Origin of the sequence: Limnohabitans sp. Jir72 (assembly GCF_003063575.1) — a bacterium.
Taxonomy (GTDB): Bacteria; Pseudomonadota; Gammaproteobacteria; order Burkholderiales; family Burkholderiaceae_C; genus Limnohabitans_A.
In genome coordinates this window covers 56,928-113,608 of sequence record NZ_NESC01000007.1, presented here as the reverse complement: position 1 = coordinate 113,608, position 56,681 = coordinate 56,928, and the positions used below count along the sequence as shown (strand labels likewise).

General features: G+C 59.2%; 48 protein-coding genes (2 of these 48 cut by a window edge). 19 read left to right on the top strand and 29 right to left on the bottom strand.

Annotated elements, in window-relative coordinates; all coding sequences use genetic code 11:
* Positions 1-1,130 carry the 5' portion of a 3-hydroxybenzoate 6-monooxygenase gene (locus B9Z52_RS11280; RefSeq protein WP_108413951.1) on the bottom strand. Its footprint begins 82 nt before the window's first position, so 1,130 of the gene's 1,212 nt are visible here — the first part of the coding sequence; it begins with the start codon at positions 1,128-1,130; the stop codon falls past the left edge of the window.
* A 427-nt stretch (positions 1,131-1,557) separates the two neighbouring features.
* Between B9Z52_RS11280 and paaZ the strand changes: the two genes are divergently transcribed.
* The 3 genes from paaZ to B9Z52_RS11265 all read left to right on the top strand — a co-directional run bounded on the left by paaZ (position 1,558) and on the right by B9Z52_RS11265 (position 4,902).
* Positions 1,558-3,603, top strand: a complete 2,046-nt coding sequence (gene paaZ, locus B9Z52_RS11275; protein WP_108413950.1) for a phenylacetic acid degradation bifunctional protein PaaZ — start codon at positions 1,558-1,560, stop codon at positions 3,601-3,603.
* A 251-nt stretch (positions 3,604-3,854) separates the two neighbouring features.
* Positions 3,855-4,469 carry a class I SAM-dependent methyltransferase gene (locus B9Z52_RS11270; RefSeq protein WP_108413949.1) on the top strand — a complete coding sequence of 205 codons (615 nt, stop codon included), beginning with the start codon at positions 3,855-3,857 and terminating at the stop codon, positions 4,467-4,469.
* Positions 4,470-4,497: 28 nt separating this feature from the next.
* The gene (locus tag B9Z52_RS11265; protein WP_019430691.1) at positions 4,498-4,902 is read left to right on the top strand and encodes a YkgJ family cysteine cluster protein; all 405 of its coding nucleotides are present in this window, start codon (positions 4,498-4,500) and stop codon (positions 4,900-4,902) included.
* A gap of 52 nt (positions 4,903-4,954) precedes the next feature.
* Here the strand turns inward: B9Z52_RS11265 and B9Z52_RS11260 are convergent, their stop codons facing one another.
* From B9Z52_RS11260 to yjgA, 6 genes are all read right to left on the bottom strand, one after another.
* Entirely contained in the window at positions 4,955-7,582 is a 2,628-nt protein-coding gene (locus tag B9Z52_RS11260; RefSeq protein ID WP_108413948.1) for a bifunctional diguanylate cyclase/phosphodiesterase, read from the bottom strand.
* A gap of 1 nt (position 7,583) precedes the next feature.
* Positions 7,584-8,765, bottom strand: a complete 1,182-nt coding sequence (locus B9Z52_RS11255; protein ID WP_233251932.1) for an ABC transporter substrate-binding protein — start codon at positions 8,763-8,765, stop codon at positions 7,584-7,586.
* Positions 8,766-8,868: 103 nt separating this feature from the next.
* Positions 8,869-9,492: a Crp/Fnr family transcriptional regulator gene (locus tag B9Z52_RS11250; protein ID WP_233251931.1), complete on the bottom strand. Its 624-nt coding sequence runs from the start codon at positions 9,490-9,492 to the stop codon at positions 8,869-8,871.
* 295 nt (positions 9,493-9,787) lie between these two features.
* On the bottom strand, positions 9,788-12,232 hold the full coding sequence (gene rpoD / locus B9Z52_RS11245) for an RNA polymerase sigma factor RpoD (RefSeq protein WP_108413946.1): 2,445 nt from the start codon (positions 12,230-12,232) through the stop codon (positions 9,788-9,790).
* Positions 12,233-12,650: 418 nt separating this feature from the next.
* On the bottom strand, positions 12,651-13,250 hold the full coding sequence (mog, locus tag B9Z52_RS11240) for a molybdopterin adenylyltransferase (RefSeq protein ID WP_108413945.1): 600 nt from the start codon (positions 13,248-13,250) through the stop codon (positions 12,651-12,653).
* Complete coding sequence (yjgA, locus tag B9Z52_RS11235; protein WP_108413944.1) at positions 13,243-13,899, bottom strand: ribosome biogenesis factor YjgA; 657 nt, start codon at positions 13,897-13,899, stop codon at positions 13,243-13,245. Before yjgA ends, mog begins: the two co-directional genes overlap by 8 nt.
* A gap of 22 nt (positions 13,900-13,921) precedes the next feature.
* Between yjgA and pmbA the strand changes: the two genes are divergently transcribed.
* Positions 13,922-15,400: a metalloprotease PmbA gene (pmbA, locus tag B9Z52_RS11230; RefSeq protein WP_233251930.1), complete on the top strand. Its 1,479-nt coding sequence runs from the start codon at positions 13,922-13,924 to the stop codon at positions 15,398-15,400.
* 41 nt (positions 15,401-15,441) lie between these two features.
* Here the strand turns inward: pmbA and B9Z52_RS11225 are convergent, their stop codons facing one another.
* The 5 genes from B9Z52_RS11225 to B9Z52_RS11205 are packed head-to-tail and all read right to left on the bottom strand — an operon-like array spanning position 15,442 to position 20,938.
* Positions 15,442-16,575 carry a class II histone deacetylase gene (locus tag B9Z52_RS11225; protein WP_108413943.1) on the bottom strand — a complete coding sequence of 378 codons (1,134 nt, stop codon included), beginning with the start codon at positions 16,573-16,575 and terminating at the stop codon, positions 15,442-15,444.
* Entirely contained in the window at positions 16,572-18,071 is a 1,500-nt protein-coding gene (locus B9Z52_RS11220) for a tripartite tricarboxylate transporter permease (RefSeq protein WP_108413942.1), read from the bottom strand. The genes B9Z52_RS11225 and B9Z52_RS11220 overlap by 4 nt, the downstream gene beginning before the upstream one ends.
* Before the next feature lie 2 nt (positions 18,072-18,073).
* Positions 18,074-18,562: a tripartite tricarboxylate transporter TctB family protein gene (locus B9Z52_RS11215; RefSeq protein WP_158270549.1), complete on the bottom strand. Its 489-nt coding sequence runs from the start codon at positions 18,560-18,562 to the stop codon at positions 18,074-18,076.
* Positions 18,559-19,515, bottom strand: a complete 957-nt coding sequence (locus B9Z52_RS11210) for a tripartite tricarboxylate transporter substrate binding protein (protein ID WP_108413940.1) — start codon at positions 19,513-19,515, stop codon at positions 18,559-18,561. The genes B9Z52_RS11215 and B9Z52_RS11210 overlap by 4 nt, the downstream gene beginning before the upstream one ends.
* A gap of 37 nt (positions 19,516-19,552) precedes the next feature.
* The gene (locus B9Z52_RS11205) at positions 19,553-20,938 is read right to left on the bottom strand and encodes an aminotransferase class III-fold pyridoxal phosphate-dependent enzyme (protein WP_108413939.1); all 1,386 of its coding nucleotides are present in this window, start codon (positions 20,936-20,938) and stop codon (positions 19,553-19,555) included.
* Between the two features lie 81 nt (positions 20,939-21,019).
* Here B9Z52_RS11205 and B9Z52_RS11200 point away from each other — a divergent pair, with 81 nt between their 5' ends.
* Positions 21,020-21,592 carry a MarR family winged helix-turn-helix transcriptional regulator gene (locus B9Z52_RS11200; protein ID WP_158270548.1) on the top strand — a complete coding sequence of 191 codons (573 nt, stop codon included), beginning with the start codon at positions 21,020-21,022 and terminating at the stop codon, positions 21,590-21,592.
* On the opposite strand, the gene B9Z52_RS11195 is transcribed toward B9Z52_RS11200, so the two are convergent.
* Positions 21,589-23,193, bottom strand: coding sequence for a GMC family oxidoreductase (locus tag B9Z52_RS11195; RefSeq protein WP_108414099.1), 1,605 nt, complete (start codon positions 23,191-23,193; stop codon positions 21,589-21,591). The genes B9Z52_RS11200 and B9Z52_RS11195 overlap by 4 nt on opposite strands.
* A 12-nt stretch (positions 23,194-23,205) precedes the next feature.
* Positions 23,206-24,186, bottom strand: a complete 981-nt coding sequence (locus B9Z52_RS11190; RefSeq protein WP_146182841.1) for a tripartite tricarboxylate transporter substrate binding protein — start codon at positions 24,184-24,186, stop codon at positions 23,206-23,208.
* A 131-nt stretch (positions 24,187-24,317) separates the two neighbouring features.
* Between B9Z52_RS11190 and B9Z52_RS11185 the strand changes: the two genes are divergently transcribed.
* Complete coding sequence (locus B9Z52_RS11185) at positions 24,318-25,256, top strand: LysR family transcriptional regulator (RefSeq protein ID WP_108413937.1); 939 nt, start codon at positions 24,318-24,320, stop codon at positions 25,254-25,256.
* A 10-nt stretch (positions 25,257-25,266) separates the two neighbouring features.
* On the opposite strand, the gene B9Z52_RS11180 is transcribed toward B9Z52_RS11185, so the two are convergent.
* Positions 25,267-25,713: a GatB/YqeY domain-containing protein gene (locus B9Z52_RS11180; RefSeq protein WP_108413936.1), complete on the bottom strand. Its 447-nt coding sequence runs from the start codon at positions 25,711-25,713 to the stop codon at positions 25,267-25,269.
* Positions 25,714-25,822: 109 nt separating this feature from the next.
* Entirely contained in the window at positions 25,823-26,035 is a 213-nt protein-coding gene (gene rpsU, locus B9Z52_RS11175) for a 30S ribosomal protein S21 (RefSeq protein ID WP_092756237.1), read from the bottom strand.
* Between the two features lie 288 nt (positions 26,036-26,323).
* Here rpsU and B9Z52_RS11170 point away from each other — a divergent pair, with 288 nt between their 5' ends.
* Positions 26,324-28,564 (top strand): patatin-like phospholipase family protein, encoded by a 2,241-nt coding sequence (locus B9Z52_RS11170; protein WP_108413935.1) that lies wholly within the window; start codon positions 26,324-26,326, stop codon positions 28,562-28,564.
* Between the two features lie 15 nt (positions 28,565-28,579).
* Positions 28,580-29,920, top strand: a complete 1,341-nt coding sequence (locus B9Z52_RS11165; protein ID WP_108413934.1) for a mechanosensitive ion channel family protein — start codon at positions 28,580-28,582, stop codon at positions 29,918-29,920.
* 10 nt (positions 29,921-29,930) lie between these two features.
* Here B9Z52_RS11165 and B9Z52_RS11160 read toward each other — a convergent pair whose 3' ends face one another.
* A complete protein-coding gene (locus B9Z52_RS11160; protein ID WP_108413933.1) occupies positions 29,931-31,145 on the bottom strand; it encodes an NAD(P)/FAD-dependent oxidoreductase in 1,215 nt (404 codons plus the stop codon).
* Between the two features lie 78 nt (positions 31,146-31,223).
* On the opposite strand from B9Z52_RS11160, the gene B9Z52_RS11155 reads away from it, so the two are divergent.
* Both B9Z52_RS11155 and B9Z52_RS11150 read left to right on the top strand, forming a co-directional pair.
* On the top strand, positions 31,224-31,469 hold the full coding sequence (locus B9Z52_RS11155) for a type II toxin-antitoxin system CcdA family antitoxin (protein WP_108413932.1): 246 nt from the start codon (positions 31,224-31,226) through the stop codon (positions 31,467-31,469).
* 13 nt (positions 31,470-31,482) lie between these two features.
* Complete coding sequence (locus B9Z52_RS11150; protein WP_108414098.1) at positions 31,483-31,812, top strand: CcdB family protein; 330 nt, start codon at positions 31,483-31,485, stop codon at positions 31,810-31,812.
* 2 nt (positions 31,813-31,814) lie between these two features.
* Here B9Z52_RS11150 and cobA read toward each other — a convergent pair whose 3' ends face one another.
* The 9 genes from cobA to B9Z52_RS11105 form a co-directional block, all read right to left on the bottom strand.
* On the bottom strand, positions 31,815-32,594 hold the full coding sequence (gene cobA / locus B9Z52_RS11145) for a uroporphyrinogen-III C-methyltransferase (RefSeq protein ID WP_108413931.1): 780 nt from the start codon (positions 32,592-32,594) through the stop codon (positions 31,815-31,817).
* Entirely contained in the window at positions 32,591-33,493 is a 903-nt protein-coding gene (gene ybiB, locus B9Z52_RS11140) for a DNA-binding protein YbiB (RefSeq protein ID WP_108413930.1), read from the bottom strand. The genes cobA and ybiB overlap by 4 nt, the downstream gene beginning before the upstream one ends.
* 54 nt (positions 33,494-33,547) lie before the next feature.
* Positions 33,548-36,409: a nitrate reductase gene (locus B9Z52_RS11135; RefSeq protein WP_199222083.1), complete on the bottom strand. Its 2,862-nt coding sequence runs from the start codon at positions 36,407-36,409 to the stop codon at positions 33,548-33,550.
* 115 nt (positions 36,410-36,524) lie between these two features.
* On the bottom strand, positions 36,525-36,914 hold the full coding sequence (gene nirD / locus B9Z52_RS11130) for a nitrite reductase small subunit NirD (RefSeq protein ID WP_108413929.1): 390 nt from the start codon (positions 36,912-36,914) through the stop codon (positions 36,525-36,527).
* Between the two features lie 380 nt (positions 36,915-37,294).
* Entirely contained in the window at positions 37,295-39,775 is a 2,481-nt protein-coding gene (nirB, locus tag B9Z52_RS11125; RefSeq protein ID WP_108413928.1) for a nitrite reductase large subunit NirB, read from the bottom strand.
* Positions 39,776-39,898: 123 nt separating this feature from the next.
* Complete coding sequence (locus B9Z52_RS11120) at positions 39,899-40,705, bottom strand: ABC transporter ATP-binding protein (protein ID WP_108413927.1); 807 nt, start codon at positions 40,703-40,705, stop codon at positions 39,899-39,901.
* Positions 40,702-41,610, bottom strand: a complete 909-nt coding sequence (ntrB, locus tag B9Z52_RS11115) for a nitrate ABC transporter permease (RefSeq protein ID WP_108413926.1) — start codon at positions 41,608-41,610, stop codon at positions 40,702-40,704. The genes B9Z52_RS11120 and ntrB overlap by 4 nt, the downstream gene beginning before the upstream one ends.
* A gap of 11 nt (positions 41,611-41,621) precedes the next feature.
* Positions 41,622-42,866 (bottom strand): CmpA/NrtA family ABC transporter substrate-binding protein, encoded by a 1,245-nt coding sequence (locus tag B9Z52_RS11110; protein WP_108413925.1) that lies wholly within the window; start codon positions 42,864-42,866, stop codon positions 41,622-41,624.
* 607 nt (positions 42,867-43,473) lie between these two features.
* The gene (locus B9Z52_RS11105; RefSeq protein ID WP_108413924.1) at positions 43,474-44,100 is read right to left on the bottom strand and encodes an ANTAR domain-containing response regulator; all 627 of its coding nucleotides are present in this window, start codon (positions 44,098-44,100) and stop codon (positions 43,474-43,476) included.
* A gap of 99 nt (positions 44,101-44,199) precedes the next feature.
* Here B9Z52_RS11105 and B9Z52_RS11100 point away from each other — a divergent pair, with 99 nt between their 5' ends.
* The 7 genes from B9Z52_RS11100 to B9Z52_RS11070 are packed head-to-tail and all read left to right on the top strand — an operon-like array spanning position 44,200 to position 50,493.
* Positions 44,200-45,744 carry a class I SAM-dependent DNA methyltransferase gene (locus tag B9Z52_RS11100; RefSeq protein ID WP_108413923.1) on the top strand — a complete coding sequence of 515 codons (1,545 nt, stop codon included), beginning with the start codon at positions 44,200-44,202 and terminating at the stop codon, positions 45,742-45,744.
* Positions 45,734-46,972: a restriction endonuclease subunit S gene (locus B9Z52_RS11095; RefSeq protein WP_108413922.1), complete on the top strand. Its 1,239-nt coding sequence runs from the start codon at positions 45,734-45,736 to the stop codon at positions 46,970-46,972. Before B9Z52_RS11100 ends, B9Z52_RS11095 begins: the two co-directional genes overlap by 11 nt.
* Positions 46,959-47,453: a DUF4231 domain-containing protein gene (locus B9Z52_RS11090; protein ID WP_108413921.1), complete on the top strand. Its 495-nt coding sequence runs from the start codon at positions 46,959-46,961 to the stop codon at positions 47,451-47,453. The genes B9Z52_RS11095 and B9Z52_RS11090 overlap by 14 nt, the downstream gene beginning before the upstream one ends.
* A gap of 1 nt (position 47,454) precedes the next feature.
* Complete coding sequence (locus B9Z52_RS11085) at positions 47,455-48,429, top strand: hypothetical protein (RefSeq protein WP_108413920.1); 975 nt, start codon at positions 47,455-47,457, stop codon at positions 48,427-48,429.
* A 13-nt stretch (positions 48,430-48,442) separates the two neighbouring features.
* Positions 48,443-49,027, top strand: a complete 585-nt coding sequence (locus B9Z52_RS11080; RefSeq protein WP_108413919.1) for a 7-cyano-7-deazaguanine synthase — start codon at positions 48,443-48,445, stop codon at positions 49,025-49,027.
* A gap of 10 nt (positions 49,028-49,037) precedes the next feature.
* Positions 49,038-49,538, top strand: a complete 501-nt coding sequence (locus B9Z52_RS11075) for a TIR domain-containing protein (RefSeq protein ID WP_108413918.1) — start codon at positions 49,038-49,040, stop codon at positions 49,536-49,538.
* A gap of 7 nt (positions 49,539-49,545) precedes the next feature.
* Positions 49,546-50,493 (top strand): DUF4268 domain-containing protein, encoded by a 948-nt coding sequence (locus B9Z52_RS11070; RefSeq protein ID WP_108413917.1) that lies wholly within the window; start codon positions 49,546-49,548, stop codon positions 50,491-50,493.
* Between the two features lie 82 nt (positions 50,494-50,575).
* On the opposite strand, the gene B9Z52_RS11065 is transcribed toward B9Z52_RS11070, so the two are convergent.
* Entirely contained in the window at positions 50,576-51,793 is a 1,218-nt protein-coding gene (locus B9Z52_RS11065) for an ImmA/IrrE family metallo-endopeptidase (protein WP_108414096.1), read from the bottom strand.
* 35 nt (positions 51,794-51,828) lie between these two features.
* Positions 51,829-52,116 carry a type II toxin-antitoxin system HigB family toxin gene (locus B9Z52_RS11060; protein ID WP_108413916.1) on the bottom strand — a complete coding sequence of 96 codons (288 nt, stop codon included), beginning with the start codon at positions 52,114-52,116 and terminating at the stop codon, positions 51,829-51,831.
* A gap of 161 nt (positions 52,117-52,277) precedes the next feature.
* Between B9Z52_RS11060 and B9Z52_RS11055 the strand changes: the two genes are divergently transcribed.
* Entirely contained in the window at positions 52,278-55,490 is a 3,213-nt protein-coding gene (locus tag B9Z52_RS11055) for a type I restriction endonuclease subunit R (protein WP_108413915.1), read from the top strand.
* A gap of 2 nt (positions 55,491-55,492) precedes the next feature.
* Here the strand turns inward: B9Z52_RS11055 and B9Z52_RS11050 are convergent, their stop codons facing one another.
* Positions 55,493-56,188, bottom strand: a complete 696-nt coding sequence (locus B9Z52_RS11050; protein ID WP_108413914.1) for a substrate-binding domain-containing protein — start codon at positions 56,186-56,188, stop codon at positions 55,493-55,495.
* Between the two features lie 80 nt (positions 56,189-56,268).
* Between B9Z52_RS11050 and tsaD the strand changes: the two genes are divergently transcribed.
* Positions 56,269-56,681, top strand: partial view of a tRNA (adenosine(37)-N6)-threonylcarbamoyltransferase complex transferase subunit TsaD gene (gene tsaD / locus B9Z52_RS11045; RefSeq protein WP_108413913.1) — the beginning only. 634 nt of this gene lie beyond the right edge of the window; 413 of the gene's 1,047 nt are visible here — the first part of the coding sequence; its start codon is at positions 56,269-56,271; the stop codon falls past the right edge of the window.

Here is a 56,681-nt window from a genome sequence, read left to right as displayed (position 1 = left end):
CTGCGACCGCGCCACAGGTCATTGCGCACCAGACGCTCCACGCCCTTGGCATGGTAGATGCGGCCCATCTCGCGGCTCGACAGCACGATGCGGGCGGTGCGGGCCACGCGGGCACGCTGGTACATGTCCAGCGCTTTGGGCCAGTCGTTCTGGTGCGTGCGCAGGGCTTCGCCCAAAGTGACGGCGTCTTCCATGGCCATGCAGGCGCCTTGCGCCATGTACTGCGTGGTGGGGTGGGCGGCGTCGCCCAGCAAGCTCACGCGGCCATAAGTCCATTGGCCAATCGGCTCGCGGTCGGCGGTGGCCCAGCGCTTCCAGGTTTTGGGCAGATCGATCAGCTGGCGCGCTTTGGGGCAAATGCCCTGGAAGTAGCTTTGCACTTCTTCTTTGCTGCCGTCCGTGACGCCCCATTCTTCTTGCTGGCGGCTGTGGAAAGTCACCACCACGTTGTATTGCTCGCCACCGCGCAGCGGGTAGTGCACCAAGTGGCAGTTGGGGCCGACCCAAATCGCAGCGGCGTTCCACTGCAGGTCTTCGGGAAAGTCTTTTTTGTCGACCACGGCGCGGTACACCACATGGCCGGTCACGCGGGCCGGGTCGCCCACAAACTGCTCGCGCACCACCGACTTCACGCCGTCGGCACCGATCAGGGCGCAGCCCTGAAAAGCCTTACCGTTCTGGTCCCACACGGTCACGCTGGTTTCGTCTTGATCAATGCGCACCACGCGGGTGTTGGTGTGGAACTCGACTTGTCCGGTCTCCTGCGCGCCTTCGAGCAAGGACAAATGCACATCGGCCCGGTGAATGACGGCATAGGGGTTGCCAAAGCGTTGGCGGAACTTTTCGTCGGTGGGGATCTTGCCCACTTGGTACTCGTCGATGGCATCGTGCATCACCATGTAGTCGGTGTAAACCGCACGGCCACGGGCTTTGTCGCCAATGCCCAGGGCATCAAAGGCATGGAAGGCGTTGGGGCCAAGCTGGATGCCTGCACCGATCTCGCCGATCTCGGGGGCTTGTTCCAGCGCGGTCACGGCAAAGCCCTGACGCACCAGCGCCAAAGCGGCGGCCAGCCCGCCAATGCCACCGCCTGCGACGATGACGGGGAGTTGCGATTGCACTGCGCTCATGGGATCTCCTGCCTGATCAATTTAAGAAATGTGTGCATATTGTATGTGTGCATATTAAATGTGCAAGACCTGATTCATACGGTGGAATCAGTAAAAACCCTAGCATGCATCAGGTAGCCACGGCCTGTGCCACCGCTTGCAGCTGCTGGCGCAGTATCTAGGGCGCGGGCATACCGGACAGGATGACGCGCAGCATCACCCCGGGGGCACCTCGTGCAAGCGCTGCATGAGCGAGAGCAGCAGGCGTGCGATGGCCACAATCCCAGACTTGGAGGTGCCGACCTATGGGATCAGAGGCAATGCATGCAAGGGAAAGCCCTGCCTTGCAAGATCTTGGGCAGACGGGTCAAACCGATTAAAATTAACCGACCGCTCGGTTGGTTAATTCTGATGACCGAGCTTTGTTCTTTTCAGAAAGCGCTCACCCATGTCCCAAGTCCTGCAAAGTTTCATCGGCGGCCAATGGATCGGCCAGCAAGGCGCGCAAAACCTGCGCAGTGCCATCAACGGCGTCACGGTCTATCAAACCCATGCCGAAGCCATCGACTTTGGCGATGCGGTGCACTTCGCCCGCACCGTGGGCCTGCCCAATTTGCTCAAGCTCGATTTTCAAGAACGTGCCCAACGCCTCAAAGCCCTGGCCAAGTACCTGGGTGAACACAAGGAGCAGTTGTACGCCATCTCGGCCCACACGGGCGCGACGCGTGCCGACAGCTGGGTGGACATCGAAGGCGGCGCGGGCACGCTGTTTGCCTATTCGGGCATGGGCAGCAACGAGCTGCCCAGCGGCAACCTCATCCACGAAGGCCCAGCCTTCCCTTTGGGTAAAAAAGGCGGCTTTGCGGGCACGCACATCCTGGTGCCACGCGGCGGCATCGCGGTGCACATCAACGCTTTCAACTTTCCCATCTGGGGTCTGCTTGAAAAGTTCGCGCCCAGCTTTTTGGCGGGCATGCCCTGCATCGGCAAACCCGCTTCGTCGACCAGCTACCTGACCGAAGCCATGGTGCGTCTGGTGGAGCAGTCGGGCATCTTGCCTGCCGGTAGCTTGCAATTGGTGATCGGCTCCACCGGTGACCTGCTGGACCGCCTGAATGGCCAGGATGTGGTCACCTTCACTGGCTCGGCCGACACCGCCGCCATGCTGCGTGTGCACCCCAATGTGGTCAAACACAGCATTCCCTTCAACGCCGAAGCCGACTCGCTCAACTGCGCCATCCTCGCGCCCGATGTGACGCCAGACGACGAAGAGTTTGATTTGTTCGTGAAAGAAGTCGCCCGCGAGATGACCGTCAAGGCGGGCCAGAAGTGCACGGCGATTCGCCGCGCCATCGTGCCGCGCCAGCACCTGGACGCGGTGGCTGAAAAGCTCAAAGCACGTCTGGCCAAAGTGGTGGTGGGCGATCCATCGGTTGAGGGCGTGAAGATGGGCGCTTTGGCCTCGCATTCGCAGCAAGCCGATGTGGCAGAGCGTGTGGCCCTGCTGCGCCAAAGCGCCGAGCTGGTGTTTGGGGGCGGCACAGGTTTCAGCCCAGTGGGGCAGGGTGTCGAGGGCGGTGCTTTCTTCCAGCCCACACTGCTGCTGTGCCAAAAGCCTTTGCAAACCAACAGCGTGCACGATGTGGAAGCCTTTGGCCCCGTCAGCACGCTCATGCCCTACGACGGCATTGACGAAGCCCTGCAGCTGGCCGCGCGCGGTCAGGGCAGCCTGGTCGGCACGCTGGTCACCAAAGACCCGCAAATCGCTGCCCGCGTCATCCCGGTGGCTGCAGCCCTGCACGGTCGCTTGCACATCCTCGACCGCGAAGCCGCGGTTGAATCCACCGGCCACGGCTCGCCACTGCCGCCCCTCAAACACGGCGGCCCCGGCCGTGCAGGTGGCGGTGAAGAACTCGGCGGGATCCGCGCCGTCAAACACCTGATGCAGCGCACTGCGCTGCAAGGCTCGCCCACCATGATCGCCGCCGTCACGGGCGAGTACATGCGCGGCGCCAAGTTGATTGAGACCGAGGTGCACCCCTTCCGCCGCCACTTTGAAGAGTTGCAAATTGGCGAGAGCCTGCTGACCCACCGCCGCACCGTCGGCGAAGCCGACATCGTGGCCTTTGGCGGCCTGTCGGGCGACTATTTTTACATGCACTTCGACGAGATCGCGGCCAAGGATTCGCCGTTTGGCAAACGCATCGCGCACGGTTATTTTGTGCTGTCGGCAGCTGCGGGTTTGTTTGTCTCGCCTGCGCCCGGACCGGTGTTGGCCAACTACGGCTTGGACACCCTGCGCTTCGTCAAGCCCGTGGGCATTGGCGACACCATCCAGGCCCGCCTGACCGCCAAGCGCAAGATCGATCGCAACAAAAAAGATGCCAACGGCTTGGGCCAAGGCGTGGTGGCCTGGGATGTGGAAGTGACCAACCAGCTCGGAGAAGTGGTGGCCAGCTACGACATCCTGACCTTGGTGGCCAAGAAGGGTTGAAACTGGGTCATGCAGGCCCCACTTGCAGGCGTCTTGGCGTGGTTTGATCGTGCAGATCCCTCACCGGTTTTTCGCCCACGGGGTGGGCTCCTGCAAAATACAAAGGCTGCGATTTTGTAGGAGCCCACCCCGTGGGCGATGGTCGTGGTGCACGCCCTCCAAAACTTCTGTCCGTGCGCGAGATGGGCGTGGTAAAAACCCCCAAAAAATTCGCTCTCGGTGTTGAGTGAACACGGTTGGAGGCCGTTGCCATGAATGTTTATGACCGCTACGTTTTGCCATACCTGATTGACTTCGCCTGCGGCCTGCCCATGGTGCAGGCGCAGCGTCGCCAGCTGGTTCCCAAGGCGCAGGGCCGGGTGCTGGAAGTGGGTATGGGCACCGGCCGCAACCTGCCGTTTTACGACCGCCAACGCGTCACCCGCCTGGTGGGCGTGGACCCGGCCATGCAAATGCACCCCTTGGCCCAAAAGCGCAGCCAAAGGGCGGGCATCGCGGTCGAGCTGATGGGGCTGTCGGCCGAGCAGTTGCCTGCTGATGACGCCAGCTTTGACACCGTGGTCTGCACCTACACCCTGTGCAGCATCCCCGATGCGGCGCAGGCCCTGCGCGAGATGCGCCGGGTGCTGGTGCCGGGCGGCAAGCTGCTGTTTTGCGAACATGGCCGGGCGCCCGATGAAACTGTGCGCCGCTGGCAGGACCGCTTGCAACCACTTTGGGGGCCGCTGGCTGGGGGCTGTCATCTGGGGCGTGACATTCCCGGTTTGCTCGACGCCGCAGGTTTTGCGGCCACCACGCAATCGGCCTATCTCGCAGGGCCACGCCCCATGACTTTTCACTATTGGGGCCAAGCGCAAGCGGCGTGAGTTGGCACATCCGGGATAATCCAGTCCCATGAGATCTCCCATTGCCGTCGTTGACGTTGACCGCTGCGAAACCTGGACCCGTTACAAAAACGGCTTGTGCGATACCTGTGCGGCCAATTGCTGCACCATGCCGGTCGAGGTCAAACTGGCCGACCTGGTGAGGCTGGAACTGGTGGACCCGTTTGAAGCCGAGCACGAAGACCCCAAGCAGATCGCCAAGCGCTTGTCCAAGGCTGGGTTGATTGAACATTTCAATTTCAAGAACAGCATTTTCAGCCTGGCGCGTCGCGCCAGCGGCGACTGCCAGTTTCTCGACGCCAAAACCCGCCGCTGCACGGTGTACGACAAACGGCCTAACACTTGCCGCCTGCATCCGCAGGTGGGGCCTCGTCCCAACCATTGTCCTTATGGCAACAAAGCGCAGTCGCGCTGAAGGCCGTCGATCAAGACTACCCGGACCGTGAAGCCCTGGTCAGGCCGGCACTTCAATGGGTTTGAGCTGGAAGCAAATGGCTTGGCAGAGCCAGCAGGTCCTGAAGACTCAAGGGCTTTGAATAAAAATAACCTTGTGCTTGTCGGCAACCCAGCTTGATCAATGTCTCTTGCTGGAATCGGTTTTCGACGCCTTCAGCCGTCACCTCCAGCCGCAGCGATTGCGCCAAAGCCAGAATGCCAGAAATGATTTTGATGTTTTCTTCACGGTCCATGCCGGCAGTGAATGACATGTCGATTTTCAATTTCTGAATGGGCATGCTGGCCAGACGGGAAAGAGACGAATAAGACTTGCCGAAATCGTCGATCGCGATGCGAACGCCCAAACCCATGATGGCTTGAAGCTGACTGGCCAACTCTTGCGCGCTCAGTGCGAAATCTGTTTCTGTGATTTCCAGCACAAAACCATCCAATCCATTTTCAAGTTCATATGCCAGATGTGAAAGCATCGTGAAAAGACGTTTCCCGGACAACATTTGAGGTGACGAATTCAAAGCGATGGTGGCGCCCGCAAAGCGCTTGCGTATCGCGTGACTGTCTTGGATGACCTGGGTAAACAGGTGTTGTGTCAGTGGGTAGATGGCCCCCGATTGCTCGGCCAAAGGTATGAACTCCGCGGGGCTGACCATGCCCAGTTCTTCGTCATGCCAACGCGCCAGGGCTTCAACGCCAATGATTTTTCCGGTGAGCAAATCCACTTCGGCTTGGTAATGTGGGTAGATCCGATTTTCGCGAATGGCCACCGCCAGTCGGCTGTCAACTTTGGTTTTTCGAGAGGTGGTCGCCAGCATCTTGGCGTTGAGCCATTGGATCTGATGGCGTCCAGATTCCTTGGCGCTCAGGAGGGCCGTATCTGCATAGATGAGCAGTTCATGGATGGATGGCGTGTGATCTGGAAATATGGCTGCGCCAGCGCTGAAGGTGGCTGTGATTTGCACCGCCCCCATGTGATGGACGGTGAAGAGCGCAGGTTTGAAAATCACTTGCAGCTTGTCTTGGAAATCAGCGATGGGTTCATGGATGTCCAGCACGGCAATGAACTCATCGCCTGATCGCCGACACAAGAAATTGTCTGCGGGCAATGTGGCTTTCAGATGGTGTGCAATTTGCCGAATCACCTCATCGCCTTGATCGTGGCCAAAGGTATCGTTGATGTTTTTGAAGTTGTCCAAATCAATGAACAACAAGGCAAAGCGGCTGCCATCCAATTTTTTCTCGATGTATTCAAGAAAGCCTCGGTAGTTAGGCAGTCCTGTCAGTTGGTCTTCGTGGAGAAGATGCGTGAGCTTTTTCTCTGCCTCCCGGATGGCGCGGATGTCTGAGAAAACAGAAACATGCCCTTGGCTCATGCCATTGGCATCCAGCAAAGTGGACACCGACAGCAGCACAGGCAAGGGCGTTTTCTGCTTGCTTAAAAAATAAGTTTCACCACGCCAGGTGCCGTGTTCGCGTACGCTTTGCGCAATGGTTGGAAAGTCGATGCTCATCTCGTCCTGGATGTACAGCCGACCGGCAGGATGGTTGAGCAGCTCGTCTTTGGTGTAACCGGTCATGTCTGTCAATGCGGTATTCACCTCCACCACCAGCCCCTGCTGGTTCGTGATCAAAATGGCCTCAGCCGCGGTCTCGAACACTCTGGAGAAAATTGTCTGCTTTTGAGTTGCAAGTCCTTGCTTTTGCAGCATGCTTTGCAAGGCGTTTGACACCTTGGCAATTTCATCACCAGTATGGTCAACGAGGGATCCATCACCTCGTCCCTCGACGGTGTCAGAGGCCAGTTGAACAAGATCGTCAAGCCTGCGTGTGGTGCGCTCTGAAAAAAGTCGTGTCCAGCGCCTGAGCCCAAAAAACAGCAAACCACCACAGGCCAAGGAAGCCCCCAGCCCTGTCATGACAAACAGGAAAGCCGATAAATAACTTTGTTGCAGCTGGATGTGGATGGCGTAGTCTTTGCCGACATCGTTCCACTCAAATGTGAATGCATCGCTGTGTTTGAAAAGATCAGAAGCAGTTTCGACAAATGGCGAGAGGCTGAACTTGATATCCAAGTCATTCGGGAAATTCAGCGTGGCCATGATCTTGTCAAGATCCAAGTGAAGCAGAACCACGCCGATGGCGCTGTCTGTGAAGTTGGCAGTGATGGGCACACTGACCGCCATATAGTTGGCATGGTCCATGGTCACCAGGTCTGAATGGGTCTGGCTGTCCTCGATCGTTTTCTGAATGTTGGTCGGCGCGTCCAACAGCAAACTCAGCGAATTGCTGCTTTGGATGAAAAATCTCCCTTGGTAATCGAGGAGGTCATATTTGTAATACTTATTTTGGTTGGCTTTTTCCAACAGTGGCAGGAGGTACGATCCTCGCCCGACCGAGTCGGTCAGCCCGGTCCAGACTTCGGTCGAATGAGCCAAATCGTTGGCTTGCCGCAAGGATGCGCTGATCTCAAAGTCCAGCTTGGTAGAGATCAGTGCCTTGTAGTGCCGGAACTCTTCTTGCTGGTAGAAAAAAATCCCATAAACGGCCAAGAGCATGCTGATCGATGTCACGCCCAGGATGTAGGCACCAAACAGCCTGAAAACGTCATGGCTGATCTGGGCTTTGAGCGATTTCAATCGGCCCATGTCAGTCCTGCGGAATCAACTGCCCCGCAGGCGTCAACTTGACAAAAAGAACTTGCGACTTGTTCAGTGCGTCATGTCGGTGATTTGTGAAAGGCTGGGTGTAGTGCTTAACGGCACCTTGAAAGGCCGGCAATTTTTCCAAGGCATCCCTGATCTTTTCAGGTGAAGTGGTTTGCGCCTTGTCGATGGCCTTGGCCAGCAGATGGACCGTGTCGTAAGCATGTGCAGCGCCAACGGGACTGGGAATGTCTTGCGTACTTTTCAGACCCTTGTTTTTCAGGATCCAATCTGCAAGGTAAATGGCACGAGGCCGCTTGTTGTGGACGAAGGTGAAAGTCTGGATGAAGTCGATGCGCACCATAGAGAGTTCTTCTTTGGCCAACTCGTGCAAGGTGCCGCCCACCGCACCCCAATGTGCCACCACGGGCATGCGCATGGATTGGGGCTGCGCGGCAATTTCTTTGACCAAAATGGCACCCTCTCTCTCATTGCCCACAAACAGCAGTCCTTGCGTGCGTGAGTCCAAGCAGGCTTTGTAGTGCTGTTTCAAAGAGGGGTCTCCCCAGTTGTACCAACGCACCACCGGAAATTGCGCCGTTTGTGGACCTGACTTTTCCTGGATGACTTTTTCTGCCGAGCGACCCCAGGCGGTGTTGGGCAATATGGCGCACGCTTGCCTAACCTTGTATTTGGAGGACAGGCGCTTCATCATGGCTTGGACGCCCCAATCGTCCTTGAGGGAGACCCGAAACGAGTAAGAGGGCTTGTGCTCATGATCGGTGATGGGGTCTGCGGACCCCCAGACGCTGATCAAGGGCACTTTCAATCGGTGTGCCTCAGGCAGCATTTCTACGCTGATGGGGCTGTATTTGCCACTCAAAACGGCCACCAGATCCTTCGTGCCTGCCAGCTGAACAAAATTATCCTTGCCCCTGGCGGAGATGCCTTTGTTATCCGTGGTGATCAATTGAAGAGGACGGCCGTTGAGAACGCCTCCGTTGTTGTTGATCTCTTCGATGGCGGCTTTGATGCCCCATTCGGTGACCATGGCGGATGTGTTCGTTTTCACGCCATAAGCATCGTCAAAACCGATCCAAACGGGTGGGTTTTGTGAAAGAGTGGAGATCTGCGCGCAAGTGTTGGCTGCGAACGTACAAAAGATGAAAGCCAAAAATGTCTTCATTCTGTTGAGCTGCCCTTGACCTGGTCCTTGTGTGCCGACGTCACGTTGCAAATGTTTAAATGAGTTGAACATGCCCGTGATCCGTCGTGCTTGGTTGGCGTTTTCAATGCTGCTTGGCGGGATGCATGACCCGATAGCATTCACAGGCCTTGGCTTGCAGTCCGGGCCGATTCAGGACGTCCAATTGCCCTCGCCTGACTTCGATCAGCCCTTCGTGGCTCAATTTGCCAGCGGCCAGGGTGACCGATTCCCTGCGAATGCCCAAGGTGTCTGCAATTTCCTGGTGGGTAATTTGAAGCGTGTGCCCTTGGGTCTTGTCCAGGGTGTTCATGATCCAGCGAACGATTTGCTGTTCATTGCTGTGTTTGATGCTGCAGATGGTGGGCATGGCGATCTGCAAAATCATTTGTCGTGTGGTGGCCATCCAGATTTTCAGGAACCCGCTGTCTTGCGCCAATTCGGACTGGAACACGCTCAAAGGTAATTTGTAGGCGAACCCCGAAAACTTCACACGTGCGCGGCTGAAATTCTGGTTGCTGCCCATCACACCACTGCCGACCATGCCTTCTTTGCCAATCAGGACCATGTCGGGTGAAGAGCCATCCGAGATGTCAATTTGCATGGCAATGATGGCACTCACTGGAAAGAAGACAAATTGAATGGCCTCATGCGGGCGGAAGATCAACTGGTCGGCTTCCAGACAAACCAGTTGGAAAAACGGGACCAATTTTTCATATTGATCAGATGGCAATTGCCCAACCATCAAATTACTGCTCGGACTTAGCATTTCTGGTCCTTTTTGCTGTTCTTGATGTTTAGCTTAATAAAAAACAATATTCTTACTGTTCGGTTTCGCACATATGAGGCCAATTCCGACGTGAATTTAGAAAGGAAATTGGGTTTTCCGGGTGTGTTGGCCCTGGAGGGGGCCTGATTTGTCGGCGGCACAATGCACCGTGGTGCAAAAAAAAGCCCCCCGACCTTGCAGTCGGGGGGCAGTGTGCTTTGGCGGCTTGTGCGGCTTACATCGTGTCGATGAAGCTGCGCAGTTTGTCGCTGCGGCTGGGGTGCTTGAGCTTGCGCAGGGCCTTGGCTTCGATCTGGCGGATACGCTCGCGGGTCACGTCGAACTGCTTGCCCACTTCTTCCAGCGTGTGGTCGGTGGACATCTCGATGCCAAAACGCATGCGCAGCACTTTGGCTTCGCGTGGCGTGAGGCTGTCCAGGATGTCCTTGACCACGTCGCGCAAGCCCGCTTGCAGGGCCGCGTCGATGGGCGCAGTGTGCGTGCTGTCTTCGATGAAGTCGCCCAAGTGGCTGTCGTCGTCGTCACCGATGGGTGTTTCCATGGAAATCGGCTCTTTGGCGATCTTCATGATCTTGCGGATCTTGTCTTCCGGGATTTCCATCTTCTCGGCCAAGATGGAGGCGTCGGGCTCAAAGCCGAATTCCTGCAAGTGCTGGCGCGAGATGCGGTTCATCTTGTTGATGGTCTCGATCATGTGCACCGGAATGCGGATCGTGCGGGCCTGGTCCGCAATCGAGCGGGTGATGGCCTGGCGAATCCACCAAGTGGCGTAGGTCGAGAACTTGTAGCCACGGCGGTATTCGAACTTGTCCACGGCTTTCATCAAACCGATGTTGCCTTCCTGGATCAAATCGAGGAACTGCAGGCCACGGTTGGTGTATTTCTTGGCGATCGAGATCACCAGGCGCAAGTTGGCCTCGATCATCTCTTTCTTGGCATCGCGGCTGGCACGTTCACCGGCGTTCATGCGCTTGTTGATGTCCTTGAGTTCATCGAGCGGTACCACCACTTGCGACTGCAGGTCCGTCAGCTTTTGCTGCAGGTCTTGCACGGGCGGGATGTTGCGGCCCATGACGGCACTCCAGCTCTTGCCTGCCGCAGCTTGTTTTTCGATCCACTTGAGGTTGAGCAGGTGCGATTCCACGCGCTTGCCGTTCTTGTCGCGGCCACTGAAGTCGGCAATGAAGTTGTCTTGCGGGTAGCCGCATTTGTCCACGATGATGCGGCGCAGTTCGCGCTCTTTCTTGCGGACATCGTCCACCTGAGCACGGACCATGTCGCACAGCTTTTCGATGGTCTTGGCGGTGAAACGGATGGTCATCAACTCTTCGGACAAGGCGGTTTGCACCTTGACGTAAGTGGGCGTGCCCCAGCCTTCCTTGTCGTACACCTTGTGCACTTTTTCGAAGTATTCGGTGATGCGGTCAAAGCGTTCCAGGGCCTGATTCTTGAGCTCTTCGAGCTTCTTGGTCAGGGCCTTGGAGCCGCCTTTGCCGTCGTCGTCGTCGGCCTCGTCGAACTCGTCGAAGTCTTCTTCGGCCACGTAGTCGTCGGCTTCGTTCAGATTGGCAAAACCGTCCACCACGGTGGAGATGACGACCTTGCCTTCGCGGATTTCGTTCGCCAGGCGCAGGATTTCGGCAATGGTGGCAGGCGATGCACTGATCGCGGCCATCATGTCCATCAAGCCGCCTTCGATGCGTTTGGCGATTTCGATTTCGCCTTCACGGGTCAGCAGTTCCACGGTGCCCATTTCGCGCATGTACATGCGCACCGGGTCGGTGGTGCGGCCGAATTCGCTGTCCACGGTGGACAAAGCGGCTTCGGCGGCTTCTTCGGCTTCTTCTTCGGTCGAGCCGGTGGGCGCGTTGTCCGTGATGATCAGGCTCTCGGCGTCGGGCGTTTGCTCGTAGACGGCCACACCCAGGTCGTTCAGCGTGGCAATGACCACTTCCAGGGTTTCGGCATCGACCAGCTTGTCGGGCAAGTGGTCGCTGATTTCGCCGTTGGTCAGGTAGCCGCGGGTCTTGCCCAGCTTGATCAGCGCTTTCAGGCGGTCGCGGCGCTGCTTCATTTCCGCTTCGGTCAGGACGGTTTCGTCCAGGCCGAATTCCTTCATCAAGGCCCGTTCTTTGGCCTTGCTGATCTTCATGCGAAGGGGTTTGACTTTTTCGGCGGTGTCCGAGACGGGTTCGGCTTCGACTTCCTCTTCGATGTCGATGATTTCATCGTCGAACGAAGGCTCAGCGATGCTGCCTTTTTTCTTGGGACCGCGCTTGGCACCGGTCACGGCTTTCTTGGCGGCTGGCTTTTTGGCTGGCGCTTCGGCCACATCGGCGGCTTTGGCCGCTTTGGTTTTCTTCACGACCACTTCGGCCTCGGCGGCGTTGGCTTTGGCAGTGGTTTTTTTGTCGGTCACTTCGGATTTCTTGGCGGGCACGGAGGCGGCTTTCTTGGCGGGAGTCGCCGGGGCTTGGGTGGTTTTGACCGCAGGGGCGGCTGCTTTGGCGGCCGGCTTGGCCGGTGCTTTGGCAGTCACTTTGTCACTTGCCTTGGCCTTGGCGACGGGCGCTGGGGCTTTTTTGGCAGGGGCGGGTTTGGCCACGGTTTTGGATTTGGCGGGGGCCTGGGCAGGCTTCTTCGGCTTTTGAGCGGGCATGAACAACCTCAAGACTTCAAAACAGACAAGGAAACAGACACAGTCAGCGCCAAATACATCCCGGCGCGGGCTTGTTAAGACACAGGGTCAACGTCCTATATGAGCGTCGAAACTGCAATGGCAAGATGGAGGGGCGAACATTTGGAATGCAGTCCTTGCGGAACGGTGACCGACCCATAGGGGGCTTCGCGCTGATGGCGGTGGTCTAGCCGGAGGTGCTGCTGTCGCTCTTGCCGAGAAAATCGGATTATACCCAAAGACTGCAGTGCCATTGGCCGAGTTGGGTGGTCAGTCGCTGCAGTAGCCCACTCTTGTGGGCGATGCCTTGAAAGGCGTGTGCTACGCCCATCGCCCACAGGGGGGGGCTCCTACAAAAAGTCTATCCCTGGCCTGTTGCTCAAGACTTCAGGGGGGCGGATCAACAGCGTGTTGGGCGAACGGCGGTTTTGGGCCGGAAGGCCTTGCAGACCTCGTCATTCGTTTCCATGTAAGGGCCGCCGATCAAATCCACACAGTAGGGTACGGCCGCAAAAATGCCGTGCACCACCGATTTGCCGTCAGCGTCTTTCAGGCCTTCGAGCGTCTCGGCGATCGATTTGGGCTGGCCGGGCAGGTTGATGATCAGGCTTTGGCCTCGGATCACCGCCACCTGGCGCGACAGGATGGCCGTGGGCACGAACTTCAGGCTGATCTGGCGCATCTGCTCGCCAAAGCCGGGCATTTCTTTGTCGGCCACAGCCAAGGTGGCTTCGGGCGTCACATCGCGCAGGGCGGGGCCTGTGCCACCGGTGGTCAGCACCAAACTGCATCCGGCATCGACCAGCTCAATCAAGGTGGCGCTAATGCGCTCTTTTTCATCGGGGATCAGGCGCGGCTCGAACGTGATGGGGTTGAGCAGTGCGCGGCTGAGCCATTCCTGCAAGGCAGGCAGTCCTTTGTCTTCATAAACACCGGTGCTGGCCCGGTCGCTGATCGACACGATGCCGATCTTCACAGGGTCATGGCGGGCTTTACTCATGGTCTGCCTCCTCGGTGCTCTCGTCGCTTTGGCCGCCACTCAAAATGCTGCGAACCAGCTTGAACAATTCGCGGTACGCTCGGCTTTGGCGTGGGGCAAGTCCTTGCGATACAGCCGCATTGGTGACCGGGACGGCGTCCTTGCGGGCTTGGCGCACCAGGGCGCGCAGTTGTTGGATGTCGGTTTGGGGGTATTGCGCGATCCACTCGCCTGCGGCAGCGTCGTCGGCAATCAGCCGATCGCGCCAGGCTTCGGCCAAGTGCAGCGATTGTGTGTCTTTGGCGCTGCCCAAGCGCTGAATCTCGAGCGCGTCGCGCACGGCTTGCAAGGTTTCCGGGCTGAGCAAACGCATTTGCTTGCCAATGAACTGCATCTGGCGGCGTTTGCCTTCAAAGTTGGTGATGCGGTTGGCTTCGACCAAACCATCCGCCAGCTTGTCGGGGAGTTTGAGGCCCGCCATCAGGTCGCGGCGAAGGGTCAGCAGTTGCACGCCCAGCTCTTGCAGCTCCGTGCTTTCACGCTTGAGCTCGGTGCGGCTGGGGCCTTCCAGACCGAACTTGAGTTCGCGTTTGAACTCCAGGTCAAGTTCGCTGCCTTCGGCAACAAATTGACCACGGACGAAATAGCCTTTTGTGGGTTTACGGGACATGACTGGGGGAACTCGTTCTCAAATGCAGCGCGCAGGCTGGGTGGCAAGTATCATAGCGGCCACTGTGGGCCTGACGCTCACCATCTGCTTCGAGAGCCCTTCCGTGAACAAAACCGCACCCGCCAAAGCTTCCACTTCCGAGCCACACGATGGCTTCAGTTACTCGCGTGACCACTTTGAGGCACTGGTGGACACCGCCTTGCACCATGCCAAAAAATTGGGCGCCACCAATGCCGGTGCCGAGGCCTCGGAAGGCTGCGGATTGTCGGTCAGCGTGCGCAAGGGCGAGCTGGAAAACGTGGAGCGCAACCGGGACAAGTCGCTGGGCGTGACGGTTTACTTGGGCCACCGCCGCGGCAATGCCAGCACCTCGGATTTTTCCAAAGCCGCCATTGAGCGCACTGTGCAAGCGGCCTACGACATCGCCCGCTTCACCGCAGAAGACCCCACCGCTGGCCTGCCCGATGAGGCCGACATCGAAACCCAGCAGCGCGAACTGGACCTGTTCCACCCCTGGTCGATCAACAGCGAAGAAGCCGCGCGTTTGGCCCTGCAATGTGAGGCGGCTGCACTCAAGACCAGCCGCCGCATCACCAACAGCGATGGCGCGGCGGTCTCGGCTCAGCAAAGCCATTTTTTCAGCGCCCACACCCACGGCTTTCGGGGGGGCTATGCCAGCTCGCGCCACAGCATCTCTGTGGCACCGATTGCCAAGCTGCCCGGCCGCAACGCCGAAATGCAGCGCGACGCTTGGTACAGCTCGATGCGTTCGGCGGATGAGTTGGCCTCGGCTGAGGCGGTGGGCCGCTACGCTGCCGAGCGTGCCTTGTCCCGCTTGGGCGCGCGCAAGATCGCCACGACCGAATGTCCGGTCTTGTTCGAGTCGCCAGCGGCGGCAGGCTTGTTGGGCGGTTTTGTGCAGGCCGTCAGTGGTGGTGCGCTTTATCGCAAGAGCAGTTTCTTGCTCGACTCGCTGGGCAAGAAAGTCTTCCCCAAGCACATTGACATCCATGAAGACCCGCATCTGTTGCGCGGCAAAGGCAGCTCGCCCTTTGACGACGAAGGCGTGCGCTCGGTGCGACGCCAAGTGGTCAAAGGCGGCCGTGTCGAGGGCTATTTCCTGTCGAGCTATTCGGCCCGCAAACTGGGCATGAAGACCACGGGCAACGCCGGTGGCTCACACAACCTGACGATGACTTCACGCCTGACGCAAGCGGGTGATGACCTGGACGAAATGATCCGCAAGCTGGGCACAGGCCTGTTTGTCACCGAGTTGATGGGGCAGGGCGTGAACTACGTCACAGGCGACTACTCACGCGGCGCCAGCGGCTTTTGGGTGGAGAACGGGCAGATCGCTTACCCAGTGCAGGAGATCACCATCGCCGGCAACATGAAAGACATGTTCATGGGCATCGAAGCCATGGGCGCTGACACTTACAACATGGGTGCCAAGACCATCGGCTCCATCCTGATCAACCGCATGAAGGTGGCGGGCAGCTGATCCCTCGGCCATGAGCCTGTCCCTGCGCTTGCCAGCAGGTTTCAGGCCCAGTGTTTCTGGCGGATGTCTTCAAAATAGCCCGCCAGTGACTGCACCAGACGGGCTTGTTCGATTTGCAGTTTCTGCGCGGGCATCTGGTCGTGTTGCCCGGTGAAGGGGCAGACCACCTCGGTTTGGATGCCGCTCATCTGTTCCAACACCGACATGCCCCAAAACGGCACCGACACGGGGCAATAACCGCCCTCGTGCGTCATGACCATGCGGCCCTGCGCGTGCTTTCGGGCCATGGACAGCACCGCATCGGTCATCCAGCGAAAGGCCACGCCGTCCAGCATCATGCGGCCCAGCGGGTCAAAGCGGCCGGCGTCGTAGCCGCAGGCCACGATGATCAGCTGGGGTTTGTAGGCGTCCAGTGCGGGCAATATCACTTTCTCGAAAGACTCGCGGTAAGCCCCAAAGCCACAACCCGGCGGCAGGGGGACGTTGATGTTGTAGCCCGCCCCCGCGCCTTGCCCCAGTTCGTCGGCCTCACCTTTGACAAAGAGGTAGCCCGCTTGTTGGTGCACCGAAATCGTCAGCACATCGCTGCGGTGTTCAAAGCATTTCTGGGTGCCGTTGCCAAAGTGCACATCCCAGTCCACGATGGCCACGCGCTCCAGCCCGTGCGCCTCAATGGCATGCGCTGCAGCCAGCGCGGCATTGGCGAACACGCAAAAGCCCATGCCCTGCGTGGGTTCGGCATGGTGGCCAGGCGGGCGCGTCAGGGCATAGGCTGTCTGGGCCTGGCCCATCATCACGGCATCGACGGCGCTCAGGGCGCAACCCGCAGAGCGTCTGGCCGCATCCCACCCGTTGGACGAGATCGGCGCGCCAATGCCGGTGTCGCCCCCTCCTTGCTGCGCAATGCTTTGCACTTTGCTCACGTATTCGGCGCTGTGCAGCCGGGTCAGTTCGTGCACCTGGGCATCGCGCGCAGGCATGACCTGCAGTTGCGACATCAGACCGCTCGTTTGCAGCAAGTTGTGCAGCCGCCGCTTGGGGTCGGCGTTTTCGATGTGGCGGTTGTAGGGCTCCACAAAGCCACCGGGCTTGAGCATCAGGGCGTAGTTGCCCGGGTCGTGCCAAAAGCACAATTCGTCGGTGATGTAGGCGGTGGTGTGTGCTTTGGCGTTCATGTGTTGGGCAGGCGTTTGGCAAACAAGCCCGACACCAGCGGCCACACCAGCAGCACCACCGTGGTGGCGACCAGAATGGCCGAAATCGGACGTTCGATGAAAGGCATGAATGAGCCATCGCTGCGGCCCAGGGTTTGGCGCAGTGTGGCTTCGAGGGTGTCGCCCATGACCATGCCCAAAATCAAGGGAATGGTCGGGATGTTGGCGCGTGCGCACACCAGGCCCAGCACGCCAAAGACGGCCGCGATGATCACGTAATACATGCTGTTGGCCGCTGAAAACGCACCGACAAAACACAGGGCCAAAATCGCCAGTCCCAAAATGCGTGGGTTCACGTAGGCCAAGCGCGCCAGGGGTTTGACGGTGATCACCAGCAAGCCCAGGATCACCACATTGATCACCAGCAAAGAGGCCAGGACGCCATTGATGATTTCAGGTCGGTCCATGAACAGCGATGGGCCGGGCACGATGCCATGCACCACGAACACGCCCATGATGATGGCGGTGATCGCATCGCCCGGAATGCCCAGGGTGAGCACGGTGATCATGGCCCCGCCGGAGTTGGAGTTGTTGGCGCATTCGGCCGCCACAATGCCCTCGGGGTTGCCTTGACCAAACGGTGTGCGGTCTTTGGCCCCGCGTTGTGCCCAGAAGTACGCCAGCGAGGTCGACAAGGCGGCCCCCACAGCCGGTAGCACGCCGATGGCAGAACCCAGAAACAAACCCTTGGCCATGGCTTTGGGGTATTTGAAGGGCTCCAGAAATCCGCGCCAGGACAAGCCCGCGTTCTGGATCAGCGAGGGATCAAACTGCGGCACCGGTGAGCTGACCATGACCAAAGCTTGCGCCATGCCAAACAAGCCCACGGCCACAGGCACCAGCGGAATGCCGCTGAGCACACCGTCGATGCCGAAGGTGTAGCGTTGTTCATTGGAGTTGGGGTCGATCCCCACGGTGGCCAAAAAGAAGCCCAAGCCCATCATCATCATGGCGCAGGCAAATTGCTTGCGGTAGGCTTTGCCCACACACACGGCCGCCAGCACAATGGCCATGACGCTTTCCGGTGCGCCAAACCGTGCTGCAAAACTGGCCATGGGCCTGGCCGCCAGCCCCAGCAGCAAAGCGCTGGCGATGCCGCCCACAAAGGCGGACATGAAGGCCAAAGACAGTGCGCGCTGTGCCTGGCCGTTTTTGGCCATGGGGTAACCATCGAACATGGTCATGATGGAGGATGCTTCGCCGGGGGTGCGTATCAGGATGGAGGTGACCGCACCCCCATAAAAAGCGCCGCAATACACCCCCAGCAAGAGCGAAATGCCTGCCAGCGGCGCCATGCCGTACGTGAAGGGCAGCAGCACCGCGATCGTCACGCCCGGCCCGACACCGGGCAAAACACCGACCACGATGCCCAAGGCGGCACCGATCAGCAAAGAAGCGGCAATGGACCAGGTGCCCAAAGAGGCAAAGCCTTGGCTCAGGCTGTCGAAAAATTCCATGTTCAGATCAACCAGCCATGGCCGAAGTAGACCTTCAGCACTTTTACAAAAATGACCCACATGGCCACGGAGAGCAGCACACTCAGGACCAGCGTGGCACGTCGGCTCAGGCCCAGCCAAGCCCCGCTGGCCATTAAAAATAGCCAGGTGCTCGACAAATAGCCCATCCAGGGCACCGCCAGCATGTAAAGCCCAAACAAGGCCAGCATGCCCAAGGCCTGGCGCATGCTGGCGCTGCTGGAGTCCAGCTCATCGGAGTCGGCCACCTCGATGGCGCTGCGCCGCTGGTACAACTCGATGCCACCCGCCAGACAGGCCAAGGCCAAGGTCACGCGCGGGAAAAAGGCGGCCGATTCAAACCAGGCCGCCTGCGCAGGAAAGGGGGTGATCAATTGGGGCGTGGCCAGCATGGCAGCCGCTGCAGCCAAGGCCAGCAGCAAAACCAGCCCCTTGTCCCATGACCATGTCCAGGGTGCAGTGGCGGTCTTCACTTTTTGGCAAAACCCAGTTCGGTCATCAGCTCGGCGATCCATTTGGTGTCATCGGCCACCCGTTTGTTCATTTGCTCGGCGCTCATGGGCAGGGCCGGTATGCCTGCTTTTTTGAACTGGTCTTGCACGGGTTTGTCTTTCAGGGCTTCCATCATCACAGCAGACAGTTTGTTGACGATGTCTTTGGGCACCCCAGCCGGTGCAGCCATGCCGCCCCAAGAGTAAATCTCGCCATAGCCTTCTTCGACGGGCGTGGCCACGTTGGGAAAGACCGGGTTGCGCGCAGGCCCCCAGGCCGAGAGGATCTTGATCTGACCGGCCTTGGCATACGAGACCGCACCTTCGGCGCCAGCGGTGGTCACATCGGCATCACCGGCCACCAGTTCCTTGGCGCTGGGGTTGGGAAAGGCGACCACTTTGTAGGCCCAGCCGTCTTTCTTGGCGATCTTGGCCGCGATCAAGGCCGGCACCGCAGCGGGGGCGTAGCTGCCGATGGTGACCGGCTTGCCCGATTGTTTGGCCCAGGCGGCAAATTCCTTGAGGTTGGTGGCCGGGATGTCGCCACGCGCAGCCAACACAAAGTCGTTGATCAGCATGCCGCCCACCGATTGGTAGTCGGCCATTTTGTAAGGGGTGTTGCCCGCAATGATTTGCGAGATGCCGGGGCCGGGCGTCCAGGTGCCGATGGTGTAACCGTCAGGTTTGGCGCGGGTCATCTCGGCAAAGCCCACCACACCGCCACCGCCGGGCTTGTTGATCACTTGCACCGGCACGCCCAAGCGCTTGCTCATGCCTTCGGCCAGCAAACGGGTCACCACGTCCATGTCGTTGCCCGGAGGGTAGGGGTAGATGATCTCGATGGGCTTGCTGGGCCATTTGTCTTGCGCGATGGCGGGCAGGGCGGCGGTAACGGCCCATGCGGCCAAAGCGATGAGGCGGATGCGGTGTGTCATGAAGGTCTCCTGTCGGTCTTGTGTGTGAATGAAATGATTAAACTTTTTCTGCAGTCTCGAAGGCAATGTGTAAAACCCTGAGCGCTTCGTCCACGTTCTCACGGGTGAAGACCAAGGGTGGCGACAGGATCAGCCGGTTGCCTTGCACGCGGATGATGGCTCCTGCTTCTCGGGCCGTGCCCACCAGCGTTTGGATGTAGGCCGAAGGCGGCACCATCATGGCTTTGCTGGCCTTGTCGGTCACCAGTTCAATGGCGGCCATCATGCCTTTGCCGCGCACTTCGCCCACATGGGCGTAGCGCATCAGCTCTTGCAGCTTGTCTTGCATATAGGCCCCCACGCGGCTGGCGTTGCCAGGCAGGTCTTCGCTGGCCACGATGTCCAGGTTCGCGTTGGCCGCAGCGCAGGCCAGCGCGTGTCCCGAGTAGGTGTAGCCGTGCATCAGCGCAGCGGGCACGCCGGGCTGGTTCCAGGCGCTGGCCACACGTTCATTGATGAGCGTGGCGCCCAGGGGCACATAGCCCGAATTGATGCCCTTGGCCATGGCCATGATGTCGGGGGCCACGCCCCAGGCACGGGTGCCGCACATGGCACCGATGCGGCCAAAGCCGGTCACGATCTCGTCGCTGATGAGCAAGATGCCATGCTGGTCCAGCAGTTGGCGCAGGCCCGGCCAGTAGCTGTCGTGCGGCACGATCACGCCGCCCGCGCCTTGCACCGGTTCTGCCACCAAGGCGGCGATGTTGTTCGGTCCGACTTGCTCTATCAGCTGGGCCAACTGCGCCAGGCACAGTTGGGCCAGCTGGGCCGGGTCGGTTTCGTTCCAGGGGTTGCGGTATGTGTAGGGTGTTTCGGCCAGGTGGCAGCCGGGCAGCAGGGGCTCGTAGGCGCTTCGGAACATCGGGTTGCCGTTGATGGACGCGCCGCCAAAATGCACCCCGTGGTAGCCCCATTTGAGCGAGATGAACTGGTGGCGCTCGGGTTGGCCATTGAGCTTCCAGTACTGGCGCGCCAGTTTGAGCGCAGTCTCCACCGCGTCCGAGCCGCCAGAAGAAAAGAACACCTTGTTCATCTTCTCCGGCGCAAACATGCGCATCAGCCGCGCCGACAGCTCGATGGCGGGCGGGTTGGAAGTGTTTTGAAAGGTGGAGTAATAAGCCAGCTTGTCCAGTTGCGCCTTGATGGCGTTGATGACCTCGGGCCGGTTGTGCCCGACGTTCACGTTCCACAAAGAGGCCACCGTGTCCAGGTAACGTTTGCCGTCGATGTCATAAACGTGAACGCCTTCGCCCCGGTCAATGATCAAGGGCGGCGCAGCTTGCACCGCCTTGGGGTCGATCATGGGGTGGTACATGTGCTGCGCGTTGGCGCTGCGGATGTCGATGGGGGAATGAATGGAAGATTCGAGGGGCGTTGTGCTCATGCATCCAAGCATAGGCAGCAAGCAGGTGATGGAAAAAATCCATTATCCTCAGGTCTTTCCCGTACACAGGCCGCACCCACCATGGGTTTTCCCAAAGCATCGCTGGCCGCGCAAAGCCAACTGCCCCAGTTTGAAAACCCGCAATCGATTTTCGATTTGCTCAATTTCCGCTTGTCCGAGCTTTTGGGCATCAGCGGTTCGCTGGTCACGCGCATCTGCGAAAACGAATACGGCATCACCCGCGAAGAGTGGCAGTTTGTGGCCATGCTGGCCGAGCTGAACGCCATGTCGCCCTCGGACCTGGCGGCACGCACCACCGTGGACCGTTCCCAAGCCTCCAAAACCCTCAGAGCCTTGATGAGCAAAGGGCTGGTCGAGCGCCAGGCGGTGCCGGGTGATGGTCGACGGGCCAGGGTCTTGCTCACGCCAGCGGGCCGCTTGCTGTTTGCCGAAATTTTTCCACGTGTGGTGCAAGTGCACCACGAGCTGTTGCACGACTTGGGGTCGGCCGAGCGGCAGGCTTTGGCGCACAGTTTGAGCGCCATGCAAGCACGGGCCTTGGCCGTGGCGCAAAGGCACAAGCCCGAAAGCGCGGCCGGGCGCAGGCAGGGGGGCAGCCGTGCCCGATGGAAGGCATCCCCGCCCGGTGCTTAAGCCCGCAAATCTTCGCGGATCAGGTCGGCGGCTTTTTCGGCCAGCATGATGATGGGCGCGTTGGTGTTGCCCGACACGATGCGCGGCATGACCGAGCCGTCCACCACCCTGAGGCCTTGTACACCGTGCACCCGCAGCCGCGCATCGACCACCGCCATGGGGTCGGTGGCGGGGCCCATGGCACAGGTGCCCACAGGGTGAAAAATGCTGCCTGCGCGGCGGCGTACCCAGTCCAGGATGTCGGCATCGCTTTGGGTGGGGGCTCCAGGCTCGTGCTCTTGAACGATGTAGCGTTGCAGCGGTGCCTGACTGGCGATCTCGCGCATCTTGCGCACCATCTGCACGGCCAGGCGTTGATCGCTTTCGGCGCTCAGGTAGCGGGCCTGGATGTCTGGCGGGCTGAAGGGGTCGGCGCTGCGAATCTGGATGCGCCCACGGCTTTCAGGGCGCAGGATGCAGGCCGACAGCGTGATGCCCGGAAAAGGATGCGGGGGCTGGTGTGGGCGGTCAAAACTGACCAGGCCAAAATGGATCTGCACATTGGGCCAGTCGGGCTTGGCCGTGCTGTCCAGCGATAAAAAAGCCCCGGCGCGGTACACCCCGGTGGCCAGCGGTCCTGTGCGGGTGAGCTGGTAACGCAGAAAGTCGCGGGCGCTGCGCCACCGGCTGTTGGCCACATCGTTGAGCGTCTCGACGCCTTGGCAGCGAAAAGACGGGCGCACCTGCAAATGATCTTGCAGGTTCTCGCCCACGCCCGGTAAATCGATGGCGCTTGCAATCTGGTGTCGTTTCAGCAGTTCGGCGGGACCGATGCCAGACAGTTGCAGCAGTTGGGGCGACTGGATGGCGCCTGCACACAGCACCACTTCATGCCGGGCATGCAGTTGATGGGTCTGGCCGTCACGGGTCCAGCTCACGCCTTGGGCCCGCTGGCCGTGCAGCAAGACCTGGGTCACTTGTGCACCGCTGATGACCTTCAAGTTTGGCCGGTGCATGGCCCGGCGCAAGTAGGCGCGCTCGGTGCTCATGCGCTGCCCATGGCGGGTGTTCATGCGAAAGTAAGCGGCGCCGGTGTTGTCACCGCCGTTGAAGTCTTCGATCGGCGCGATGCCGCACTGGCCAGCCGCAGCGATGAATGCATCGGACAGCGGGTCATGGGGCAAGTCGGACACCCACAAAGGCCCGTTTTGCCCATCCGTGGCTTGCACTTGCCGTGTGCCCATGGCCCTTCGGAAATACGGCAGCACATCGGCCCAAGCCCAGCCCGGGTTGCCCAAGGCTTGCCAACGGTCATAGTCCTGCTGGTGACCGCGCAAATACAGCATGCCGTTGATCAGGCTGGAGCCGCCCAGGCCTTTGCCTCGGGGCCAGGGCAGACGACGGTCGGCCATGGCCGCTTCGGGTTGGGTTTCAAACTGCCAATCGTGGGCCGGGTTGCCCACGGTTTTGAAGTAGCCGATCGGGATGTTCAGCCAGGGGTATTTGGACGGCGAGCCCGCTTCGATCAGCGTGACCTGCAAATTCGGGTCCTCGCTCAGGCGGGCGGCGAGGGTGCAGCCTGCTGAGCCTGCGCCGACGACGACGATGTCGGTTTCGGTCATGGTGGTAGGCATTCAATCGGCCTTGATTTGCGCTGCGCGCCCGATGCGTTGCCATTTTTCTGTTTCGGCAGCAATCACGCTGTCAAATTGGGCACCGCTCATGGGTTCGGGCTCCAAGGCCAGAGCACCGAGGCGTTCGCGCACATCGGATTGGTTCAGCGCTTTGTTCAGTTCGGTGTTCAGGCGATCGATCACTTCTTTGGGGGTGCCCGACTTGACCATCATCCCGTCAAAGGAGCGCAGCACGAAGTCGCCGAAACCTTGTTCAGCCATGGTCGGCACGTCTTTCAAGGCGGGCAGGCGTTTGGCCCCTGTGACGGCCATGGGTTTGAGTTTGCCGCCGTTGATTTGCGGGATGGCCGCAGAGGCTGTCAAAAACATGAAGTTGGTGCGGTCAGCGATCAGGTCGCCAATGGCCAGACCGAACTGGTTGTAGGGCACATGGGTGGTGACGGTGCCGGTTTGTTGCTTGAACAATTCGCCGGCCAAGTGTGCGGGGGTGCCGTTGCCGCCCGATGCAAAACTCAAGCTACCGGGCTTGGCCTTGGCCGTTTGCACAATGTCGGCGGGCCCCTTGAGGGCGCTGGTCACCGGGGTCACCAGCACGTTGTAGCTCCAGGCCATGTGGCCGACGGCTTCCAGATTTTTGAAGGGGATGCTTTGCGTTGGAAACAGCAGTGGGGCCACCAGCGAGGCCGAGGACAGCAGGTACAAGGTGTAACCATCGGCGGGCTGTCTCAACGCATCGGTCATGCCGATCGTGCCTGCAGCGCCGGGTTTGTTGTCCACCACGATGGGCTGGCCCAGGCTGGTGCCCATTTTTTCGGCGACGATGCGACCAGCCACATCGGCGGGCGTGCCTGCAGGCCAGGGCACCACCATGCGGATGGGCTTGCTCGGGTAGTTTTGCGCCAGTGCGCTCGTGCCCAGCACCAGCAGCAAGCTGGCGAGCAGGCCATGGGTCCAACGACGGGCAGTTGGGTGGGTGTGCATGGTGAAGTGTCTCCAGGTCAGTTTGTTTTGATCACGTCCCAAGCGGGCGTGATGGTCATTATTCAAAGCCTCAGAAGCCAGGACAAATGAAAAATTCAGGGCTATTCATACCGAAATGGATATGATCATTCATGACTTTGAATCTGCAAAGGGTCTTGACGCTCAAGCAACTGCGTTTGGTGAGTGTGTTGGGACGTGAACTCAACCTCAGCCGCTGCGCCGAGTTGTTGCACACCACTCAGCCTGCGGCCTCCCGGGCCTTGTCGCAACTGGAGGCGCAGCTGCAGCTGAGCTTGTTTCAGCGCACCACCAAGCGCATGGTCCCCACCTTGGCCGGACTGAGCCTGATTCAGCATGCCAACCGGATCCTGGCTGAAATCGATCTGGCTGAGGAAAATTTGCTGGGCCTTTCGACCGGTGTCCATGCCGAGATGCGCGTGGGGGTGCTGGCTTCTTTTTCGCCCGAGGTGCTGGCGCGTGCCATGGCGCGTTCGCGCGACATGTTGCCCGATGTGCTGTTGAGCACGCAAATGCAGCCACTGGAGGTGCTGTACGAACAATTGCTGGACGGGCGCATCGACCTGATGCTGGCACATGCCGAGTTGCGGGTGGACTTGAACCTGGTGGAGGTGACCACTCTGTACGAAGAGCACAGCACCATCCTGGCAGGTTCAGGCCACCGTCTGCACAAAAAGAAAAAACCCAGCTGGTCGGATTTGGCGCAAGAGGCCTGGGTGCTGCCACCGGCCAACACGCCTTTGCGGCCCAAAATTGACCGAATGCTGTCCGTGCACCGCACTGTCGATCGCGCAGTCAGGGGGCCTGATGTGCAAACGGATTCGTCTTTGCTGGCCCTCAGGCTGATCGGCCAGACCCCGATGCTGTGGGCCATTGCGCATCAGCAGGCCAAGCAGTTCGAGGCCACCTTGCAAGTGAAAGCCTTGGCGGCCCCGGCAGAGCTGCTCAGGGGCCCAATGTGTTGTTTTCGGTTGAGGCAGGAGAGGCTGAAAACGCAGCAAAGCGTTTTCATCGCTTGTCTCCAAGACAGTGCACTCAGCCTGAGGGGCTGAGTGTTGGGTCTCAGCCTGCCAAGGCAGCCTTCACGGCCGCAGACACTTGGCCCATGTCGGCCTTGCCTGCCAAGCGGGTTTTCACGGCACCCATGACCTTGCCCATATCGCCGGGGCCTTTGGCACCCAATTCCGTCACGATGGCCTGCACTGCAGCGCTGACCTCTTCGGCCGACATGCGTGCGGGCAGGTAAGCCAGCAACACCGCCATCTCGGCTTTTTCCTTGTCGGCCAAATCCTGGCGCGCGGCCTGTTCGAAAGCGGCAATGGAATCCTTGCGCTGCTTGATCAACTTGTCCACGATGGCCACCACGGCCACGTCGTCGAGCTCCACACGTTCGTCCACCTCTTTTTGCTTCATCGCAGCCAGCAGCAAGCGGATGGTGCCCAGGCGTTCGCTGTCCTTGGCGCGCATCGCGGTTTTCATGTCTTCGGTGATCTTTTCTTTCAGGCTCATGTGAGGCTCCTGGGGTGGTCAAAAGGGGGGAGGCATAAACGACAAAGCCCGCTTGAGCGTCCTCCAGCGGGCTTGTTTGTAGACCCTTACGGGTCAACAAAAGAAGTGCTCAGTACAGCTTCTTGGGCAGCTGCATGCTGCGCACGCGCTTGTAGTGACGCTTCACAGCGGCCGACTTTTTGCGCTTGCGCTCAGTCGTTGGTTTTTCGTAAAACTCGCGGGCACGCAGGTCTGTCAGCAGGCCGAGTTTTTCGATGGTGCGCTTGAAGCGACGCAGTGCGACGTCAAACGGCTCGTTTTCTTTCACGCGGATGGTGGTCATTGAATCAAATTTCCAAAATGTGTGCCGGTCGCTGTTGCAAGGAAGATCGCGCCTTGTCACCCGATACCAGCGGTTCCCCGTCACGAACTAGTATTTGGCAGACGGGGGTTTGCCAGCAAAGCCTCGGATTATAGCGCTACGCAAAGGACGCTTCCCCCACTTTGGTCAGCTTCGCATCCAGCTTGTTACGAAAGAATGCAATTTACCTCTCGCGTACACAGGTGCAATTTGGAAAAATTAATAAAATGAATTAAAAATAATCAATTTATTTGTGACCAAGCACTCCCTATGTTCTTTCAAAAGCTGATTTTGGCCCTGTCCTTGGGCTTGATATCCTGTCTTGCCCACGGCCAAGCGACGCAGGCCGCCAAGCCACCCTCGGTGGTTGTGGTCTTGGCCGGTGGTGGTGCCAAGGGCTTTGCCCATCTGGCCGTGTTGCGCAAACTGGAGCAAGACCGCATCCCCATTGCGCGCATTGTGGGCACCAGCATGGGCGCGGTCATCGGGGGGCTGTACGCCAGTGGCCTGTCCACCGATGAAATCGAGCGCGTGGTCGGCGGGCTGGATCCTTCGAAAGTGGCACTCGATCAGCTCAACCGCCTGGAGTTGCCTTCGCGAACGCGCGCCTACCAGCAAAAATACCCGGTGGACTTGGAGTTCGGCATCAAGAACGGTGTGCCCAGTTTTGCGCGGGGCGTCAGCGACGGACAGCGGTTTTTGGCGCTCTTGCAAAATTTGACGGCGCATGTCCCGCCGCAGGTCAATTTCAATGATTTGAAAATCCCATTCAGGGCCGTGGCGACCCGTTACCGCGATGGCGAGATGAAAGTTTTTGACCACGGGGCGCTGCACTTGGCCATCCGAGCCAGCATGGCGGCACCTGCGGTTTTCGCGCCCGTCGAGATCGACGATGAAACCTATGTGGATGGTGGTCTGGTGGCCAACTTGCCGATCGAGGTGGCTTTGCAAGAGGGCGCAGATGTCATCGTGGCCTCTTTTTTGGCGGGTGGAACCGAAGACGGGAAAACTGCGCAAGCCAACCATGCCCTGGCGGTGGCCAACCGCATGGTGGACATCCTGATCCGTCAAAACGAGAAACGCAACTTGGCTTTGTTGCGGCCGCAGGACATTTTGGTCAAACCGCAGTTGTCAGACGTTGGTTTTGCCGACTTCAACCGCGCTGCGGAAATTGCGCAGCGTGGGCAAGCTGCCGTTGCCAGTGTGGCGGATCGTTGGGCCGTCTTGCAAGCGGCCACAACGCAAGCCCAAGGCTCTGCTGGATCGAACCGCTTGTCATTTGATCAACGCGAAAAACACATCGTGGCGATCGAGGCGCAGGGGCAAAAAGATGTGTCTGCCAGCTACATCCAATCGGTCATGGCGCCCTTGGTGAATCAAGAGTTCACCCCAGCCGAAACAGAACGCTACATCGATGAGCTGTACACCAGTGGCTTTTTTGATCTGGTCAGCTACAGCTTGCAGCAACAACAGGGCCATCAATACAAATTGATCGTCCATGTGCGCGAAAAACCCTACAGCCCGCATTTCCTCAAAACAACTTTGGGCTTTTCCTCCGAGGTGGGCGGCATGACCCAATTCACCACAGGGTTTGGCTACCGTCGTCCATGGCTGACACCTGAGGGTCTGGAGTTTTCGCTTGATGCCCGGTTGGGGACGCAGTCTGAATTGGCCGCCCGTTTGTACCAGCCCCTGAACGGGCGATGGAGTGCAGAAACCGGCGTTTCCTGGGAGCGGAACAATTTGCCGCTGTACCGCTCATCGTATTACGAGGATGACCACAGCAACATCAAACTGGCTTATTACAGCCAGACCACGCAAAGCTGGGATGCCAAGCTGGTCTACGACTTTGAGCGCAAGGCGAATTTCAAGTTTGGCTTGACGTCCAGCAGCATTCGGCGGGAGTTGGACACCACCACCGAGTTGGCGGCCACGACCGGCAGCACGGACACCTTGCACTACAACGGTTTGAAGGCGCAGTTGCAGATCGACCAGCTGGACTCATTGACCTTCCCCACTCGGGGCTATTTTCTGAACACCAGCTTTGAAAAAGGCATTTCGGGTGCGGGCTATTCGGGCGCGCGTTTGAGCGCGAAGTGGGCCAGTTCCTTGGGGCCGCACATTTTCAATGTCGGACTCAACTTGGCGCAAGACCGTGTGAGCTTGGATTGCGACACTTGCAGGGCACCCAGCCAGTTGTACTTGGGCGGTTTCCAATCGATGGGGGCATACCGAATGGGGCAATTGGTGGGTGATCAATTGGCGCATGTGCAAGGCACCTACATGTACCGCATGACCGATGGCGGTTTGTTCAACCAGAGAACTTACGTGGGCACGGTGCTTGAAACCGGGGATGCGTGGTCTTCAGGGACGGCCATGAAAAAGTTGTACAGCGGTACCTTGTTTGTGGCGGTGGACAGCAAGATCGGTGACATCTACCTGGGCACGGCCAGAGGCACGGGCGGCGTTTACAACGTCTTTGTGCAATTGGGTCGGCGTTTCAGTTACTGAGGCAGGAGTTGACGCATGAGCATGAACTTTATGCGCATTGACGAGGTCGTCATGAGTGGAGATGGTTTCTACCAATCCATGGCCTACCACGCCTACTTGTCGCTGAAGCCCGGACCCTTCGCTTTTCAATGTGCCCTGTGTTTGCTGAGCATTGCATTGGGTTACGCGATGCGTTGGGCGCTCATGAAGCGCTTGCCCGCGCAAGGCCCTTGGATGAGGCTTTTGCACGCTGGCGTGCAGACGATGGGGCCAGCCCTGGTGGCGGTTCTGTGCATGGCCGCCTGCTTTGGATTGGGGCGAGTGCTGGGGCTGATCCCCTATGAGTTGATGGTGCTGGGCAAGGTGCTGTCTTTGACTTTGTGGGTGCTGACCGTGCGCGCTGCGGGCTGGTTTTTCCGGCACGTCTTGCACCCGCACGAGGTCTTGCGGATTTTTCTGTTCCTGATGGAGTGGTCGGTCGTTCTCGTTTCGGTGTTGACGTTTTTTGGCCTGTTTGAGCCGCTGATCGAAGAGGTCAATGCGATCGAATTTGCCATTGGCGCGCAAGTTTTCAAGGGCGCCAATATCGTCAAGGGCTTGCTCATGGGGGTGGTGGCCTTGACGGTGGCCGGACAAATTGCCGACCTTGTCGGGCAACTGCTCAGCCGCTATGCGCATCGCGAAACGATCCAGTCCAACGATGCCTTGATCCTGACCCGCTTGTTCAGCATGGGCATTTTTGCTTTCACGCTGGTGGGTGTGTTGGTCAGCTCAGGGGTCGACTTGACAACACTGGCCGCTTTTGCCGGGGCCATGGGCATTGGCCTGGGTTTTGGCTTGCAGGAGTTTGTGGTCAATTTTGTGAGCGGCCTGTATGTCTTGCTGGAACGCGCATTGAAAGTGGGTGACCATGTGACCATCAATCAAATCACCGGACGCGTGGTGCAACTGAGCAGCCGGGCCGTGGTGGTGCGGGACTCGGTGGGCACCGAAAGCCTGATCCCCAACAGCAGCGTGATCAAAGGCGTATTGCAAAACCACACTTTGAGCAACGACGATTTTCGTGTCTCGTTCCCTTTGAGAATCGCCGACATGGCCGACTACCCCCGAGCGCGAACTTTGATTTTGGCGTCGCTTCAGACATTTCCTCGGGTGCTGATCACCCCCTCTGCCAATGTGTTGATCAGTTCGATTTCCGCCAGCGAAGTTTTGCTGGAAATCAGCTTCTGGATCAACGACTTGCAAAACGGTCAGAAGGGCTTGGTGTCCGACTTGTTGTTTGACATTGGCATGCGTTTTCGCAAAGAGGGTGTACCACTGGCTGCAGAAGACGCAGAGCACGTCAAGCCAGCGCCGGGTAAGCCGTTCATGGCTTGAAGGCGTGGGCTCAGTGGTGGGTGTTCAAGGCTTGCGCGCAGGCGTGTGCGCTGGCCCAGGCCCATTGGAAGTTGTAGCCGCCCAGCCAGCCGCTCACGTCCATCACTTCGCCAATGAAATACAGCCCGGGCTGTTTGGATTCCATGGTCTGTGAAGAGACATCGCGGGTGTCCACCCCGCCCAGGGTGACCTCGGCTTTTTTGTAGCCCTCGCTGCCCGTGGGCGTCAAACCCCAGCTGGACAGCGCCTCGGCCAATTTGTTCAGCGCCTTGTCGGGGACTTCAGAACATGGGCGTTGCAAAGCTGCGTCCTGGCTGACCCAGGCCTCGGCCAGGCGGCTGGGCACCAGGCTGGCCAGTTCATTGCCCAGAAGTTTTTTGGAGCGCAGCTTGGCTTCTTGCAATCGCTCTGGCAAGTTCAACTCCGGGGCCAGGTTCAGGCGGATCGGTGTGCCGTCTTGCCAGTAGCTTGAAATTTGCAGCACCGCCGGACCCGACAGGCCACGGTGGGTGAACAGCAAATCCTCGTCAAAATGCATGCGGTTTTTCTTCTCGCCGGTTTCAATGCCCACTGGCAAGGCCAGCCCCGCCAGTTGGGCATAAGGCGCCCAAGTGCTGCCGTCAAAGGTCAGAGGCACGAGACCCGGGCGGCGCTCGACCAAGCGCAGACCAAACTGCGTGGCCACCTCGTAGCCCCATCCGGTGGCCCCGATCTTGGGAATGGACAGCCCGCCAGTGGCCACCACCAGTGAACCCGTCTGGAGCAAGCCTTGGGGCGTGTCGAGTTCATAACCCCCACCCTCCAGGGGGCGCACGGTTTTCACGTTGCAGCCTGCGCGCAGTGTCACGCCACCGGCATCGCACTCGGCCAGCAGCATGCCGATGATGTCATCGGCCGAGTGGTCGCAAAACAGCTGACCCTTGTGCTTTTCATGGAAGGCGATGCCGTGCTTTTGCACCAGATCGATGAAATCCTGTGGCGTGTAGCGCGACAGGGCCGAGCGGCAGAAATGCGGGTTTTGGCTGATGAAGTGTTTTTGCGGTGCCGATGCGTCGAGCAGCCGGTTGGTGAAGTTGCAGCGCCCGCCACCCGAGATGCGCACCTTTTCAGCGACCTTGTCGCTGTGGTCGATCACCAGCACCTTCAGGCCGCGCTGACCGGCCACACCGGCACAAAACAAGCCGGCAGCCCCGGCACCCACGATCACAGCATCCCATTTGTTCATGCTGGAGAGTGTAGCTGGCTTGCAAAATAGTCATGCGCATGCAATGCGCATAAAATATGCCCAAAGGGGGTGCGTGCCATGTCAACTTTCGAATCCATCGCCAAAAAACCGGTCAACCTCTCGCTCAGCGAAGCGCTGGTGAAAGAGTCCCGCGCTTATTGCGGCAACCTCTCGGCCAAGGTCGAAGAAATGCTGCAGGCGTATGTGGTCTCTGAACGTCAGTCGCGCCAGCAACACCGTGAACAGGCGCAGCGGACCGTGGCCGACTGGAATGCCTTGCACGATGTGGCGGGCTCTTACGCCGACGACCATTCCACGCTTTGAAGTGGATGGTGTGATGCCCCAATACGACGTTCATCTGAACCCTGGCCTCATGCGGGCCACCGTGCCCATGGTGGTGTTGGTGCAGTCTTCGCTGTTTGATGGTTATCGCCGCCGGGTCGTGGTGCCACTCGTGCTGCGCTCGGCCTTGCCGGCCGGGGCCAAAGTGGCTGGCACGCGCATGAACCCGGTGTTCAAAATCAAGGGGCAAACGCTGGTCTTGCACCCGCTGGACACAGTGTCTGTGCGCAACGACCAGTTGGGCCCGTGTGTGGGCAATCTGGCCGATCAGGGGCAGGTGATCGCCGATGCCCTCGATGAGCTGCTCACGCGCAGCTGGGGCTGAAATCAGGCCACTTTTTGTGGGACGTTTGGCTGTCCAGCCCACGCCCGCGCCCCTTGCACCACATCGCCCACCACGATGATGCTGGGACTTTGCAAGCCTTCGTGTTGAACGGTGGCCACCAGTTCACCCAGTGTGGTCAGTGCCTGGCGCTGTGTGGGCAAGCTGGCATGCTGCACCACGGCCACAGGGGTCTGCGCAGGCAGGCCTTTCAGCAAGCCTTGGCTGATGTGGTCTAGGCTGCTCACGCCCATGTAGATCACGAGCGTCAGCTTGGCCTGGTGGGCCGTGATGGCCAACTGCACCCAGTCGGTGCCGCTGTCGCCGGGTTTGGCATGGCCCGTCACAAACACCACGCCATGCGCGTGTTCCCGGTGGGTCAGCGGTGCGCCCAAGCTGCTCATGCCGGCCAGGCCTGAAGTGATGCCATTGACCACCTCCACATCGATGCCCGCAGCGCGCAAATGCGCCACCTCTTCGCCGCCCCGGCCAAAGATGAACGGGTCGCCGCCCTTGAGGCGCACCACATGCTCGCCTTCCTGCACGGCCGTGATCATCAGCTTGTCGATGAAGGTCTGCGGCGTGCTCTTGCAGCCGCCGCGCTTGCCCACATGCACAATGCGGGCGGTGGGCGAGGCGTGTTCGAGCACGGCGTCGTTGACCAGATCGTCCACCAGGACGAGCGTGGCGCTGGCAATGGCTTTGACGGCTTTGAGGGTCAGCAGCTCCGGATCGCCCGGGCCTGCACCGACCAAGGTGCAGCGGCCGTGAAGGGGTGTGTTCATGCTTTCATCTCATGGAGGATGTGTTGAACTTGCCGCGCAATCGGCGCAGGCACCGGCAGCAGGTTTTGCAAAACGTGTTCGATGTAGACCGCTGTGGCTGCAGCTTCAATGCTGGGCAGCTCGGGCATTTTGGCAAGCGAGCCTTCTTGCTGTTCCTGCACGCGCAGGGTTTGGCCTTGTTTGAAAACATCCATGGCGGGTGTGCGCCGTGCATCGGCCACAGGCTCACCTTCGGTGCCGCGCAGCAGCAGGGCGTGTTGACCAGTCAATGCGAAGGTGTTCGACATGGACTGCAGGTATTCGGGGTGGGTGTAGCTGCCCACCACCAGCGCATTTTCTGAATCACTGGGATTCATGAGTTTGACCAGGCTGTGGCCAGGGTTGCGCAGGCCAACCACGCGGCGCACAGCCAGCAGTCGCTCCAGCCCGGCGTTCAGTACACCGGTGGGCGCGAACACCACTTCACCTGTGTGCACTTGGGCTGAGGGACCACATGCGCCAATGCCCAACTCGGCCAGCACTGCTTGGCTGCTCACGCGTTTGTCTTCGGTGGTGCTGCCGTGCACCACCACGGCCATGCCTTCGCGCGCCAGCAACAGGGCCAATAAGGGCGTGAGCACCGGCAGCTTGCGTGCCCCGTTGTAGCTGGGCAGCACCACGGTGGGTGCTTGTCCCGTATGAACTTTGTTCAACCGAGCGTGCGTGGCGTCCAGAAAACCGGCCATCTCTTCGGGCGTTTCGCCCTTGATGCGCATGGCGATGCAAAAAGCGCCCAACTCCAGGTCACTCACCTGTTGGTCAAGGATTTGACCCATCAGGTCGGCGGCTTGCTCGCGACCGAGTGCGCGTGCGCCGTCTTTGCCGCGTCCGATGTCCTTGATGTAGTGGCTGATACCCATGAGATGAATTGTGAAGGAAGTCAGATAACTGTTGGTTATATGGGTATGCGCACTTCATGTGGGCTGAGGCACGAGTCGGATGATTTGGCGCAACTCGGGCACGCAGGAGCCGCATTGGGTGCCGCAGCGCAGCTGGCTTTGCAGCAGGGTCAAGCGTTGGTCTTCACTGCCAGTTTGGTTTTGCAGGCACGCGGCAATGGCGTTTTCGCGCACGTTGAGGCAGCTGCAAACTTGGCGGCTGACCGGCGTTGCGCCTTCGGGGGGGGCGTCGGACGACATCAGCCACTGTCGGGCGGGCCATTGGAGCGGCGTGGCGTCTTGCAACAAGGTCTTGAGCCAGCGACCTGAGCGGCTGTCGCCTGCCACCAGAAAGCCTTGCAGGCTGCGCAGGCCTTGGGTGTCGGGCGTGCTCAGATGCACGGAGCGGCGTTGCATGCGCACCGCGTCTTGGTAGTGCAGGGTGGCGGGGTGGTTCAGGCCCAGTGCCTCGGCCACGGTGTGCAGCAGCGTGGCATGGGCAGGCTGCCTGCAGGCCGCACGCAGGAGCAAACCGGTGCGCGGTGTCTGGTCGCTCAGGGCGGCGTGGGCATCGGTGAAGGGCACCAGGTAAGCAAAATCGAATTGCGGCAGCAGCTTTTGCAATTGCTGGCGCACCGTCCAGACGGTGTCGCTGGGCAGCCAGGCCATGGCTGTCACTTGCCAAGTGGCATCGGCGGACAGTGCGGCGCGGGTGATTTGCACCGCCGCGTGTTTCAGCTCGGGTTGTTTGGAGGTGGCGCAATAGCTCGATGTGGTGAGCACATTCACGCCCAGACCCGCTTCGCCTTGGGCATCGCGCCCACTGAGGATTTCAGGGCCCCAGTGCATGGCGATGAAGGCTTGCGAAGCCGCCACTTGCGCGCTGGCTTGGACTGGCAGCACCAGGCTGCCGCGCTTGCTGCGCACCAACACCAGATCACTGTCTTGCAGGCCCAGGCGCTGGGCGTCTTGCGGGTTCATTTGCACGCAAGGCTCGGGGCTGTGGGCAAACAAGCGGCCTGCGGTGCCGGTGCGGGTCATGCCGTGCCACTGGTCGCGCAGGCGGCCGGTGGTCAGCGAAAACGGGAACTGCGACACGCGCTCTTCGGCCACGGGCTGCCAGCTCACGGCAGCAAAACGGGCGCGGCTGTCCGGCGTGGGGAATCGCCCATCGGCATACAAGCGGTCTTGCCCGGTGCTGGCCCCTTCGGGCAGCGGCCATTGGGCGGGGCCAGCGGTTTCCAGTTGGGCATAGCTGAGGCCCGTGATGTCCAGGTCGCGCCCCCGGGTGCTTTCGCGGTGCTCGTTCCAGACCGACTCGGGCGTGGGGTAGTGCATCAGACGGGCGTCTTGCGGACGGCCCAGCAACGCCGCCAAGCGTTGGCCCAAGTTTGCTGCAATGGTCCAATCGGCACGGGCTTGCCCAGGCGCTGCGACGGCGGCACGCACCCGGCTGATGCGCCGCTCGCTGTTGGTCACTGTGCCTTCTTTTTCGCCCCAGGTGGTGGCGGGCAAGAGCAGGTCGGCGTAGTCGCATGTCGCAGCCGTGGCAAAGGCCTCTTGCACCACCACGAATTCGGCGCGTTGCAGTGCGCGGCGCACGGTGGTCTGGTCGGGCATGGACTGCGCGGGGTTGGTGCAAGCGATCCACAGGGCTTTGATTTGCCCGTCGGCCGCAGCTTCGAACATCTCCACGGCCGTGAGGCCGGGCTTGGCGGGCACGTCGGTCACACCCCAAAGCGCGGCCACTTCGGCGCGGTGCTGCGGGTTGGCCAGGTCGCGGTGGGCCGACATCAGGTTGGCCATGCCACCCACTTCGCGCCCGCCCATGGCGTTGGGCTGGCCAGTGAGCGACAGGGGGCCTGCACCGGGGCGGCCGATTTGCTGTGTGGCCAGGTGCAGGTTGATGAGCGCCGCGTTTTTGGCGGTGCCGTTGCTCGACTGGTTCAAACCCTGGCAATACAGGCTGAGGGTGGGGGTGCGGTCAGCGCTTGCCCCCATGATGCGATCGTCTTGCACACCCGCAAACCAGCGGGCAGCAGTGTAAAGATCGGCTTCGGGCACGCCGCAAATCTGCGCCACATGCTGTGGCGTGTGGTCGGCCACCAGCACTTGCAGGGCTTCAAAACCTTGGGTGTGGGCGGCGATGTAGGTGGCTTGCGTCCAGCCTTGGGCCAGCATGATGTGCAGCAGGCCGTGGAACAGCATCACATCGGTGCCGGGCTGGATGGCCAGGTGCAAATCGGCCATGTCGGCGGTGTCGGTACGGCGCGGATCGACCACCACCATCTTGAGCGCCGGGTTGGCGCGTTTGGCGTCTTCGATGCGGCGAAACAAAATCGGGTGCGCCCAAGCCGCGTTGCTGCCCGCGATGAACAGGCACTGCGCGTGCGCGATGTCCTCGTAGCAAGCGGGCGGGGCGTCGGCCCCCAAGGTCATCTTGTAGCCTGCCACGGCGCTGCTCATGCACAGGCGCGAGTTGCTGTCGATGTTGTTGGTGCCCAGCAAACCCTTGGCCAGTTTGTTGAAGACGTAATAGTCCTCGGTGAGCAGCTGGCCCGAGATGTAAAAGCCCAAAGCGTCAGGGCCGTGGTTGTGCACGATGGCGGCCAGGCGTTGGCTGGCCATGTCCATGGCGGCGTCCCAGTCCAGGGCTTGCGTTGTCTGGCCCCGCACGGGCCGCCACTGGGGGGTGAGCAAACGGGTTTGCGCCGTGACCTGCGGTGCGGCCGTCAGGTGCAGCGACTGGCCTTTGGTGCACAAACGGCCGAAGTTGGCCGGGTGATCCGGGTCACCGCGCACACCGGTGATTTGAGCGCCGAGTGACTCGATGATCACGCCACAGCCCACGCCGCAATAGGGGCAAGTGGATGGGGTTTCTTGCAGGATGGGGATCATGGGCAATGGGACCAGGTGAATTTGGAGTTTTGTAGGTCAGCGGCTTCAGCCCCGACAAGCGCCTTCGCTGAACCGGTCATGTCGGAGCTGAAGCCACCGACCTACAGCAGCCGACCTACGGGCTGGTGGTGATTTTTCGTGAAACGGGTCCCGCAACAGGCCGTGTCAGGTCCGTGGCATGGCCGACCAATTCGTCGGCGTTCAAAAACACCACACCTGCTTCCACCTTGACTTCAAAGCGCGGTGTGCAGCCCTCGTCGGGTGCTTGCGCCTGGCCGTCGCACAGGCCGATCGTCCAGTTGTGCAGCGGGCAGGCCACACTGGTGCCAAACACAATGCCTTGCGACAAGGGGCCGCCCTTGTGCGGGCAGCGGTCGAGCAGGGCAAACACTTCGTCAGCGTCGTTGCGGAACACGGCCACGTCGAGCCCCTGGTCACGCGCCACGCGGCGCGAGCCCAGCACCGGGATGTCCTCCACCCGGCAGATTTCTTTCCATGCGGTCATTTTCAATCCTTGGTTAGCATTTGTGGGAGCCCAGCCTGTGGGCGATGGCGTGCCTTGGTGGTGTGCGTGCAATCGCCCACGGGGTGGGCTCCCACAAAAGAGTTCTGGCGGCGGTGAGCTTGAATGTGTGGGTGTCCATTTCAATCCTTGCTTGGCATTTGTAGGAGCCCACCCCTGTGGGCGATGGTGTGCCTTGGTGGTGTGCGTGCAATCGCCCACGGGGTGGGCTCCCACAAAAGAGTTCTGGGGGCGGTGAGCTTGAATGTGTGGGTGTCCATTTCAATCCTTGCTTGGCATTTGTAGGAGCCCACCCCTGTGGGCGATGGCGTGGCTTGGTGGTGTGCGTGCAATCGCCCACGGGGGGGCTCCTACAACAGAGGTCAGGCGGTGGTCAGGGGCTCGAACTGGCGGGTGTCCACTTTGGCTTCTTGCAGTTCAAACCACGGGTCGGGTTCGCCGTCGAGCGCGGCTTGCAGCTTGGCCCACAGTGCTTGGCGCAAAACGGCGTCGTCCAGGATCTTTTTCTTCACGTAGTCCAGACCCACCCGGTTGATGTAGTGCACCGTGCGCTCCAAGTACCAGCCTTCTTGGCGGTACAGCTGCATGAAGGCGCCCGTGTGCTCCAGCACCTCTTCGGCGGTCTTGAGCTTGGTGAAAAAGTGTGCCACCTCGGTTTTGATGCCACCGTTGCCGCCGACATACATCTCCCAGCCTGAGTCCACACCGATGATGCCCACGTCTTTGATGCCGGCTTCGGCGCAGTTGCGCGGGCAGCCGGACACGGCAAACTTGACCTTGTGCGGTGCGTACATGCGCCACATGGCTTTTTCGAGGTCTTTGCCCATTTGCGTGCTGTCTTGTGTGCCCATGCGGCACCACTCGCTGCCCACGCAGGTCTTCACTGTGCGTAGCGCTTTGGCGTAGGCGTGGCCGCAAGGCATACCGATGTCTTTCCACACACCCACCAGGTCTTCTTTTTTCACACCCAGCAAGTCGATGCGCTGACCGCCCGTGACCTTCACCGTGGGGATTTGGTATTTGTCCACCACATCGGCGATGCGGCGCAGCTCGGCGGCGGTGGTCTCGCCCGCCCACATGCGCGGGATCACGCTGTAGGTGCCGTCTTTCTGGATGTTGGCATGGCTGCGTTCGTTGATGAAGCGGCTTTGCGGGTCGTCTTGCGCCTCTTTGGGCCAGGTACTGATCAGGTAATAGTTGACGGCGGGGCGGCAGCTCGCGCAGCCGTTGGGCGTGCGCCAGCCCATGAACTTGAACACGCCACCCACGGTCAGCAGTTTGTTGTCGCGCACCGCGTCTCGCACCGCCTGGTGGCCGTGCTCGGTGCAGCCGCACATGGGCTTGAGCTTGGGTGTGGCCGAGTAGTCGCCCCCGGCGGTGAACATCAAAATCTGCTCAACCAACCCGGTGCACGAGCCGCAGCTGGCGCTGGCCTTGGTTTGCTTGCGCACTTCGTCCAGCGTGAACAGCCCCTTGTCTTTGATGGCCTTGCAGATCGCGCCCTTGGTCACGCCATTGCAGCCGCACACTTCGTCGGTGTCGGCCATGGCTGCGGCTTTGCTCTGGCCCTGGTGGCCCACGTCGCCGATGTTGGATTCGCCAAACATCAGCTTGTCGCGGATGTCGGCCACACTGCGGCCGTCGCGCAGCAGCTTGAAATACCAGCTGCCGTCCACCGTGTCGCCATACAGGCACGCACCCACCAGCTGGTCGTCCTTGAGCACCAGCTTTTTGTAGACGCCACCGGCCGGGTCGCTCATGACGATTTCTTCGCAGTCGGGGCCACCCATGAAGTCGCCCGCGCTGAACAAGTCGATGCCGGTGACCTTGAGTTTGGTCGAGGTCAGAGACCCGGTGTAGCGGCCAATGCCGAACTCGGCCAGGTGGTTGGCCAGCACTTTGCCTTGTTCGAACAGCGGAGCCACCAGGCCATAGGCAATGCCCCGGTGCGCGGCACACTCGCCCACCGCCCAGATGCGCGGGTCGGTCACGGTTTGCAGGGTGTCGCTCACCACGATGCCGCGGTTCACATGCAGGCCCATGCTTTCGGCCAGCGCCGTGTTGGGCCGGATGCCCACGGCCATGACCACCAAATCGGCAAGCACATGGGTGCCGTCCTTGAATTCCACTTTGCTGACACGACCGTTCTCGTCACCGATCAAGCCGGCGGTTTGTGCGCTCATGCGGAACTGCATGCCGCGTGCTTCCAGAGAGGCTTGCAGCATCTGCGCGGCCACCTTGTCGAGTTGGCGCTCCATCAGCCATTCGCAGGCGTGGATCACCGTGACTTGCATGCCCCGTTTCATCAGGCCGTTGGCCGCTTCCAGTCCCAGCAGGCCACCGCCGATGACCACTGCGTGTGGGTATTGAGTGGCGGCGTCGATCATGGCCTGCGTGTCGGCGATGTCGCGGTAGGCCAGCACGCCTTGCAAGTCTTTGCCGGGCAAAGGCAAGATGAAGGGGTTGGAGCCGGTGGCGATCACCAGGCGATCGTAGGGCGTGGTCAGCGTTTCGCCAGTGGCGTTTTCTGCGCTCACGGTGCGTTGGACGCGGTCCACCGCCGTGACCTTCCAGCCCGCGTGCAGCGTGATGCCGTTGCCTTTGTACCAGGCCCAGTCGTTGAGCACGATCTCGTCCAGCGTCTGCTCACCGGCCAGCACGGGCGACAGCAAGATGCGGTTGTAGTTGGGGTGCGGCTCGGCGCCGAACACGGTGATGTCGTACAGGTCGGGGGCGAGCTTGAGCAGCTCTTCGATGGCCCGAACCCCGGCCATGCCGTTGCCGACCATGACCAGTTTCATTTTCTCTTTCGCACTCGATTGGAATGGGGGACGCATGTCCATGGTCTTCTCCTGATGTAGATGAGGCTCAGTGATGCTTGTGATCTGTAGGAGCCCACCCCGTGGGCGATGAGTCTTGCTGACCACAAGCCATCGCCCACGGGGTGGGCTCCTGCAACGAGTCCCTTAAGCGGTTTTTTCCACATGCGCCTGGCGCGTGTAGAGGAAGTCGATCACCGCTTTGCGGTAGCGCTGGTACTCGGCGCTTTCGGCCAGTTCCACGCGATGGCGCGGGCGTGGCAAGTCAACGCTCAGCACCTCGCCAATCGTGGCAGCGGGGCCGTTGGTCATCATCACGATCTTGTCGGACAGCAGCACGGCCTCGTCCACATCGTGCGTGACCATGACCACGGTGCTTTGTGTGCGGGCCACGATCTCGAGCAACTCGTCTTGCAGCTTGGCGCGGGTGAGTGCATCCAATGCGCCAAAGGGTTCGTCCATCAGCAGCACTTTGGGCTCCATGGCCAGGGCACGGGCAATGCCCACGCGTTGCTTCATGCCGCCCGAGATTTCACCGGGGCGCTTTTGCGCGGCGTGACTCAGGCCCACCATGGCCAGCGCCGCGTCGGTGCGGGCTCGCAACTGGGCCTTGCTTTCGGCCTTGCCAAACACCCGCTCGATGCCCAGGTGCACGTTGTCAAAGCAGGTGAGCCAGGGCAGCAGTGAGTGGTTTTGGAACACCACCGCACGCTCGGGGCCAGGGCCTGCAATCTCGCGGTTGGCGCACAGCAGCACCCCAGCCGTGGGTGTGGTCAGTCCGGCGATCAGGTTGAGCAAGGTGGACTTGCCGCAACCGGAGTGTCCGATCAAGGCCACGAACTCGCCTTTGGCGATGTCCAGGTGGATGTCACGCAGCGCCGGAAACAAACCCTTGTTGGTTTTGAAAGTCTGTTCCACGCTTTGAATTTGGATGTACTTGCTGTCGCTGTTCATGATTTGACATCCTCAAAAGTGAAGGCCGTGGCGATGCGGATCAGGGCGTATTCCAGGATCAAGCCCACGCCGCCGATCACAAAAATCGCGATGATGATGTTCTTAACGTTCAGGTTGTTCCATTCGTCCCAGACCCAAAAGCCAATGCCCACGCCACCTGTCAGCATCTCGGCCGCCACGATCACGAGCCACGCTGTGCCCACGGCCAGGCGCACACCGGTCAGCATGTAAGGCAACACCGCGGGGAACAAGATGGTGGTGGCGATCTTCCATTCGGACAGGTTTAGCACCCGGGCCACGTTCAGGTAGTCCTGCGGCACGCGCTGCACACCCACAGCGGTGTTGATGATCATGGGCCAGATGGAGCAGATGAAAATCGTCCAGATGGCGGCTGGGTTGGCCCCTTTGAACACCAGCAAACCGATGGGCAGCCAAGCCAGTGGCGAGACCGGACGCAGCAAGCTGATGAGCGGGTTGAACATGCGCGAGAGGAAGGTGAAGCGACCTATTACAAAACCCGCTGGGATGCCGACGAGAGCCGCCAGGCCAAAGCCCACGGCCACGCGTTCGAGAGACATCAGCACGTTCCAGCCCACGCCTTGGTCATTGGGGCCCTTGCGGTAAAACGGGTCGCTGAAGATCTCGATGGCTTGCACGCCCGTCTCATAAGGGCTGGGGATGCTGCCTTTGGTGGTGATGGACACCAGCGCCCACAGCCCGATCAAAAGGCCCAGGCCCATCAACGGCGGCAAGACCGCCATCCAGAAGTTGTGCCATTGGCGGGCGCTTTGCATTTGCGCGGCGGCTGCAGCGGCGGCGGCGGCGACCTCTGCAGGGGTCGGAGGCACCAGCTTCACAGGGGCCGTTTTGCCCCCGGTCGGTGAATGGAAAACGGCGCTGACCATGGTGCTGTCCTTCAGGCTTTGATTTTGAAACCGTCGGCGTATCTCTGGGGATCTTTGCCGTCCCAAACCACGCCATCGATGCCTTTGTGGCTGCGCATCTCGCTCTTGGGCACAAGCGCCTTGGCGGCGGTGGCCGCATCTTTGTAGAGCGCGATCTGGTTGATCTGTTTGGCCACGCCCAAGTAGTCGGGGTGGTCTTTGAGCAAGCCCCAGCGCTTGTGCTGGGTCAGGAACCACATGCCGTCGGACAGGTAAGGGAAATTCACCGTGCCCTCGTTGTAGAACTTCATGTGGTTGGGGTCGTCCCAGGTCTTGCCCATGCCGTTTTGGTAGCGGCCCAAAATGCGCTGGTTGATGGCGTCTACGCTGGTGTTCACATACGATTTGTCGGCCACGGTTTCGGCCATCTTGAGCTTGTTTTGCAAGCTGGCGTCGATCCACTGACCCGCTTCGATGATGGCGGCCGTTACCGCGCGGGCGGTGTTGGGGTATTTCTTGGTGAACTCGGCGGTGGTGCCCAGCACTTTTTCTGGGTGGTCTTTCCAGATGTCCTGCGTGGTCGCTGCCGTCACCCCGATGCCGTCCATGATGGCGCGGTGGTTCCAAGGCTCGCCCACGCAAAAGCCGTCCATATTGCCCACGCGCATGTTGGCCACCATTTGGGGTGGCGGCACGGTGATGACCTTGGCGTCTTTCATGGGGTTGATGCCGTAGCTGGCCAGCCAGTAATACAGCCACATGGCGTGCGTGCCGGTGGGAAAAGTCTGCGCAAAGGTGTACTCGCGTTTGTCGCTTTGCATCAGCTTGGCCAACCCTGCGCCATCCACAGCACCCTTGTCGGCCAGCTTTTTGGACAGCGTGATGGCCTGGCCGTTGTGGTTCAGGTTCATCAGCACGGCCATGTCTTTCTTGGGGCCGGAGATACCGAGGTGTACGCCATAGACCAGGCCATAGAGCACATGGGCGAAATCCAGTTCGCCATTGACCAATTTGTCGCGCACACCGGCCCAGCTGGCTTCCTTGCTCAGCACGAACTTGACGCCGTGCTTGACGTCCAGGCCCAGCACCGAGGCCATGACGACGCTGGCGCAATCGGTCAGGGGGATGAATCCGATCTTGACTTCCTTTTTCTCGGGCGCGTCAGATCCCGCTGCATAGACCATGGAGCGCAGGGCAGGCGACACGCCTGCCGCGCCCACGGCGGCGGCCTGCAACACGGTACGGCGGTTGAAGCTGGTTTTCAGAATGTCGGTCATGGCGAAACTCCTGGTGAGGTTTTGAGAAAACAAAAAAAGGCGTCCTCATGTCACCCGCGCCTGCAGTGCAGAGCGCGAACGCATGGGGACGCCTTTGTCCGGTGTGGGCTCACCCGCCGTTGGGTGATCTCACGGTTGACCTTCGTTGGTCTTGTTTTAACCTATGCAAGTGACGTGCCAGGTTTTTCCTTGGGATATCCAGCCAGATTCTTCGGCTTTGGTGCTTGCTGTTGCACCTTGGCGGTGCCAAGCACCTTGTTGGTGCTTATTGGTTCTCTTTGTAGCAGCGCACCCCGTGCGCGATGGTTTTGTGCAGGAGTCCAACCTGTGGGCGATGTTTGGGAATGGGGTGTATGCGGGGAATCGCCCACAGGGTGGGCTCCTACAAGGGCTTGTGTTTCTTTGTAGGAGCGCACCCTGTGCGCGATGGTTTTGTGCAGGAGTCCAACCTGTGGGCGATGTTTGGGAATGGGGGGTATGCGGGGAATCGCCCACAGGGTGGGCTCCTACAAGGGCTTGTGTTTCTCTGCAGGAGCGCACCCCGTGCGCGATTCCCCGCATACCTTCGATTTCAAATCGTCGCCAGCGCGCGCTCCTGCGTGGGCTGTCAGCCCAGCAATTCCGCCATGTCCAGCATCTGCTGCGCGATGTCGGCCAGCTTCACGCCCTTGTTCATGGCCGCTTTGCGCAGGCGGGCATAGGCCTCTTGTTCGTTCAGCCCTTGGCGTTGCATCAGCAGGCCCTTGGCACGGTCGATCAGCTTTCGGTCTTGCAACTCGCCCCGGGCATTGTCCAGCTCGGCCAGCAAAGCCTGCTCGTGCTTGAAGCGGGCCATGGCCACCGTCAAGATGGGGTGGATGCGCTCCGGGGCCAGCCCCGCCACGATGTATGCCGTCACGCCTGCGGCCATGGCTTCGTTCATCGGCCGGGTGTCGTTGTCGTTGGTGAACATCACAATGGGCCTGCGCTCGTCGCGCGTGGCCATGACCACATGCTCCAGCGCATCCCTTGCATCACTCTCGGCGTCCACGATCACCATGTCGGCCTGCAGTTGGGCCAAGCGTTCGGTCAAAAATACATCGGCAGGCAGTGTGGCCACCAGGTTGTAGCCCGCTTCGAGCAAGCCAATGCGCAAGAGGCGCGAGCGCTCTTCGATGGCTTGCGCCTGTTCATCCCCCTCGGCCACCAGGGCGGGGTCTGAAATGATGACAACGATTCTCAAGGCTTCCTGCATGGGTGCTCACATGCAAGAAGCGCGCCGATTTTTGCTGCCGCTGGCTCAGGCAAGGATCAAAGATTGGTATTCTTCAAGCTGAATTCAAAAACACTACAAATGCTCGACGACATCAAAAAGACCCTCTGGGCATCGGCCGACAAACTGCGCGCCAACATGGACGCCGCCGAATACAAGCACTTGGTGCTCGGCCTCATCTTCGTCAAATACATCTCTGACGCCTTTGTGGCCCGCCAAGCCGAGCTGAAAACCCGCTTGCGCGACCCCGCAGACGAGCTGTTTTATGGCGACGCCGCCGACGAAGACATTGCCGCCGAGCTGGAAGACCGCGACTACTACACCAGCGAAAACGTGTTTTGGGTGCCCGAAGGTGCCCGCTGGGAAGCCCTGCGCGCCGCTGCGCCCCAGCCCGACATTGGCAAACGCATCGATGACGCGTTGAGCCTGATCGAAGCCGACAACCCCAAACTCAAAGGCATCCTCGACAAACGCTTTGCCCGCGCCCAATTGCCCGACGGCAAGCTGGGTGAGTTGGTCAACCTGATCTCGACCATTGGCTTTGGTGATGACCCATCGAAGGCCCGCGACATCTTGGGTCAGGTGTACGAATATTTCTTGGGCATGTTTGCCAGTGCCGAAGGCAAGCGGGGAGGGCAGTTCTACACGCCCGCCAGCATTGTCAAAACACTGGTGGCCGTGCTCTCGCCCAGCAAGGGACAGATTTACGACCCCTGCTGCGGGTCCAGCGGCATGTTTGTTCAGTCTGAAAAGTTCATCGAAGACCACGGCGGCAAGCTGGGCGATGTGTCCATCTACGGCCAAGAGGCCAACCCCACCACCTGGCGCTTGGCGGCAATGAACCTCGTCATTCGGGGCATGGACTACAACCTGGGCAAAGAGCCCGCCGACACCTTCACCCGCAACCAACACCCCGACCTGCGCGCCGACTTTTGTTTGGCCAACCCGCCTTTCAACATCAGCGACTGGTGGCACGCCAGCCTGGACGGCGACGCCCGCTGGGAATACGGCACGCCCCCGCAAGGCAATGCCAACTACGCTTGGCTGCAACACATCCTGCACCACCTCAAGCCCACGGGAAGGGCGGGCATTGTGCTGGCCAATGGCAGCATGAGCAGCAGCCAAAACAGCGAAGGCCAAATCCGCGCAGCCATGGTCGATGCCGACGTGGTGGAGGTTATGGTGGCCTTGCCCGGCCAGCTGTTCTTCAACACGCAAATCCCTGCGTGCTTGTGGTTCTTGGCCAAGCAGAAAAAGCGCAAAGGCGAAGTGCTGTTCATCGACGCCCGCAAACAAGCCACCATGATCAGCCGCGTGCAAAGCGAGTTGACCGACGAAGTCATCGAACGCATCAGCCAAACCGTCGCCGCATGGCGCACGGGCGGGGTTGACTACCAAGACGTTGCAGGCTTTTGCCGAAGCGTGCCACTGGCCGAGATTGCCCAGCACGGCCATGTGCTCACACCAGGCCGCTATGTGGGTGCCGAAGAAGTGGACGACGACGACGAAGCCTTTGCCGACAAGATGCAAACGCTCACCGCCAAGCTGGGCGAGCAAATGGCCAAAGGCGCAGAGCTGGACGCGCTGATTCGGAAAAAGCTGGGGGGGCTGGGGTATGAGTTCTGATTGGCCTCACGTAAAGCTTGGTTCGTTGGCTGATTTCCAAGAGGGATACGTAAATCCTTCACAGCGCGAGCCCTCTTATTTTGACGGCCCTGTTAAGTGGCTTAGAGCAACGGACTTGAATGACGGACTGGTCACAAATACGTCACGCACTTTGTCTGATAAGGGGTTCAACAGCGCAGGCAAAAGCGCTGTTCTCTTTGAACCAGGAACTCTGGCCATTAGTAAATCTGGGACCATTGGTCGGCTAGGGTTGCTCGGTGATCACATGTGCGGGAATCGAGCGGTAATCAATATCAAGCCGAAGCCAAACAGTGTTCCTCGCTACCTATTCTTCGTACTACGGCATTTGCGACCCACGATCGAAACACTGGCCGAAGGAAGCGTTCAGAAAAACCTGTACGTTTCGACGCTGAGCAAGCTGGACGTCCCTGCACCGTCGAAGGGCTTGCAGCAAGCCATTGCAGACATGCTGGGCGTGCTGGACGACCGCATCACCCTCCTGCGCGAAACCAACACAACCCTCGAAGCCATCGCCCAAGCCCTGTTCAAGTCCTGGTTCGTGGACTTCGACCCCGTCCACGCCAAGATGCAAGACCGCGCCCCCGAAGGCATGGACCAAGCCACCGCCGCCCTGTTCCCCGACAGCTTTGAAGAGTCAGAGTTGGGGGCTGTGCCGAAGGGGTGGCGCGTCGGTCGATTGGATGATTTGCTGGTGCTGCAAAGGGGTTTTGATTTGCCAGCGCAAGATAGAACATCGGGTGATTTTCCAATCATTGCAGCAAGTGGACCGAGCGGGACACATCACAAAGCGATGGTGAAGGGACCGGGAGTTGTAACTGGGCGATCAGGTGTTTTGGGAAGAGTCTTCTTGGAGTTGGAAGACTTCTGGCCATTGAACACCACGCTCTGGGTAAAGGAATTCAAAGCGGCAACGCCTTGTTATGCCTATGAAGTTTTAAGGCTGATCGATTTCAAATCGTTCAACGCGGGTTCCGCCGTACCTAGCCTCAACCGCAATCACATTCACGGCTTACCTTATTTACAGCCCGCACGTCCGTGTGTGGATGCATTTGAGGTGCTAGCGTCACAAATTCATAAGCGCTGTCGAGTGAATGAAAAGCAAGCCCAAAGCCTTGTGGTTATTCGTGACGCTCTGCTACCTCGTTTAATTTCTGGTCAGCTCATCAGTGAGCACTCAATGAAGGAAATCTGCAATGAATGCACCTGATAAAAATATTCTCACTGAACCACCAGTGCCGGATTCGATCAAGCTACATCCAGCATGGTTTCGGTTGATTAGTCAGCGCGATTGGTATGACACGAAAAGCCAGCATTGTCAGAACTGGTACAAGCGTTTGAAGCTGACACAGGTTACGTTGGCGGTATTGATACCGGCCACAAGTTTGTTGCCTTCTGAATGCGCCAAGTGGGCCGCCTCAATTGCTGGTGTCTTGATTGCTGTACTGGAGGCTACCCAGCAGATGAACCAGTATTCGACTCTGTGGGTCACTTATCGCGCAACAGCCGAACGGCTCAAGCACGAGCAGTACCTGTTTCTTTCCAATGCAGGCCCCTATAAAGGATTGGCCCAAGTTGATCGGCTGACAGCTTTGGCCGAAAGGGTGGAGGAGCACGTTTCGACAGAGCACGCCAACTGGTTCAACGAAACAAGGCGAACAGTTTCAACGAAGGTCGAAAGCAAGGATTAGCATGCGTCGACCACCGGAGCTGATCGTTGGGGAAAAAGCGCTCTCCCTGCCTGTGTACTTCCCTTCGATTTCCACAGTCAAAACTGCGTTGCAGCCACAGGATTACATCCAAGTTTTGACTTCGCTCATGGGGGTTAACAATCAGTTCCTGGTTTCTGCATTCGATCTTGCGGAGCTTGCACAGCCAGCGGATGCCGGAAAGTTACTGCAATCCTTTTGCGTCGCGGGAGGCGTGACGCTGATGGATTCGGGCAACTATGAGAGCTTTTGGAAAAATGCTCGTGATACATGGAAGCAGGATTCATTTCACAAAATGTTGACGGAATTTCCCTGTGATTTTGCTTTTGGTTTCGATGAACAGCAGCCGCCTGATGACGTTGACGAACATTTAGCGCTCCTCGTGAATCGATGGAGAGAAGATCAGGCAGCGGCGGGTTCTTGTCAGATCGTGCCAATCATTCACTCAAACGCCAAAGATTTGCCTGCTCTGTGCAATGCCTTTGCAGAACAGACGGGCGTTTCTATGTTGGCTGTCGCAGAGCGAAGACTTGGCGACGGCATCATTGATCGCGCCCGAAGTGTGCAGGCTATTCGCAGTGAACTTAATAAATTAGATCGTTACGTTGTTGTTCACTTGCTAGGCACTGGCAACCCGATTTCGATCGCGCTTTATTCAGCGATGGGTGCCGATAGTTTTGATGGTCTGGAGTGGTGTCAGACGGTGGTTGATCACGATACGGGTTTGTTGTATCACCTGTCGCAGGCTGATTTTTTTTCCAAACAAACAGCTTGGTCTGAGGGGAGCTTTTCATTCTCGGCACGCACGTTAGCGCACAACCTTGAGTTTTACGTGTCGTGGATGAAAAGGCTCCAGTCTGCGATCAGTAATGGAACGATCGTTGATTTCTGTCGTCGCAACTTTCCTGAGCATGTGTTTCGTCATTGCGCTACTGAATTTGGTTGGGTTAATTCTTGATGGGAGGTGTCTGATGAGTTTTGTGAATCTCGTTTCAGGGGGCCTTGATTCCACTTTGGTCGGTGTGATGGCCAAGGAAAGTCAAATCGACCATTTCCCCTTGTTCATTGACTATGGCCAGCGTGCAGCAGTTAAAGAGTGGGCGACGTGTCAGATCGTTCATCGACAGTTGGGGCTGCCTGAGCCAACAAGAATGGATCTGAGTGGTTTTGGTCGGCTTATTACGTCTGGCTTGACTTGCGAATCTTTGGATATAAAAGATGATGCCTTTACACCTGGTCGCAACCTGATGTTTTTGTTGATGGGTAGCTCTTATGCTTATCAAGTCGGTGCAAATTCAGTTGCCATTGGCTTGCTTGCTGAGCAATTCAGCTTGTTTCCGGATCAGCGGTTTCCTTTTATTGGTCAAGCAGAACAGGCCATCTCAGAAGCTATGGGTCGGTCAATCAAAGTGCTGACCCCATTAATTGACTTTGGCAAAGCGGACGTTGTTCAGCTTGCGACTGAGAAAGGCATCAGTGGCACATATTCGTGCCATACAGGAGAGACGCAACCGTGTGGCTGTTGCATCGCATGTCTTGAATTTAAGTTCAACTAAGGAGGCAAAAATGGGAGGAAGTACAGGTGGAACCTTGTTCAATTCAGATAAAAAAAGTATGGAAGACAAGGTAAAACAGCGTCTTGCGGAAGCCAAGGATGTTGCCAGTAGACATGTTTTCATTAGCTTTGACCATGAAGATTTGAATGAAGTGAATCTTCTTCGAGGGCAAGCGAAAAATGACGCGATGGATCTGCAATTTGACGATCATTCAGTCAAAGAACCATATGACAGCACCAGCGCTGACTACATCAAACGGAATATCCGCGAGAAGATTGACCGTTGCTCGGTGACGATGGTTTACTTGTCTGAAAAGACAGCATCGAGCAAGTGGGTGAATTGGGAAATTGAGGAAAGTTTGAAGCGTGGTAAAGGTGTCATAGGTATTTATAAGGGCGAGACACCTCCAACCCAAACCCCACCAGCGTTCAAGCAAAACGAGTGCAAAGCCGTCAAATGGGAGCACGCTGCTCTGACAAAGGCAATCGAAGACGCAAGCACAAAGCGTTGATAGATTTATGAAAAAAACTCTCAGCAAACTCGAACGCGTCCCTCTGCGCGAAGCCTGGAAGCACGAAGCCAATGATTTCACGCCTTGGCTGGCCGAAGAGGACAACCTCAACACGCTGGCCGATGCGCTGGGTTTGGCCGACCTGGAGCTGGTGGCCACCGAGCATTGGGTCGGCGAGTTCAAGCTCGACATCTTGTGCACCAGCGGGGATGACCAGGTCATCATCGAAAACCAGTTGGAAAAGACCAACCACACGCACCTGGGCCAGATCCTCACCTACGCGGCGGGCACAGGGGCCAAGAAGGTGATTTGGGTGGCCGAGTCTTTCCGACCCGAGCATGTGGCAGCGTTTGAGTTTTTGAACCAGAACACCACCGAAGAACTGAGCTTTTTTGCGGTGGAGGTGGTGCTGTGGCGCATTGGCGATTCGCCTTTGGCGCCTAAGTTTGAAGTGGTGGCCAAGCCCAACGATTGGGCCAAGACGGGCCGCGAGCAAACCAAGGCCGCCGCCAACGCCACCCCAACAAAACAGTTGCAGCTCAAGCTGTGGCACGCCTTGGTGGATGTGCTGGCTCAAAAGGCCCCGAACATTCGACCCCAAACGCCCAGGCCGCAGCACTGGCTCAACATTGCCATTGGCCGTGCGGGCTTCAAGATAGCGCCCACCGCCAGCCACAAAGACGACCGCTTGGGCGTCGAGGTGTACATCTTTCACAACGAATCGAAAAAGATGTACGAGGCCCTCTTGTCACAAAAGCCGAGCATCGAGCAAGCCTTGGGTTTCGAGCTGGACTGGCAAGAACTCCCCGATGCCCACGCCTGCCGCATCGCCACCTGGCGTCAAGACAGCCCGATTGAAGACGAAGCCCAATGGGGTGCCTACCTCGATTGGTTTGTGCAGCGCATCGTCAAGATGAACGCGGTGTTCAGGCCGGTGATTCAAGCGATAGGGTGAAGAAAAAATGACGCTGTCAATTTTTCAGAAATGGAAAAGGCCCACAAGGATGTGGGCCTGATGGCGGTTGATTTCACATTCCTTAAGCGTTTGCGCTTGTTGACATGAAGTGTTGTCTGACTGTTGCCTTGATGTTGCTCAGCAGCCGCCAGTTGCCTGTTTCATGTCGAACACGTCCAGCGACGATGACAGGATGAATTCGCAATTGATCAGCCAAGGCCATGGCGTTTTCTGTACTGTGTTCCAGCTTCACTGCCGATGCTGCCCATTCGGCGGGGGAAATCAGTGTGTTCTTGGCCCCTTCGTCTGCTTCGCGTTCGTCATGTGTTTGCATTTGAAGTTTGTCTTCAAGGTTGTCTGCAATGAAATCATTGTCTGGCCGCAGATGTTTTTGAACGTGCACCAGTTCGTGCAGAAGTGCAAACCAATAATTGTCCAGGCGGTCATGACGCAGCGTTAGCGCAATGACGGGGCGGGCACCATCGAGCATGGCTGCACCATCCAAATAGGTTTTGTCAAAGTGGTCTTCAAATACCAAGGCTATTCCGGCATCGGCCAAAAACTCTTGTGCAAGCTTTGGGCCTTGGTCAAAACGTGAAAGTTTCGTCAGATCTTTGAGCCACGCATCGGTGATGGACCCGTGGGCATATTCACGGGTGAGTTTCATGGCACGTGCTTTTTTCAGTACGGCGACTTGCCAGATCAACAGTGCGTATTCGTCCATGGTTCGAACACCTTTTTGATGCAGTGGCGCCCTCAAGCGCGCTGGCTGCAATAGAGCGTTCTGCATGAATTCGCGAATGGCTTCTTCTGCGTGATCCTTGACTTTTCGAAGCGAATCAAACGTGGTCTTGAAGTAGCCGCGCTTGAACATCTCTTGCAATGGAAACTTGCTGGGGTCGTAGGCAGGGGTGTCAGACAGATCGATGCCATCGTCACCTTGGAGCAATGTTTCTGCTGCAATGCCTAGACCTGTGTGGAGTTTGCGAATCATGGCCAGTGTGAGCGGGCGTTTACGATTCAAAACTTCGGACACCTTCGGCAAAGAGCCAAAGTAAGGAACCAAGTCTTTCTTTTGCAGACCTTGCTGATCCATGCGAAACAAAATGGCTTCGATGGGGTCCGCAATGGGTGAGGTTACTTTGTTGCGTTCGTATTCCCGGATAACCAGCGCAAGCAAGTCGAGCTCGTTTTCCAAGTCCGATCCAGCCTTGATGCTTTTGTCCATCAAATCAGACAAACGAGTCAGAGCGCTCTCGTATTCAGCTTCAGTTTTGATGACGCGAACGTTGTTTTTCATGATGTTCTCCTGCTGTCGGTAGGGCACTTGTGTACTTATTGGAAGTTCTGTTTGCTGTACTCGGCGTGCGTGCCCACCCACTCGATCAAGACAATCCCTTTTTCATATTTGGCCTTGACGACCAATCGGTAGTTGTTTCCTTTGATGTTGAAAATGACTTTGTTGTCGCTCAAAAAACTGGCACTTGGATAACGGTTTTTCACATCCTGCGGGCCAGACCAATGAGAGCGCTCAACTTCCAGTTGCCATGCGTCCAAGGCACCCCGTGCATTGGCGTGACTGCGCTTGTAAGCATCGAGCTTGATCAGACCTAGGACTTGCATTTATTGTTTGTTCCCTGATTTTTAGAATTGTACATTCCCAAAATGGGAATTGTCAATCTTGATGCGCCAGTTAACTGAGGCCGTGTGCCAAAGATGTTCCTTGCATCGGCCTTATTGGTGGCGTCGTCAATATATAGTTCAGGCATACATTTGTACACACGATGACCGAAGACCAACTCGAACAAGAAGCCCTGGGCTGGCTGGCCTCTGTCGGTTACACACCGCTCAACGCCCGCGACTTGGACCACCTGGACCCGCGCTTGGCGCGTGCCAGCAACCGCGAGGTGTTGTTGGCCGTCAGTTTGCGTGCAGCCATTGACCGACTCAACCCTGCCGTGCCCGCTGCCGCCCGCGAAGACGCGTTTCGGCAGGTGCTCGATCTGGGTCAGCCTGCGCTGCTGTCGGGCAACCGGGCGTTTCACCGGGTGTTGGTCACGGGCGTGCCGGTTCAGTACCAAAAGGACGGCGAGACGCGGGGCGACTTTGTGCGCCTGATCGACTGGCAAGACTCGGGCCGCAACGAGTGGTTGGCGGTGCAGCAGTTCACCATCAAAGGGCCGCGCCACACGCGCAGGCCCGACATCATTTTGTTCATCAACGGCCTGCCGCTGGTGCTCATTGAATTGAAGAACCCCGCCGACTTGAATGCTGACATCTGGAAGGCTTACGACCAGATTCAGACCTACAAAGAACAAGTGGCCGATGTGTTCACCTACAACGAGTTGTTGGTGATCTCGGACGGCACCGAGGCGCGCATGGGTTCGCTGTCGGCCAATGCCGAGCGCTTCATGCAGTGGCGCACCATTGACGGTGTGGCGCTGGACCCGCTGGGCAAGTTTCAGGAGCTGGAGACTTTGGCGCGTGGCGTGCTGGCCCCGGCGTATTTGCTGGACTATCTGCGCTTTTTTGTGCTGTTTGAAGACGACGGCACCTTGGTCAAAAAGGTGGCGGGTTACCACCAGTTTCATGCGGTGCGTGCAGCGGTTGAGCAAGTCGTGAGCGCCGCCAGCACAGACGAGGCGACGCGCCGCGGCAAGGGTGGCGTGGTCTGGCACACGCAGGGCAGCGGCAAGAGCATCACCATGACTTGCTTTGCCGCCCGCGTGATGCAAGAGCCCCGGCTGCAGAACCCGACCATCGTGGTCATCACCGACCGCAACGATTTGGATGGCCAGTTGCTGGGCGTTTTCAGCCTGAGCCAGGACCTGCTGCGCGAGCAGCCCCAACCAGCCACCACCCGCCAGCGCTTGCGCGAGCTGCTGGACAACCGGCCCTCGGGCGGCATTGTGTTTGCCACCATTCAGAAGTTCATGCCGGATGAAGACGAAGACACCTTCCCGTGCTTAAGCCAGCGGCGCAACATTGTGGTGATTGCGGACGAAGCGCACCGCACGCAGTACGGCTTTGAGGCCAAGCTCAAGACGCGCAAGGTCAAGGATGGAGCGAGCCCAGCGGTGGCCTACACCACTGGCGATGCGCAAACCGTGGCCAGCACCGCAGACTTTGTGCCACCTGAGTACGTGGTCAACCAAACCGCAAAATACCAGGCGGGCTATGCCCAGCACTTGCGCGATGCGCTGCCCAATGCCACCTTTGTGGCCTTCACCGGCACGCCCGTGAGCAGCACCGACCGCGACACGCGCTCGGTGTTTGGCGATTACATCCATGTGTACGACATGCAGCAGGCGCAAGAAGATGGCGCGACGGTGGCCATTTATTACGAAAGTCGCCTGGCCAAGCTGGGCCTGAACGAAGCCGAGCTGAGCCACTTGGACGACGAGGTGGACGAGCTGGCTGAGGACGAAGAAGAGAGCCAGCAAGCCAAGCTCAAGAGCCGCTGGGCCGCCTTAGAGAAGGTGGTGGGCGCTGAACCGCGCATTGCCCGCGTTGCTGCTGACCTGGTGGCGCACTTTGAGGAGCGCAACAACGCACAAGACGGTAAAGCCATGGTGGTGGCGATGAGCCGCGAGATTTGCGTGCACCTGTACAACGAGATCACCCGCCTGAGGCCAGACTGGCACAGCGATGACCCTGAGCAGGGCGCGATCAAGATCGTGATGACGGGCAGCGCGAGCGACAAGGCGCTTTTGCGGCCCCACATTCACAGCGGTCAGGTCAAGAAGCGTTTGGAAAAGCGCTTCAAAGACCCGCAAGACCCGCTCAAGCTGGTGATCGTGCGCGACATGTGGCTCACGGGTTTTGACGCGCCGTGCGTGCACACCCTGTATGTGGACAAGCCTATGAAGGGCCACAACCTGATGCAGGCCATTGCCCGCGTGAACCGTGTGTTCAAGGACAAGCAGGGCGGCTTGGTGGTGGACTACATCGGCATTGGCGAAGACCTCAAAGCCGCCATGAAGGAGTACACGGCCAGCAAAGGCCGGGGCAAGCCCACGGTGGACGCCCGCGAGGCGCTGGCCGTGATGCTCGAAAAGCTCGACGTGTTGCAGGCCATGCTGCACGGCTTTGACTATTCGGGCTTTTTGACGGGCGGGCACAAGACGCTGGCGGGCGCTGCCAACCATGTGCTGGGACTCAAGTCGGACAAAGAGCGCGACGGCAAGAAGCGCTTTGCCGACCATGCACTGGCCATGAGCCACGCTTTCAGCCTGTGTTGCACCTTGCCCGAGGCCAAGGCGCACCGCGACGAGGTGGCTTTCATGCAGGCGGTCAAGGTGATCTTGACCAAGCGCGAAGCCAGCGCACAGCGCAAGACCGATGAACAGCGCGATTTGGCGATCCGCCAGATCATCAGCTCGGCGGTGGTGTCGGGCGAGGTGGTGGACATTTTTGCGGCTGTGGGCTTGGACAAGCCCAACATTGGTTTGCTGGACGATGATTTTTTGGCGCAGGTCCACAACTTGCCCGAAAAGAATCTGGCGGTGGAGCTGCTGGAGCGTTTGTTGCAAGGCGAGATCAAGAGCCGCTTTGCCAGCAACGTGGTGCAGGACCGCAAGTTCAGCGATTTGCTGGCCGATGTGATTCGCCGATACCAAAACCGCAGCATCGAAACCGCGCAGGTCATGGAAGAGCTGATCGCCATGGCCAAGAAGTTCCGCGAGGCGGCTGGGCGTGGTGAGCAGCTGGGCCTGCGTGAGGACGAGGTGAAGTTTTACGACGCCCTGGCCAACAACGAGTCGGCTGTGCGCGAGCTGCAGGACGAAACGCTGAAGAAGATCGCGCAGGAGCTGACGCAAAATTTGCGCGACAACCTCAGTGTGGACTGGTCAGAGCGTGAAAGCGTGCGGGCTAAGCTGCGCCTGATGGTCAAGCGGATTTTGCGCAAATACAAATACCCACCCGACCAGGCCGACGCGGCGGTTGAACTGGTGTTGGAGCAGGCTCAAAGCCTGGGAGACGAGTGGGCGTTTTGAATTCAGGCCGCCACCATCCCGTGCCGCACCTTGGTTTCGGCGGTGGCGGCTGAGGCCCAGAAAGCCAGCATGGCGCGCACCGCATCGACGTGGCTGGAGGTGCTGGCCACGCCGCCCGAGAAGGTGGTGGTGATTTGCACCGCATCGGGCAGGGGGCCGAGCACCGTGATGCCGGCCACGCCCATCATCTCGCTCAGCTGTTGAAAGCCCAGGGCCACTTCGCCTTGTGCGATCAGGGCGCCTACCGGCACGCCGGGTTTGGCTTGCACCATGCGGTCTTGGATTTGTTCGGTGATGCCCCAGCGTGCGAATTGCTCCGCCAGTTGCACGCCGCTGGGCCCGGTGGATATGCCCAAGGTGGGCGCTTGCAAGACAGCTTGTTTGAGGGCTTCTTCTGTAGAAATGTCGACAAGTGCAGCCCCTTGGGGAATGGCCACAGCCACGCTGGAGTGGACCAAGTCCGTGCGGCTGCCTGCGACCATCAGGCCATCTGCCAGCAGCTTGTCGATGGCGTTGCTGGCCAGCACCACGCCATCAAAGGCTTCACCGGCTTGCACGCGCTTGGCGGCATCCACGCCGCCAACCGATTCCACCATCACCTCGTATTGGGGTGCGTGGGTTTTGAACAGCGCAACGAGGTCGGCCAATAAAGCTTTGGTGGCCATGGAAGAGATGATGCGCAGGGTGGTGGTGGACATGGTGTGCTCGGGTCAAAGTGCAGATGAAGAATTAAACCAAATGCCAAAGCGAGGGCACATCCGCATCTAAACTACCTGTTATGCGAATTTTGGGTATTGAATCTTCCTGCGACGAGACCGGCGTGGCCCTGGTAGAGACCACCGACGCCGCTTTGCCGCGCCTCTTGTCGCACGCGCTGTACAGCCAGATTGAGATGCACCAGGCCTATGGCGGCGTGGTGCCTGAGTTGGCCAGTCGCGACCACATCCGCCGTGTTTTGCCGCTCACGCGCCAGGTCATGGCCGAGGCGGGGGCGCAGTTGGCCGATGTTGACGTGGTGGCTTACACCCGGGGGCCAGGGTTGGCGGGGGCCTTGTTGGTGGGTTCGGGCGTGGCCTGTGCGCTGGCGGCGGCCTTGGGCAAACCGGTGCTGGGAGTGCACCACTTGGAGGGTCATTTGCTCTCGCCTTTTTTGAGCGCCGATCCGCCCGAGTTTCCCTTCATCGCCTTGTT

Bases quoted from the DNA above. Each gene is read 5' to 3' on its own strand.
- B9Z52_RS11060 (WP_108413916.1), bottom strand. From the start codon at position 52,116: ATGCAAGTCCTAGGTCTGATCAAGCTCGATGCTTACAAGCGCAGTCAC.
- rpoD (WP_108413946.1), bottom strand. From the start codon at position 12,232: ATGCCCGCTCAAAAGCCGAAGAAGCCTGCCCAGGCCCCCGCCAAATCC.
- B9Z52_RS11050 (WP_108413914.1), bottom strand. From the start codon at position 56,188: ATGTCCACCACCACCCTGCGCATCATCTCTTCCATGGCCACCAAAGCT.
- B9Z52_RS11200 (WP_158270548.1), top strand. From the start codon at position 21,020: ATGGGTTTTCCCAAAGCATCGCTGGCCGCGCAAAGCCAACTGCCCCAG.
- ntrB (WP_108413926.1), bottom strand. From the start codon at position 41,610: ATGGTCAGCGCCGTTTTCCATTCACCGACCGGGGGCAAAACGGCCCCT.
- pmbA (WP_233251930.1), top strand. From the start codon at position 13,922: ATGCAGCGCGCAGGCTGGGTGGCAAGTATCATAGCGGCCACTGTGGGC.
- B9Z52_RS11065 (WP_108414096.1), bottom strand. From the start codon at position 51,793: ATGAAAAACAACGTTCGCGTCATCAAAACTGAAGCTGAATACGAGAGC.
- B9Z52_RS11165 (WP_108413934.1), top strand. From the start codon at position 28,580: ATGAGCATGAACTTTATGCGCATTGACGAGGTCGTCATGAGTGGAGAT.
- B9Z52_RS11155 (WP_108413932.1), top strand. From the start codon at position 31,224: ATGTCAACTTTCGAATCCATCGCCAAAAAACCGGTCAACCTCTCGCTC.
- B9Z52_RS11190 (WP_146182841.1), bottom strand. From the start codon at position 24,186: ATGCACACCCACCCAACTGCCCGTCGTTGGACCCATGGCCTGCTCGCC.
- B9Z52_RS11075 (WP_108413918.1), top strand. From the start codon at position 49,038: ATGGGAGGAAGTACAGGTGGAACCTTGTTCAATTCAGATAAAAAAAGT.
- B9Z52_RS11270 (WP_108413949.1), top strand. From the start codon at position 3,855: ATGAATGTTTATGACCGCTACGTTTTGCCATACCTGATTGACTTCGCC.
- mog (WP_108413945.1), bottom strand. From the start codon at position 13,250: ATGAGTAAAGCCCGCCATGACCCTGTGAAGATCGGCATCGTGTCGATC.
- B9Z52_RS11205 (WP_108413939.1), bottom strand. From the start codon at position 20,938: ATGAGCACAACGCCCCTCGAATCTTCCATTCATTCCCCCATCGACATC.
- B9Z52_RS11225 (WP_108413943.1), bottom strand. From the start codon at position 16,575: ATGAACGCCAAAGCACACACCACCGCCTACATCACCGACGAATTGTGC.
- B9Z52_RS11220 (WP_108413942.1), bottom strand. From the start codon at position 18,071: ATGGAATTTTTCGACAGCCTGAGCCAAGGCTTTGCCTCTTTGGGCACC.
- B9Z52_RS11085 (WP_108413920.1), top strand. From the start codon at position 47,455: ATGCGTCGACCACCGGAGCTGATCGTTGGGGAAAAAGCGCTCTCCCTG.
- B9Z52_RS11105 (WP_108413924.1), bottom strand. From the start codon at position 44,100: ATGCAGGAAGCCTTGAGAATCGTTGTCATCATTTCAGACCCCGCCCTG.
- B9Z52_RS11100 (WP_108413923.1), top strand. From the start codon at position 44,200: ATGCTCGACGACATCAAAAAGACCCTCTGGGCATCGGCCGACAAACTG.
- B9Z52_RS11120 (WP_108413927.1), bottom strand. From the start codon at position 40,705: ATGAACAGCGACAGCAAGTACATCCAAATTCAAAGCGTGGAACAGACT.
- rpsU (WP_092756237.1), bottom strand. From the start codon at position 26,035: ATGACCACCATCCGCGTGAAAGAAAACGAGCCGTTTGACGTCGCACTG.
- B9Z52_RS11185 (WP_108413937.1), top strand. From the start codon at position 24,318: ATGACTTTGAATCTGCAAAGGGTCTTGACGCTCAAGCAACTGCGTTTG.
- B9Z52_RS11260 (WP_108413948.1), bottom strand. From the start codon at position 7,582: ATGGGCCGATTGAAATCGCTCAAAGCCCAGATCAGCCATGACGTTTTC.
- B9Z52_RS11265 (WP_019430691.1), top strand. From the start codon at position 4,498: ATGAGATCTCCCATTGCCGTCGTTGACGTTGACCGCTGCGAAACCTGG.
- B9Z52_RS11080 (WP_108413919.1), top strand. From the start codon at position 48,443: ATGAGTTTTGTGAATCTCGTTTCAGGGGGCCTTGATTCCACTTTGGTC.
- B9Z52_RS11195 (WP_108414099.1), bottom strand. From the start codon at position 23,193: ATGACCGAAACCGACATCGTCGTCGTCGGCGCAGGCTCAGCAGGCTGC.
- B9Z52_RS11090 (WP_108413921.1), top strand. From the start codon at position 46,959: ATGAATGCACCTGATAAAAATATTCTCACTGAACCACCAGTGCCGGAT.
- B9Z52_RS11170 (WP_108413935.1), top strand. From the start codon at position 26,324: ATGTTCTTTCAAAAGCTGATTTTGGCCCTGTCCTTGGGCTTGATATCC.
- B9Z52_RS11055 (WP_108413915.1), top strand. From the start codon at position 52,278: ATGACCGAAGACCAACTCGAACAAGAAGCCCTGGGCTGGCTGGCCTCT.
- B9Z52_RS11180 (WP_108413936.1), bottom strand. From the start codon at position 25,713: ATGAGCCTGAAAGAAAAGATCACCGAAGACATGAAAACCGCGATGCGC.
- cobA (WP_108413931.1), bottom strand. From the start codon at position 32,594: ATGAACACACCCCTTCACGGCCGCTGCACCTTGGTCGGTGCAGGCCCG.
- ybiB (WP_108413930.1), bottom strand. From the start codon at position 33,493: ATGGGTATCAGCCACTACATCAAGGACATCGGACGCGGCAAAGACGGC.
- nirB (WP_108413928.1), bottom strand. From the start codon at position 39,775: ATGGACATGCGTCCCCCATTCCAATCGAGTGCGAAAGAGAAAATGAAA.
- paaZ (WP_108413950.1), top strand. From the start codon at position 1,558: ATGTCCCAAGTCCTGCAAAGTTTCATCGGCGGCCAATGGATCGGCCAG.
- B9Z52_RS11070 (WP_108413917.1), top strand. From the start codon at position 49,546: ATGAAAAAAACTCTCAGCAAACTCGAACGCGTCCCTCTGCGCGAAGCC.
- B9Z52_RS11110 (WP_108413925.1), bottom strand. From the start codon at position 42,866: ATGACCGACATTCTGAAAACCAGCTTCAACCGCCGTACCGTGTTGCAG.
- B9Z52_RS11160 (WP_108413933.1), bottom strand. From the start codon at position 31,145: ATGAACAAATGGGATGCTGTGATCGTGGGTGCCGGGGCTGCCGGCTTG.
- B9Z52_RS11135 (WP_199222083.1), bottom strand. From the start codon at position 36,409: ATGATCCCCATCCTGCAAGAAACCCCATCCACTTGCCCCTATTGCGGC.
- B9Z52_RS11255 (WP_233251932.1), bottom strand. From the start codon at position 8,765: ATGAAGACATTTTTGGCTTTCATCTTTTGTACGTTCGCAGCCAACACT.
- B9Z52_RS11150 (WP_108414098.1), top strand. From the start codon at position 31,483: ATGCCCCAATACGACGTTCATCTGAACCCTGGCCTCATGCGGGCCACC.
- B9Z52_RS11210 (WP_108413940.1), bottom strand. From the start codon at position 19,515: ATGACACACCGCATCCGCCTCATCGCTTTGGCCGCATGGGCCGTTACC.
- B9Z52_RS11095 (WP_108413922.1), top strand. From the start codon at position 45,734: ATGAGTTCTGATTGGCCTCACGTAAAGCTTGGTTCGTTGGCTGATTTC.
- yjgA (WP_108413944.1), bottom strand. From the start codon at position 13,899: ATGTCCCGTAAACCCACAAAAGGCTATTTCGTCCGTGGTCAATTTGTT.
- nirD (WP_108413929.1), bottom strand. From the start codon at position 36,914: ATGACCGCATGGAAAGAAATCTGCCGGGTGGAGGACATCCCGGTGCTG.